The following is a 57,671-nucleotide window of genomic DNA, read 5'->3' on the forward strand; positions in this document are numbered from 1 at the left end:
CCATGCGGATATCATAGATATTATTATCGTGAAGAAGAAATGTTGGCTCATGGTTTAGAAGAATATAATGATCCTAAGGTAGGAACTCGTGGACAACAAGTACAACAAACAGAACATGAGTTATTTGAATTATATAAAAATCCAGATTTAGATCATAAACCAGAACAATTAGCAAAACGTGGAGGAGCACATTATTCAGATGCGGCTTGTGAAACAATTGCTTCAATCTATGGAAATAAATTATCACATATCGTAGTAACAACTAAAAATAATGGATCTGTCCCAGATTTACCAGCTGACTGTGCAGTAGAAGTTTCATCTTATATTGGTTCAACAGGAGCAAGAGCTATTGCTTTTGGATCATTACAACCAGCTCAAAGAGGATGGTTACAATGCATGAAAAACATGGAATTATGTGTTGAAGAAGCAGCTGTAACTGGTGATTATGGATTATTAATGCAAGCATTCATTTTAAATCCACAAACAGTATCAGGACAAAAAATGGTCAATGTTTTAAATGAATTATTGATTGCTCATGAAAAATATTTACCACAATTTGCAGATAAGATTGCCGAGTTAAAAGCATCAGGTGTTACAATCAAAGATGATGTTGCACGTGAATTAACTGAAAAAGGTTTATAAAAAAGGCGGAAGCCTTTTTTATTTTATGGTATGATGTTACAGGTGATTATTATGGAAGAATTTTCAAGAACAGAATTATTAATAAAAAAAGAAGGAATAGAGTCCTTACAAAACAGTACGGTTGCTATTTTTGGTGTTGGTGGTGTGGGTGGTTTTGTCGTTGAAGCACTCGCACGTGCTGGTGTAGGGACACTTCATATCATTGATCATGATACGGTTTCTATTTCGAATCTTAACCGTCAAATTATTGCGACACATCAAACAATAGATCAAAAAAAAGTAGAAGTTATGAAGGAACGCATTTTATCGATCAATCCTCGTTGCAATGTTCAAACATATGATGATTTCTTTTTACCTGAAACAGTTGATTATTTTCCTTTTGATGAGTTTGATTATATTGTAGATGCTGTTGATACAGTAACAGCTAAAATTAAATTGGTAGAAATAGCACAAGAAAAAAAGATTAAAATTATTTCATCAATGGGGACAGGTAATAAGTTAGATCCAACAAAGTTGGAGGTAACTGATATTTATAAAACATCTATTTGTCCACTTGCTAGAGTTATGAGAAGGGAACTTAAGAAAAGAAAAATACCTGCTTTAAAAGTTGTTTATTCTACAGAAAAGCCCATTGAAACAGATGCACCTGTAGATCCTGAGACACATAAAAAAACACCTGGTAGTATTTCTTTTGTACCAAGTTGTGCAGGTTTGATCATTGCAAGTGTTGTTGTAAGAGACTTACTACATATAAGGTAGAAAGAAGGTGAAATTTATGAAAAAAGTAACTTTTGCGATTTTAGCACATGTTGATGCTGGAAAAACAACATTATCTGAAGCAATGCTTTTTCATGCAGGTGTTATTAAAAAAATGGGAAGAGTTGATAAAGAAGATTCTTTTTTAGATTATGATATACAAGAAAGAAAAAGAGGTATTACTATTTTTTCAAAAGAGATCTCATTTATGTATCGAGAAAGTCAAATGACTTTTTTAGATACACCTGGGCATAATGATTTTAGTTGTGAAATGGAAAGAACGTTACAAGTGTTAGATTATGCTATTCTTGTTATTTCGGCTAAGGATGGTATACAAGCGCACACAAAAACAATTTGGAAATTATTGCAAACTTATCAAATTCCTACTTTTATTTTTGTTAATAAGATGGATAGTACGCACTCAACCAAAGAGCAATTATTACAAAATATTCAAAAAGAGTTAAATGAAAATTGTTTTGCAATTGATGAAAACTTTTATGAAAACATTTCTTTATTAAATGATGAATTATTAGAAAAGTATCTTAATCAACAAATGAAACAAGAAGATATTCAAAAAGTTATTTCTTTAAGACAAATGTTTCCTGTATTCTTTGGTTCAGCATTAAAAGATGAAGGTGTAGAAGAATTTATGGAAGCTTTAGATTTATATACTTGTCAAAAAGAAGCTTTAGATATTTTAAGTGGGATTGTTTTTAAAAAGACATTTCATAAACAAAAACATTTAACGCATTTAAAAGTAACAGGTGGGACTTTGCATGTTAAAGATGTTATTAGTGAAAGTAAAGTAGATGAATTAAGAATTTATACAGGACAAGGCTATCAAAGTGTTCAGAGTGCTTCAACAGGTGATATAGTAGTTTGTTTGGGGTTAGATGAGTTACCTATTGGTTTTACATTTGGAAATCAAAAACAGACACAACAAAATATTTTAAAGCCTTTTATGTCTTATCAAATTTTACTTCCTGATGATATTGAAAAAAGTAAAGCTATTGAACAAATACTAAGTATTGGTAAAGAAGATCCAAGTTTACAATTTGAATATAATCAACAATTAGGAATTCTTTCAGTTAAAATTATGGGAGAAATTCAATTAGATACTTTACAAAATCTTATTTTGGAACGCTATGGATTTTTAATTCATTATGATGAAGGAAGAATTACTTATTTAGAAACGATTTTGGATAAAGTTGAAGGAGTAGGTCATTTTGAACCCTTACGTCACTATGCTGAAGTGCATATCTTATTAGAACCTTTAGAAAGGGGCAAAGGACTTGTGTTTGAAAATCAATGTCAAAGAAATACTTTACCGCTTAATTTTCAAAATCTTGTTTTAACACATATGCAAGAAATTCAACATCTTGGTGTTCTTACAGGATCGCCTATTACAGATATGAAATTGACGCTTGTTACAGGAAAATCCCATTTAAAACATACTGAAGGCGGAGATTTTAGAGAAGCAACCTATCGAGCAATTCGACAAGGCTTAAAAAAGACAAAATCTCTTTTATTAGAACCTTATTATGAATTTGAGATGATTGTAGAAAATCATATTTCAAGTAAGATTATTTATGATTTAGATACATTTCATAGCGATTATCAAATAAGTTATGAACAGGATTTAACAATCATTAAAGGAAAAGCACCTGTTCGTTATTTAATGACGTATCAAAAGGATTTTCTTTCGCTTACAAAAGGTAATGGGAAGCTGTTCTATCAAATGGTTGGTTACTTTGAATGTCATGATCAAGAAAAAATTATTCAAGAAATTGACTATAATAGTGAAGAAGATGCTTTATTTCCTACAGGCTCTATCTTTTGTAAACAGGGTGCAGGATTTTATGTCCCTTATGATGAAGTAGAAAATTATATGCATTTACCTTATGTATATCAAAAAAATAAACCACGTCCAGTTACAAAAAATTATAAAGTCGATGATAAAGAGTTAGAGGAAATATTTATTAGAACATATGGACCAATTAAAAGACGACTTTCTAAAGAAATGAATCGTAAAATAGAAAAACAGGTTGAAGAAAAAAAGACAATTTTACCAGAATGTTTATTAGTAGATGGATATAATATTATTTTTTCATGGGATGAATTAAATGAACTTGCTAAAACAAATTTAGACCATGCTAGACATCGTTTAATAGATATTTTGAATAATTATCAAGGTTATCGAAAATGTTTGCTGATTGTTGTTTTTGATGCTTATAAAATTAAAAAGAATATTGGCTCAATTGAAAAAAATGATAATATTTATGTTGTTTATACAAAAGAAGCGCAAACTGCAGATAACTACATAGAGAAAGTAACACATGATTTATCACAAAAATATCGTGTTTATGTAGCTACTTCAGATGCTTTAGAACAAATTATTGTTTCTTCTAGAGGGGCTATGCGTATTTCTGCAAGAGAATTCGAATTATTGGTTAAAGAAACACATCTTCATGAAATTGAAGAATTTCAAAGAAAAAATAAACAAATGAAAAATTATTTATTAGAGGATTTAAAAAAGAATTAGCAGTTAAATGACTGCTAATTTTGTATATCATGATGTACATAGTAACTTTCATCATCAATGCCTAAAAATTGATAACCTTTTTCTTTATAATATTGGATGATAGAAGGAAGAGCAGCTACAGTTGTATCTTTAGCATCTGTATCATGAGCTAAAAGGACAATATTTTGATGTGTTTCACTTGTAGCTTGTTTAATGATTGTTGCAGTTGGGATATGATCGCCACTTGCATCTGTTGTATCACCATTCCAGTCATAATATTGATAACCTTGTTTAATGACTTCACGTGTTAATTGAGACATGATACCATGACAATAGTTTTTAGAAATACGATTAGAACTTCCTCCTGGAAAACGAATATAGTGGACTTGAATACCAATAAGTTGCTTAACCATTTGTTTTATTTTTTTAAGGTCCTTGAAATAAGCATCCTTAGAGGAATAAATATCTTGATATTCATGCAAATAACTATGCAAACCAATAGTATGTCCTTGTTTATAAGCTTCAATAATATATTGATTATATTCTTGATGACATCCTGTAACAAAAAAAGTTGCTTTAGCATTGTATTTTTTTAATATTTTTAAAATGCGATCAGTATTTTGACTGGGACCATCATCAAACGTAAGATACACTATTTTTTTATTAGATTCTATATGTGTGCCAATTTCTATTTTTTTAACGACAGTTACTTTTCTTTTGAAAGTTGTTTGGTTATTGGAAAGATCATTTGCTTTATAATAAATTGTGTAGTTTCCAATTTGATTGGGATTAAAATCATTGGTATCAATTGTTAAATTGTATTGATTAGAATTATCCTTAATAATAATTCCTTTTTTTAAATCATAAGATTTCCCTTTTTCAATTTTTAAAGATTCAGATTCTTTAATAGTTGGTTTTTTTGTATCAATAACTTCTATTTTCAAATGATATGTTTTTCCTTTAAAAAAATAAGTCACTGTATAATGTCCTAAAGTTTGATTGTTTAAATCATTTGCACTATAAGTGACGTCATTAATAGAACCATTTTTAACTTTTTTAATATATTTTTTATAATAAAATGGACTATTGATTTCAATTGTTGGATGATCAATAAATATAATCTTTCTTTGAAAATAAAAGTAACCCAGTATACTCATTATTCCTATTAAACAACATAATAAAAGATGTCTTTTCATGGCTTCCCCTCATATCAAAGATATGTAAATAATTATAAATGTTGAACTAAAATTTTTGAAATTTCTTCAAAAATAATTTGATCTTCTTTAGAAAATCTACTAAATGATGTAGAATCTAAATCTAATACACCATATAATTGATTTCCTTTTATAAGTGGAATTACAATTTCACTGTTGCTTTCGCTATCGCAGGCAATATGTCCTGCAAATTGATGAACATTTTCTACAATAACAGTTTTTCGAGTAGATGCTGCTTTACCACAAACTCCTTTATCTAGAGGAATGTTAGTACAAGCAATTTTACCTTGGAATGGTCCTAAAATAAGTTCAGTGTTTTTAAATAAATAAAATCCTGCCCAAGAGATATCTTGAAAATTTTGCATAATAAAAGCAGATGTATTGGCTAGAATTGAAATTTTTTCATTGTTGCATTCAATTAAACCAATGTATTGTTTTAATAATAAATCATTCATATTTTTACCTCACTTTATGGTATAGTATAAAATAAAGAAAGGAGTAAGGTCAAGGTGTTTGATATTTTAAAAGCAAAAGAGAGTTTTATGAATTATGTGCGTCAATTTGATTTAACGAATGATAAAATTCATTTAAAACTTGTTCATACATTGGAAGTCGTACGTACAACTGAATATCTATGCCTCTATGAAAATATTACAGGTGTTGAAAGAGATTTAGCCTATTTAATTGCTTTATTGCATGATATAGGACGTTTTGAACAAATAAAACGTTTTAATAGCTTTGATGATCGAAATATTGATCATGCTAAATTAGGGGTGCAGGTTTTATTTAAAGAGGGGATGATTAGAAATTTTATTGATGATGATCAATATGATGAAATTATCGAAAAGGCGATTGCTTATCATTCTTTATACAAAATACCAAATAATTTAGAACCCTCTTTATTAAAACAAGTTCTTCTTATTAGAGATAGTGATAAATTAGATAATTTTCGAGTAAAAAATATAGAATCAATACAAACTTTGTTTAGTATTTCAGATGCTGACTTTTATAGTCAAAGAGTTTCTCAAAATATTTTGAAAGATATTGAAAATCATACTTTGATTTTAAAAGAAAATAGGCACAATGAAGTAGATATGTGGGTTTCTTATATGGCTTTCGTATTTGACTTAAATTTTAAATCAAGTTATTTGTTTATCAGAGAGAATGATTATATACATAGAAATATGGAACGTTTACATTTTACAGGAGATTTAAAAGAAGATATGTTATTTGTTGAAAAAACATGTCAAAGTTATATTGAAGAAAAATGTATGTAAATAAAAAGGACATTTGTCCTTTTTATTTGTGTTTATTTCGTTTTCTTTGTAAGAATAAATAAGTATAATCAAATAATTCAAAATTTAATAAATAAATGACTTTTGAAAAAGTAACTAAAAACATTAAAGTAATGGCACCAATATAATCAATATTTCCTAATCCTAAAAATTGATGACCAACAATTAAAGAAATATATAAAACAATTTGCATTACATGGATTACAAAGCTACGATAATGACTTAAGGGTGAATAAATATGTCTTAAACCACTATAATAACACCAACTTGTAAGTAAAACACAAATTGTTGAAAGCATTTCTTTTTCTAAACCTAAGACACGACCACCATTAACGATAATTGTTGAGCAAATAGCAATCATAAAGGCAAAAGGGAAGGCGTTTTTAAAGACTGTTTTTAAAAAATCACCAGACACTCTTTTGAAATTTGGTTCATAGGTCAAAAAGAAAGTCGGGATGCCTACACAACAAGCAGAAATAACAGTTAGTTGGATAGGTTTAAATGGATAACCATGTCCAAATAAGATCATTCCAATTGATAAAACAACTGAAAAGATTGTTTTAATTAAATACATTGATGCAGAAGCAGTAATATTATTAATGACACGTCTTCCTTCATTAACGATATGTGGCATGGCATTAAAGTTATTTTTTAATAAAACAATATGTGAAGCGCTTTTAGCTGCATCACTTCCTGAAGCCATAGCAATTGAACAATCTGCTGCTTTTAAAGCTAATACATCATTAACACCATCACCTGTCATTGCAACCGTATGGTTATTTTCTTGAAGAGCATTGACCATCAATTGTTTTTGTTTTGGAGAAACACGTCCAAAAATAGTATATTTTTCAATGGCCTCTTTTATTTGTTCATCCGATAAAGAAGAAACATCTATGTAATGTTCATAATTTAAAAGATGACAACGTCTAGCAATTGCTGAAACAGTAACAGGATCATCTCCAGAAATAATTTTAATATCAACATCTTGTCTTTTAAAATAATCTAATGTTGTTTTAGCGTCTTGACGAATAACATCAGATAAAATTAAAATTCCAATACATTTTAAATTTTTTATTAAAGTATTATCATTAATAATTATTGGAGTATATCCAATACACAAAACACGAAAACCTTGAGAGGTATAAGTTTTAATTTTCTTTTCAATCTTAGAATCTAGATTTTCAAAAATAAATTGACTTGCTCCTAAATAAACGGTTCCAAATTCATTAAAAGAAACAGCACTGTATTTTCTTTGCGATGAAAAAGGAATAACAAAGAAAGGCTGATAATTTTTTTCTTTAGAGAAGTATTGATGAAGTGCTATAGATGTCATATTGCCATCTTCTAAACAATAATTCATATTTTTGATAATTTGATCAATATTAAAATGATCATCAAAACAAATAACATCATCAACTTTAAGCTTACCTTCAGTAAGCGTTCCTGTTTTATCTAAACAAATAGTATCCACACGAGCAAGAGTTTCAATGCAAAATAGATTTTGGACAAGAGTATTTTTTTTAGCAAGTCTTAGAACACTTAAAGATAGAGCGATTGTTGTAAGTAATACAAGTCCAGATGGAATCATTCCTAAAACAGCAGCTACAACTGAAACAACTGCATCACTAAATGGATAATGACCAATAAAATATTCTTTAAAAAAGAGTAAAATTGATAAAGGAATGATAATAACTGAGATAATTTTTAAAATTTGGTCAATCGATTTTGATAGCTCTGATTTTTTGCCTTCAAATTCTTTTGCTTGAGCGGTAAGCTTATGAATATAACTTTCTTTTCCTACATGAATTACTTTACAAATTGCACGTCCTGATGTAACAAAACTTCCTGAAAGGAGTGAATCACCATTGACTTTTAAAATAGCATCGCTTTCACCTGTAAGAAGTGATTCATTTGCTTCTATATGACCTTCTAAAAGTTCACAATCAACAGGTATTTGCATTCCTGTATTTAAAATGATGAGATCATCTTGAACAATTTCATCAACATTGATTTTAGATAATTGATTATCTCTTAAAACATCAATTTGTTGTTTTGTTAAAATACTTAACTGATCTAATGTCCTTTTTGCTTTTATTTCTTGATAACTTCCTGTTAAAGTATTAAAAAAGATAACAGAGATAAAAAGGGTATTACGATAAGATCCAACAAAAACAAGACATGCAAATAGTAGAATATTAATTAAATTGAAAAATGTAAAAATATTATTAAAAATAATTTCTTTATATGTTTTTGTTGTTTTACTTTCCACAAAATGAGTTTTCCCAAGTTGTTGCCTTTTTAAAACGTCTTCTTGAGATAGACCTGAGAATTCTCTATCAAATATTTTCATAACTATCACCTTGTATTCTATTTTAGAATACTTTTTGTCATTTGACAATCTTTAACAAAATAAGACAAGTAAATAATTGTATACAATTATACAAATTTGTGGTATGATATTCCTAACACTATGATAAGGGGGCTTAAATATGAGTGAATTTATTGATTATGTATTTCAAAGAAGTACATCATTAAATAAAATTGACAATTCTTTATATTCTAAATACAACGTAAAAAATGGTTTAAGAAATGAAGATGGAACAGGTGTTCTTGTTGGACTTACAAGAATATCAGATGTCGTGGGATATAAAAAAGAAAATGGTAAAAAAATTGATACAGAAGGGGAACTTTATTATAGGGGTGTTAAAGTTTCTGATTTTATAAAGGGACATGATCCAAAAAATCGTTTTCTTTTTGAAGAAGTTTGTTTTTTAATTCTTTTTGGATATTTACCTAATAAAGATGAATTAGATGCATTTAAAAAAGAATTAGCTTCAAGATATGATTTACCTTTGAATTATTTACAAGCACGTATACTAGGATTTCCAATGCAAAATATGATGAATAAACTTCAACAAGAAGTTTTAATGCTTTACACATATGATGAAAACCCTGATGATATTTCACCAGAAGCAACGCTAAATAAAGGCTTGGATTTAATTGCTAAGATTCCAGAAATTGTTTGTTATGCTTATCGTACTAAAGTACATTATTTTGATAGTGATAGTTTGTTTATTCATCCAGTAAATACTGAATATTCAATTGCTGAAAATATCCTCCAAATGTTAAGAATAGATCGTTCTTTTACAAAAATAGAAGCGAGTGTTCTAGATATGTGTTTAGTTTTACATGCTGATCATGGTGGAGGGAACAACTCGACTTTTACAAATGTTGTTATGTCTTCAACAGGAACAGACATATATTCTTGTTTTGCAGGAGCTATTGGTTCATTAAAAGGTCCTAAGCATGGAGGTGCTAACTTAGCGGTTGCTAAACAAATGGAACTTGTTATTGATAAAGTAGGACTTAATGCAACGGATGAACAATTAAAACAGGTCATTAAGGATATTTTAGATAAGAAGTTTAATGATCAATCAGGTCTTATTTATGGAATTGGACATGCAGTCTATACATTGAGCGATCCACGTTGTCAAATTCTTTCTAAACAATGTAAACAATTAGCTATCGAAAAAAATCGTTTGAAAGAATATGAACTATACCATCGTTTTGAAGAACTTGCGGTTGCTGAAATTAAAGCAAGAAAGGGAATAAACGTATGTGCCAATATTGATTTTTATAGTGGTCTCGTTTATGACATGCTAGGGCTTTCTAAAGATCTTTATACTTTGATGTTTGTTATTGGACGTTCTGTTGGATGGGTTGCACATAATATTGAAAACAAACTTTATTCAGGAAAAATTATTCGTCCAGCAGGAAAATACGTTGGTGAAAAAAAAGAATATATTAAAATGGAAAATCGTTAAAAGCATTGATAATACAATGCTTTTTTGCTTTTAAGCAAAGAAAAAGCTTGTCAGTTAATGACAAGCTTTAAAATTGTTATTCTTCAATAACTTTGATCCAACCTTCAGGTGCTTCAATTGTACCCATTTGAATACCTGTTAAAGTTTCATAAAGTTTTTTAAGAACAGGTCCGATTTCATCCATTCCACTTGGGAAACAAATTTCTTTACCATGATCATTGATTTTACCTACTGGTGAGATAACAGCAGCAGTACCGCAAAGACCACATTCAGTGAAATCTTTTACTTCATCAAAATAAACTTCTCTTTCTTCAACTTCTAATCCTAAGTATTCTTTAGCAACATACATTAAAGAACGGCGAGTGATAGAAGGTAAGATACTGTTTGATTTTGGAGTAACGATTTTATTATCTTTTGTTACGAAAATGAAGTTTGCTCCACCAGTTTCTTCTACTTTAGTTCTAGTAGCTGCATCTAAGTACATGTTTTCATCGAATCCTTGATTATGTGCATCAACGATTGCATGTAAACTCATTGCGTAGTTTAAACCAGCTTTGATATGTCCTGTACCATGAGGTGCAGCACGATCGAAGTCTGATACACGAATTGTAATAGGTTTAACTCCTCCTTTGAAGTAAGGCCCTACAGGAGTTACGAATACTCTAAATTGATATTCGTTAGCTGGTTTAACACCAATAACTGGGTTACTACCGAACATATATGGACGAATATATAAAGTAGCTCCTGACCCATAAGGTGGTACATAATCAATATTAGCTTTAACAACTTTTTCAATGGCTTCTACCCATTTATCTTCAGGGTAAACTGGCATTTCTAATCGTTTGCAAGAGTCAGCCATACGACTTGCATTTAAATCAGGTCTAAAGCAAACAACTTTCCCATCTTTTGTTCTATAAGCTTTTAACCCTTCAAAACACGTTTGTGCATATTGTAAAACACCTGCACATTCGCTAATAACAACTTTGTCATCAGCAGTAAGCACGCCTTCATCCCAAGCTCCATCTTTATAATTTGATACGAATCTTGCTTCTGTTGGCATATATCCAAAACCGATATTTGACCAATCAATATCTTTTTTTGACATTTTTTAATACTTCCTTTCCTATATATATCTTTAGGCAAATTCTACGCCTCATCAGATGAAGTGTCAATAATAATTTATAACTTATTTTAATAAGAAATTATTAATTGTATTTTATTTATTAATAATATTGAATTGCAAATTTTCTAAAATTGAAATTGCTTTTGCCTGCATTGTTAAATCATTGCTAGAAATACCTTTTACATCAATAAAGATAGGTGTTTCAGGTAGAGCGCTTTTAACAATTACAGCATTAGATAAAACACAAATATTAGAAACAACACCTGCTAGAGTAACATTTTTGTAGTTTTTATCTTTTAAGCAATTTCCTAATTCAAGAGAACCAAAAGTTGTTTTTTCAATACAAATATCATGTTCTTTTTTAGCAGTATTTACCTTGCCATATAGTTTCCAACCATCACTATTTTTAATGCAATGTTCAATTGGCAAATTCTTCCCTTCTTGAGTTTCTAAATAATTATTTTGATGTGTATCGAAAGTAAAAATAACATCATCTTTATTTTGATGATATTGATCAATTAAAGAAGCAAGATACTCATCCAAATATTCAGCTTCTTTAAATCCCAAACTACCATTTACAAAATCTTTTTGATAGTCTACTACAATCAGTAATTTTTTCATAAAATTTCTCCAATCATTTTTATTTAATCTTATCATATATATTGACTTTGTAAATAAATATCATATAATATTCATATGAACATATATTCATATGAAAGGAGAAAAAATGGATAAAATCGTTAATAATGAAATTGTTGAACAAGTAAAGAAAGCAATGCCCGAAGAAGAATCTTTATATGATGTTGCTGAATTATTCAAAGTGTTTGGTGATTCAACAAGAATACGCATTATTTGTGCATTATTTGATCATGAGATGTGTGTTTATGATTTAGCTGCTTGTTTAGATATGACGCAGTCAGCTATTTCTCATCAACTTAGAATTTTAAAAGCCAATAAATTAGTTAAAAATAGAAGAGATGGTAAAATGATGTATTATTCGTTAGATGATGAGCATGTAAAACTAATTTTTGAGGCTGGTTATAGTCATATCATGGAGGATAAATAATATGAAATATAAATATAAGGTTAATGGCCTTGATTGTGCTAATTGCACACAAAAATTAGAAGATGCTTTAAATAAAAAAGAAGAGATTAATGATTGTGTAATTTCTTTTGCAACAGGCATGATGACTTTTGAAAGTAATCAAGAAATTAATGATAATGAGCTGCTTTATTTTATGCAATCCATTGAAGATGAAGTAACAATTGATAACCTCTCTACAAACAAAACACATCATCACGATGAATGTGGATGCGGACACCATCATGAACATGAACATCATCACGATGAATGTGGACACCATCATGAACATGAACATCATCACGATGAATGTGGATGTGGGCAACATCATGAACATGTGGAAGATCATCGTGAATTGGCTAATTCAATCAAATTTAATATAGTTGGTTTGGATTGTGCAAACTGTGCAAGTAAAGTAGAAGCTGAGATAAAAAAACAATCTTACATTGAAGATGCAGTTGTTAATTTTTCTACTCAAAAGTTAATGGTTAAAGTAAAAAACGATGATTCTTTAATGGAAAAGTTACAAGCTGTTGTTGACTCTGTTGAAGAAGGAGTTGTTTTATCAAAGGAAGATAATCAAAAAAAATATAGTAAACCAAAATTATTTGATTTAAAAGAAAATATGGAATTGGTTGAAGGTGTTATTATTTTTATAGGGGCACATTTTTTTGCAGGTGGTTTTGCTACTTTCTTATATTTGTTTGCTTATTTATTAATTGGTTATAAAGTCATTTTAAAAGCAATTAAAAATATTGGTAGAAAAGACTTTTTGGATGAAAATTTCTTGATGTGTTTAGCAACTTTTGGAGCGATTGCTTTAGGTGATTACAGTGAAGCAATTGCGGTTATGCTATTTTATGCTATTGGTGAAATTTTCCAAGGATATGCTGTTAATAAGACAAGATCATCTATTTCTTCTTTAATGGATATTAAAAGTGAATATGCTACAATTGTAAAAGATGATCAAATGATTCAAGTAACTCCTGAAGAAGTACAAGTAGGAGATACAATTGTTGTTAAAGTTGGAGAAAAAGTACCGTTGGATGGTAAAGTTATTAAAGGAAACAGTATGTTAGATACTGCAAGTTTAACAGGTGAATCAGTCCCTAGAAGTGTTGAAGTAGGAGATGAGGTTTTATCAGGAGTTGTCAATTTAAATGATGTTATTTATATTGAAGTAACAAAACCTTATGCGGATAGTACTGTAAGTCGTATTATTGATCTTGTTGAAAATTCTGCAAGTAAAAAAGCTAAAATTGAAAAATTTATTACCCGTTTTGCAAAAGTTTATACACCAACTGTTGTGGGACTTGCTGTTTTATTATTAATTGTTCCGATGATTATTTTACCAAATCAAAATTTCTATGATTGGCTTTATCGTGCATGTACATTCTTAGTTGTTTCTTGTCCATGTGCACTTGTTATTTCAGTACCTTTAGGTTTATATGCTGGTATTGGTAAAGCGAGTGCTTTAGGTGTTTTAGTTAAGGGTGGAAACTATTTAGAATTATTAAAAGATATTGATACTGTTGTTTTTGATAAAACAGGAACACTTACTAAAGGTGAATTTGAAGTTGTTGAAATTTCAGATGATTATTTATTAGAAATTGGTGCATATGGTGAATATATGTCAAATCATCCAATTGCTAGAAGTATTGTTAAAGCTTATAATAAAGAAATCGATAGTACAAGAATAGAAGATTTTAAAGAAATCGCTGGAAAAGGTCTTTCTGTTGTTATTGATCAAAAACAATATGAATTAGGAAATGAAAAATATTTTCATGAATTAGGTATTGAAGTGAGTCAACCTCAATCTGTTGGAACAATTGTTCATATAGCATGTCAAAAACAATATTTAGGACATATCGTTGTTGCAGATGTTATTAAAGAATCTACAATGCCAGGTATTCAAGACTTAAAGAAGGCACATGTTTTAAATACGGTTATGCTTACAGGAGATCATGCAACTGTTGCTCATGATATTGCTTCTAAAATAGGAATTGATCAAGTATATAGTGATTTATTACCACAAAATAAAGTTACACAATTAGAAAAATTAATGGGTAATGATCATGTCGTAGCTTTTGTTGGTGATGGTATTAATGATGCGCCTGTTCTTGCTAGAAGTGATATTGGTATTGCGATGGGTGGCGTTGGTAGTGATGTAGCTATTGAAGCTGCGGATGTTGTTTTAATGAGTGACGATATTACTTCAATTGCTAAAGCCATTCAAGTTTCTCATTATACAAACTTTATTTTAAAAGAAAATGTTACTTTTACGTTATTAATTAAAATTGGAGTTTTAGTTCTTACTTTGTTTGGACTTACAAATATGTGGATGGGTGTTTTCGCTGATGTAGGTGTTACTTTAATTGCTATTTGTAACTCAATGAGAATTTTGTATAAGAAGTCATAATTTTGACTTCTTTTTTTTATTTTGTCCATACTTAAAAGGGTGATTAAAATGAATTTGCTTGAATATTTTGTTTTGCCCTTAATTTCTTTGATTGTTTTGTTTTTACTAACGAAATTAATGGGCTATAGGCAAGTAACAGAGTTATCTTTATATGATTATATAATTGGAATTACAATTGGTTCTATTGCTGCTGAAATGGTTATGGGAAGTTTTAATGATATTTTAAAGCCGTTGATTGGAATGATTGTTTATGGTGTTTTTACTTGGGGTGTTTCTGTTTTAACAAAAAGGTATTTAAATTTTCGTTTTTTTGTTGAAGGAAAACCTGTTGTTTTATTTGAAAATGATAAGATATATTTAAAAAGTTTGGATAAAGCAAAAATTGATTTGAATGAATTGTTGATGAATTGCAGAATGAATGGTTATTTTGAGCTTAATGAGTTAGATAAAATTATTTTAGAAACAAATGGGAAATTTACTTTTTATCCCAAGACATCGTCAAGGCCTTTAAAATTAGGTGATCTACATCAAGAAGTTCAAAAAGAATTTATACCAACAATTCTTATTTTACAAGGAACGATTATTTATGAAAATTTAGAATTGATTCATCATAACCAAAAGTGGTTAGAACAAATTATGAAAGTTCATGGAATTAATCTTCAAGAAATTGTTATTTTGTATGTAGATGGACAACAAACAATACATTTTTATTTAAAAAACGAATTAAAAAGGGATTTTATTTAATCCCTTTTTTGCATATCATATATAATTTTTAAACCTTTGAATGTAAGATCTTTATCATAGGCATCAATCAAATTTGTTTCTTGATAGATCATTCTACCTAGACCACCTGTAGAAACGACTTTTAATGGTTCAGGATATTGGCTTTTAATTTCTTCAATCAGTTTCTCTGTTAAACCAATATAACCATAAACAACCCCTGATTGCATACCTTCAACAGTATTTTTACCAATAATATGTTGTGGTTTTTTTATTGCTACTTCAGGTAGTTGAGCAGCACGATTAGATAACATTTCTGCAGAAATACCAATACCAGGAGCAATTGCACCACCCATAAATTCACCTTTTGAAGAAATAACATCAAATGTCGTAGCAGTGCCAAAATCAATTACTAAACAAGCACAATGGTGACTATAGTAGGCACCAACAGCATCAACAATACGATCACTTCCTAAAGATTTAGGGTTATCATATTTTACAGAAATGCCTGTTTTAATTCCTGGACCAACAATAATAGGTTCTTTGTGGAAATATTTACGAATAGAATTTGTAAAAGAATACATGATTTTAGGAACGACACTAGAAATAATAACATCTTTTATATCTTCAACGGTTACATTATAGGCACTTAAAAAAGCAAGAATCATAAAACCATATTCGTCTGATGTCCTTTGCAATTTAGTCGTTAAACGATAATTGCCAATAAGCTGATCATCTTTAAAAAGTCCCATTGTAATATTTGTGTTTCCCATATCTACAACTACTAGCATTGTTATTCTCCTTTAACTTTCATTAATTTTTCTAAAATAATATGCGCTAGATTTTCTTTGCTCATTAAATCTAAATAATCAACAAAGTTTTTTGTAATTAAAGCAACTTTATTTGTATCAGTTTTAAACCCAGCACCATCTTCAAATAAATCATTAACAACTAATAAATCACAATTCTTCTTAAAAAACTTATTTTGAGCATTTTCAATAACGTTTTCTGTTTCCATAGCAAACCCACAAATAGTTTGTTTTGTTTTATGTTTTCCAATATAAGATAAAATATCTTCGTTTTTTCCTAATTTTAAATAAAATTCGTCAGCTTTTTTCTTTATTTTTTGATCGCTATATTCTAAAGGCCGATAGTCACCAACAGCAGCAGACATGATAACATAATCTTGAAAATCAAAATAACTTAATACTTGTTTAAACATACCTTGTGCACTTTGAATTTTGATTACATCTACTTCGTAAGGAGCTCTTTGAGATGATGGACCACTAATCAACGTGACATGAGCTCCTAATTGACGAGCAACTTTTGCTAGTGCATAGCCCATCTTTCCACTTGAATGATTAGAAATAAATCTCACTGGATCAAGTGGCTCTTGAGTAGGACCAGCGGTAATAAGAACATGCTTTCCAGCTAATGGATGAGGATATGTCGCATATTCAATAGCATCAAGTAAATCTTCAATATCACTTAAATGTCCTCTTCCTTGATAACCACATGCGAGTTCACCAATTTCAGGTTCCACAATCTTAATATGATAAGATTTACAAATATCAAGATTTTTTTGAGTTGCAGTATTTTCATACATGTGTACATTCATTGCAGGAGCAATGATTTTTGGACATGTTGCTGCTAAAAAGGCGGAAGATAAAACATCGTCTGCTAAACCATGAGCAACTTTGGCAATAATATTTGCAGTTGCTGGAACAATAATAAAACAATCAGCATCCTTAACAATGTTAATGTGTTTAATTTGATAACCTGTTTCATCAAAATCATCAATTAAAACAGGTTTATGAATAAGTGTTCCAAAGGTAAGTGGTGTTACAAATTGAGCTGCATTTTTTGTCATAATAACTTCAATATTATAATTTTTCTTTTTTAAACGGGAAATAAGTTCACATGTTTTATATGCTGCAATACTTCCTGTTATACCAATAACAATTTTTTTCATAAAACCTCCAAGGGTGATTTTTACATCTATGCAACATTATAATATATTTTGAAATCCCATACAATGTATTTCATTCTTTTATTTTTTGGTTTTCATGATAAAATATCTTTAAAAGAAAAGAGGAGTGTTTATGAAAAAAATAGCTGTATTATGTAAAGATGGATTTGAAGAAATCGAAGCATTGACACCAGTTGATGTTTTAAGAAGAGCAAATGTTCATGTTGATTTAGTAGGGATGGATGATTTAAAGGTGACAAGTTCTCATCAAATTACAATTCAAATGGATTGTGTTTTTAATGATCAAATCAAAGAATATGATGGAATTGTTATTCCTGGTGGTTTACCTGGAGCAACAAATTTAAGAGATGATGCACGTGTTATTGAAATTGTTCAACAATTCAATCAGGAACATAAATTGATTGCTGCTATTTGTGCAGGACCAATTGTTTTAGCTAAAGCAGGTATTTTAAAAGATAAAATCTGTACTTGTTCTCCAGGTTTTGAAACACAACTTACCGGAGCTAATTATCAAGAAGCTATTGTTCAAAAAGATGATTATATTATTACAGGTAAAGGACCAGCGGCTGCCTTAGAATTTGGATATACTATTTTAGAAAGTTTAGGGTACGATTCATCAAACTTAAGACAAGGTATGCAATATGAATATCTTATGAACGTTGAAGCACATAAAGAATAAAATTGATAAATAGTAAGACGCTAATTTCGATAAGACCATTGATTTGAGAAAAGAAAATAATGAACATGGCAATGATTGAAAGACCGTAGGAAAACCATAAATAAATTTTGTGAGCTAAAATTGGCTCACTTTTTTGTTTATTTTTAATAAGATATGCTAAGAATAAAAGTGCAATGATAATGCAAGATAAAGGAATAAAAACATGTAAAGTTGAAAAGATTGGATAATTTTTATGATAGGGTAAAATTAATCCAATAAAAAAGAACAGAGAAAGAAAAATAATGAATTTTTTTAAAGAAGTTACTTTAAAAAAGGTTAAGCATAAAGAAAGAGTTAATAAAACACACCAAATGTAATAAAAAAAAGAAAATGATGTATTCATTAAACTTGTGTAGTTTTGATAAAGTGGATGATAAAAAAATAATAAGATGATTGAATAAATAAGTGTAATAATTTGCATAAAATTCCTCATTTCTAAAAAAATAAAAAGAAAAAACCTAAAAAAATAACAATATATATAGTGAAGGAGGTAAAATAAATATGGAAAACAGTATATCACAAATTCATTTATTAAGTGTACACTTAAATGCTGAAAAAGACAGTGTTATTCGTAATTTAGAAGATATTCGGGCAGTCATGTCTGTTTCTTACAAAATTTGCGATAGTAATGCAATCAATTTAATGTTTCTAACGACTGTTAATGAAAAGGAACAATGTTTATTTCATCTAAAATGTGAGTATGCGTTTTTATGTCATGATTATCAAAACGAAAAAGAGATGATCATGTCAGCTGTAAATGTTATTAGTCCAAAAGTAGAAGAAATTATAGCTTTGATGACATCACAAATTAAAAATAAAGCGAGCTAATTTCACATTTATCAAACCCTTTCATATAGTATAATGAGGTGGCATATGAAAGGGTTTATTGAAGTATATGATCAAAGAACACAATTTTTAAAAGATATTTTTTTAAGTCATGGTTATCAAATAAATGATAAACAATCACAAAACCTTGATTTTTATGTTGTTAAAAATCAAAAGATAGATCATGACAATACGTTTTCTCTTAATAATATAAATACAAAATATATTATTAATAAAGATAAAGTTTTTAAACATTTAAATAATACTTTAACAGCAATGGGACTCTATTTAAAAATAATACAAGATAAAGCACATTATAATAATATACTTATTTTAGGCTATGGAGATTTAGCAAAACAGCTTGCAAATATTTTAAAAAGTAATTATGATATTACAATTTGTAATCGAAATAACAAGGATTTAGATGAAATAAAACAAATCTATCATCATTTGGATTTAAATGCTTTATCAGGAAAGTATGATTTAATTATTAATACGATTCCTGTTTGTAAAATCAATTATAAAAAATTAAAATATAAACAAATTTATGATTTGGCACAAACAGTTGAGGGAAAAGATTATCAATCACTAAGAAATATACCTAATTTGTATTTTCCATATGAATCGGCATTATTGATGTTTCAATATATTCACGGAGTGATGAGACATGTTTAATGGAATGAAAATAGGGGTTGGGATTACAGGCTCTTTTTGTTCGTTAAGTAATTGTTTGAGATTTTTAAAGGAACTAAAAAAATATCCTGTAGATATTTATGTTTTTATAAGTGATCAAGTGAATTCTTGTGATACACGGTTTTTTAAGGCGAATCAGTTAATTATAGAAGTTGAAAAAATTATTGAAAAGAAGGTTATTTGTTCAGTTGTTGAAGCAGAAATTTTTGGGCCACAAATACCCTTGGATTTAATGGTAGTTTATCCATGCAGTGCCAATACATTAGCTAAAATGGCACATGGAATCAATGATAATGCGGTGACAATGGCTGTTAAATCAACACTTAGAAATCAACACAATATCGTTCTTGGTTTATGTAGTAATGACTTACTTTCAACAAGCGGAATGAATATGATGAAGATTTTTAATACAAAGCATTTTTATTTGGTGCCAATGTATCAAGATGATGTAATCAAGAAACCAAATAGTTTGATTGCACGGCGAGATTTAATTATTCAAACGATGATCAATGCATTGGTTGATAAACAAATTCAGCCTTTATTTTTAATGAAGAAAGAGTAAATGATACTTTTTCTTTTGTTAATAATTTGTTAGAATAATAGCAAAGTGAGTGTAAGAAGATATAATTAAGGAGGAAATAATGAAAAAAAGTATTATAAAATTGATGCCAATTGGTGGTCAAGCTGAAAACGGTAAAAGCATGTACTGCTTAGAAATAGATGATAATTGGTTTATTATTGATGCAGGTTATCGTTTTCCAGAAGTAGATAAATTAGGAGTGGATGTTATTATTCCTAATTTTGATTATTTAAAAGATAATAAAGATAAAATTAAAGCTATATTTATTACGCATGGTCATGATGATGTAATGGGAGCACTTCCTTATTTATTACAAGAAGTGAATGTTCCTATTTATACAACAGATCTTACAGCTGATTTAATTGATCAATTATTACAAAGATATATGAGACATTCTCATGTTTCATATAAATATAAAATCAAAAGAGTAAATATGAATGCAACGATTAAAGTTGCTGGAGTTGAAGTGGACTTTTTCCCAATTACGCATTCTATTCCTGGAAGTGTAGGGTTAGCATTTTTAACAGATTATGGTTATATTGTCTATAGTAGTGAATTTATTATTGATTTTGGAGCGCCTGAAAGATTTAGATGTAATATTCAAAAGATGATGGAAATTGGTAAAAAAGGAGTTTTAGCTTTACTTTGTGAATCATCATATTCAAAAAATGATGGCTATACTTCTCCTAATCATAAGTTAACTGCTAAAATAGAAAGTATTTTTGAAGATGCTTCAGGACGTATTATTATTTCAAGTTATGCACAAAATGCTTTTAGAACTCAAGAAATTGCTCAACTAGCTAAAAAATATAATCGTAAGATTTGTTTCTATGGAAGAGATAAATATGATAATACCAATTCTTTAATGAGAATTGCTAAAAATAAGAAAAAACCAATCTTGGATATTCATCCAGCTTGTATTGGTGATAATAATGATATTCAAAAAAATAAAGATAATGATAAATTGGTTGTTTTATTAAGTGGTGGTCCTCGTCGTATCTATCATGATATTTTAGATATTATCGATGGAGGAGATGATAAGCTTAAATTACAAGATAGTGATACATTTATTGTAGCTTCACCTGTTTTACCAGGGACTGAAAAAATAGCTAATAGAGCAATCAATGAACTTTATAAAACTGATACACATATTCATGTTTTGAAAAACAAAGAATTGCAATCCATGCATGCAAGTGAAGAGGATATTAAAGTATTGATTCAAATTTTAAATCCAAAATATTTCGTACCAATCAAAGGAGAATATCAACATTTTATTGCTGCAAGTGATGTTGCTAAAAAAATGAATATAAATGATGATCATATTGCTATTGTTGATAATGGAGAAATGATTACTTTTAAAGATGGAAAATTACAAAGTTATCGAGATTCTATTACAATTGAAGATGTGATGATTGATGGTCTTGGAATTGGTGATGTTGGTGTTAAAGTTATTGATGACCGAAATCAATTACAAAATGATGGTGTTGTTATTATTGGTATGACAATTGATGGTAAAACAAGAGAAATTGTTGCCAATACAGATGTACAAACAAGAGGTTTTATTTACTTAAAGGATTCAGAAAATATTGTAAAAGGAATTATGAATATCGCTGAAACTGAGTTAGAGTCTTATAAAAATAAGACGGAAGAAGATATTAGAGATGTACGTCAAAATATTAAAGATAAAGTGAACAAATATATTATCAAAGAGACTGGCAAAAGACCTGTCATTTTACCAGTAATTATAGAATTATAAAAGCAAGGAATATCTTGCTTTTGTTTTGTTTTTTAAATATGATATGTAAAGAGGTGATATGATGGCTAAGACCGCAAGAAAAAGAAAAAGTAAGCAAGAACAAGTGAGTGAAGAATTAAAATTAAGAATTATTTGTTTATTTTTCATTTTTTTAGTAATTATTGCTGCTATGCAATTAGGAGTGATTGGAGACCACTTGAATTATGTTTTTATGTATGTATTTGGGAATTTAAATGGGATTATTTATCTTACTTGTATTCTTTTATTAGGATATATTGTTGTTAAGGCGGATTTTCCTAAATTTAATGGTCCTAAGGCGGTAGGTCTCTATTTGCTCTTTATAGGTTTAACTTTATTTATTTCTGCTACGCCATCACTTACAGGGATAAAAGTCATACAGTCTTATTTTAATCAAGCTCCTTTAAATAGAGGAGGATTATTGGGGGCAGTTTTATATGGCTTTTTAAGTGCATTGTTTGATTATATGGGAGCAATCATTGCAGCGGTTTTTATTGTTGTAACAGGAATTATTTTATTAGGAAGTAAGTTTTATTTTGAACACAAAAAAGAAATTCAAAAAAGAGCAAAAAATAATTTTAATAAAACAAAAGATTCTTTAAAACAGCATTCAAATTATTTTGGAAATTTCTTTAAGAAAAAACAAAATAAGACAACTTTTTTTGATGATGCTATTTTCGAAGATGATGAAACCCCAACGACTATATTTGAAGAAATAGCGAAAGAAGATGTGACTTTGCCACAAGCTTTTACTTTTAATGATGAACATCAAGAAATAGAAATTGTTGATAAAGAGCCACCTATTCCATCGGTGGATGAAGAATTAGTTCAAAATGATCAATCACAAATTGAAGAACCAGTCATAGAGCATAATACAAATAAAAATTATCATTTACCACCGTTATCTCTTTTACATAATGTGGTTAATAAAAAACAAGGTGAAAATAAAAATCATGCTGTAGAAAGTGCTGAAAGATTAACAGCTGTTTTAAATGAATTTGGAGTTCATGCTTCTATTAATAATATTTCTATTGGTCCTTCAATTACAAAATATGAATTAAAATTAGAAACGGGGACAAGAGTCAATAAAATAATGTCTTTACAAGATGATATTAAATTAGCTTTAGCAGCTAAAGATATTCGTATTGAAGCGCCTATTCCTGGAAAACCAGCGGTTGGTGTTGAAATACCTAATTTAGTATCATCAATGGTTTCTTTTAAAGAGGTATTTAAAAACATTCCTGATAAATATAAAGACAATAAACTTGTTGTTCCTTTAGGAAAGGATGTTAATGGTCAAGTCATTTATGCAGAGCTTAATAAAATGCCTCATTTACTTATTGCTGGGGCAACAGGTTCAGGTAAATCTGTATGTGTTAATACGATTATTAGCAGCATATTAATGCGTGCGAAACCGGATGAGGTCAAACTTATTTTAGTTGATCCTAAAAAGGTTGAGTTATCCAATTATAATGGGGTTCCTCATTTATTAGCACCGGTCGTTACTGATCCTAAAAAAGCAGCCGCCACTTTAAGAGAAACTGTTTCGGAAATGGAAAGACGCTATGATTTATTTGCAGGGGCAAATGTTAGAAAAATTGAAACGTATAATCAATATGTTGAAAAGAAAAATCAAGAAAATGATGCGGGACATCAATTAGAAAAACTTCCATATATTGTAGTAATCCTTGATGAAGTTGCAGATTTAATGATGGTAGCTAGTAAAGATGTTGAAGATTGTATTATGCGTATAGCTCAATTAGCACGTGCGGCTGGGATTCATTTAATTGTAGCTACACAAAGACCATCAACAGATATTATTACAGGTGTTATTAAGGCTAATATTCCATCAAGAATTGCTTTTGCTGTTTCTTCAAGTATTGATTCTAGAACGATTCTTGATTGTACAGGCGCAGAGAAACTTTTAGGAAAAGGAGATATGCTTTTTTTACCAATGGGATTGAATTCGCCGATTCGTGTGCAAGGAGCTTATGTTGATGATAGTGAAGTGGAAGCAATCACTTATTATACAACGAAACAACAAGAAGCCTCATATGATGAAAGATACACAAATGTGAAACCAATTTCTGCAGTAGCTGCTTCTAAAGAAGAACAAGAAGATGAAGAGTATGAAATGTGCAGAGCATTTGTTATTCAAGCACAAAAAGCGAGCACATCACTTTTACAAAGACAATTTAGAATAGGCTATAACAAAGCAGCCAGAATTATTGATCAATTAGAAGCGGATGGTATTATAGGTCCACAAATTGGATCTAAACCACGTGAAGTATATGTACGTGGATATAATGAAGAAGAAATTTAAAAACGGTATTTACCGTTTTTTTATTATGTTAATTGTTTTCAAATGTTTTTTTTAATGCTACAATTGTAGAGGAAAATTAAATGGAGGAAGAAGAACATGAAAAAATTATTCGCAAGTATTTTATGCTTAGGAATGATTTTTGGTAACTGGCAACCATATCGTATTGCTGCTGTATCATTATTCTTTGGAATTATGAAGACATTAGCATATACTTATACAGCAATTCCATTTTTATCAGCATTAGGTTTCCCAAGTGTTGTTTATAAACTTATTCCTTATGTAGCAACATTGATTTTATTAGCGTTTACTTCTAAAAATTCTGCTGCTCCTAAGGCTTCGGGGATTCCTTATGATAAATCAAAACGTTAAAATATTTGAAAGTATTGTTTCTTAAGAAATAATACTTTTTTATTTTTTTGATTATTTGTGTATAATAGATGAGAATGAAAGGAAATGATTATGGAAAAAGTTTATAAAATGCCAGGGTATGATTTACATTTGCTCCCTACAAATAAATTTAAAAATATTACAATTTCATTAAAATTACAAAATACACTAGATGAAAAAACGGTTGCTAAAAGAACATTACTATCTTTTATGTTGACTACGGGTACAGAAAAATATCCATCAACACAAGAACTTTCTAAATATTTAGAAAGCATGTATGGCATGAAATTAGGAGCTAATGTTGTTACTAAAGGTAAGAGTCATATTATTAATATTAATTCAATCTGTATTAATCAAGAATATTTACCTTACAAAGAAGATCTTATTCAACAGCAAATCCAACTGTTAAATGATATTTTCTTTAAACCTAATGCCTCAAAAATGGCTTTTGATCAAACAATGTTTGAAAGAAAGAAAAAAGAATTGGTTGAACGTCTTATTAATAATCAAGATGATAAATTTTATTATAGTTTAGAAAAAATGTTTGAATATATGGGAAAGGGGACATGTTTAGGAATTTCTTCTCATGGAAATATTGAAGATATAAAAAAAATTGAAAATGAAGAATTATTTTCGTATTTTAAGGAATGTATAAAAAATGACCAAAAACATATTTATGTAGTTGGAAATGTAGATGAATCTATTGTTCATGTCTTTGAAAATTGTTTATCTTTTGAAAAGAATAATTCAATTTTTGAAAGTGTATATTCATTTGAAAAAAATAGAAAAGATTTATTAGAAATCATAGAAAAGCAAGATGTTACACAAGCTAAGCTTAATATGGGATATCGTATATCAGTAAATTACACTCACCAAAATCATTATGCTTTTGTAGTATTTAATGCGATTTTTGGTGGAATGAGTCAATCTAAATTATTTAAAGTTGTTAGAGAGAAAAATTCATTATGTTATTATATTTCTTCAAGTTATGATGCTTTTAATGGAGTGATGGTCATTACAGCTGGCATAGAAGGAAAAGATTATCATCAAACCGTTCAATTAATTAAAGAACAATTAAAAGAAATGCAAGATGGTTGCTTTGATCAAGATGATATTGATACTGCAAAATTAATGATTAAAAATTCTATGAAAAAAACAAACGATGAGCCATTAAGTCAAGTTGCCGTTCAATACAATAGAGATATTACGGGAAAAAAAGAAACAAATGAACAATATTTAGAAAAAATTGAAAATGTTACTTATCAAGATATTGTAGATGTTTGTCAAAATATTGAACTTGATACAATATTTTTGTTGAAGGGGAGAAATGAGTAATGGAAAAAATATATTATCAAACTTTAAAAGAAACGTTATTCCATGAAAAATTGGAAAATGGTTTAGAAGTATATTTGTTACCTAAAATTGGTTTTGAAAAAACATATGGTTTATTTTCAACAAGATTTGGATCGATTGATACAACTTTTGTACCCTTAGGACAAAAAGAAATGATAAAAGTCGAAGACGGAATTGCTCATTTTTTAGAACATAAAATGTTTGATATGGAAAATGGGGATGCTGCTGATGAGTTTGCTAAACTTGGGGCAAGTTCAAATGCATTTACATCATCAAGTCGTACGGCCTATTTATTTTCAACGACAACAAATGAAAATGATTGTGTTGAACTTTTACTAGATTTTGTACAAAGTCTAAATATTACAGACGAAAGCGTAGAAAAAGAAAAAGGAATTATTTGTCAAGAAATAAAAATGTATGATGATGACCCAGATTGGCGTGTTTATTTTGGAGCTATTGCCAACTTGTATCATAAACATCCTGTTAAGATTGATATTGCTGGAACTTGTGAAACTGTTAATAATACGTATAAAGATATGTTGGAACTTTGTTATCAAACTTTTTATCATCCACATAATATGATGCTTTTTGTTGTAGGTAATATTAATCCTGAAGAATTAATAGGTGTCATTAAAGAAAATCAAAATAAAAAGCATTTCTTATCTGAAAATGTAATTCAAAGATTAAAAATAGAAGAACCAACATCAGTAGCTGTTAAAGAACAAATTAATACAATGCAAGTTGAAATGAATAAATTGATTGTTTCTATTAAAATTAATGAAATTCTGGATGATCCTCAAGATAAAATTAAAAGAGAATTAGCTTTAAATTTATTATTTGATTTATGTTTTTCTAAAAGTTCTTCGTTATATAACGAATGGTTAGAAAAAGGGTATATTAATGAAACATTTAGTGCAAGTTTTACGCAAGAAAGAGATTATGCTTTTATTTTAATGGGTGGAGATCAAGATGATTATGAATTATTGCAAAAGACAATTTTTAATTTTATAGATCATGTTCAAGATTTAGAAATAGCAGAAGATGACTTTGAAAGAATTAAAAGGAAAACAATTGGAAACTTCATCAATAGTTACAATAGTCCAGAAAGTATTGCGAATACTTTTAGCCGTTATTATTTTGAAGGAATTTGTTCATTTGATTTAGTAGATTATGTAAGTAAAATGACATTGGCAGATATAAATGAAGTAAAAAGATACTTTAGTAAGGAATATGCTTCAAGCTATATTGTTAAAAAAGATAAATAAAGGGGTATATTTAAAAATAATTTATGGTATAATGTAATGCGACTAGAGAGTGTAAATAAATTTCCTACACATTAGATACGGGAACCTGATCTAAATAATGGTGTTGAAAGCCTATCTTTGAATAGGAATCCTAAAATTATTTAAAGGTGCCCACCTGTACGTAACAGGGATAATCTAAAAGCTCTCTAGTTTTTTATTTAAAAGGAGAAATCAAAATGGCAGCAATAGATCAAAAACTTATAGATAGAATAAATGTTTTAGCTAAAAAGAAAAAAGAAGGTACAATTACTCCTGAAGAATTAAAAGAACAGGATAAATTGAGAAAAGAATATATTAAGCTTTTTAGAGAAGGATTTAAATCTCAATTAAAAGCAATTAAAGTTGTAGATGAAAAAGGAAATGATATAACACCGCTTAAATTAAAACAAGAAAAATTAAAAAATTAAGGAATTCTAGTAGAAGATATTTAATTTTTATAGAAAATGTGTATAATATGTCTTGACTTATTTAAAAATAGGAGAAAATGTAAATGGATATTTCAAATTTATCAATCGCAACAATTAGAAGTTTAGGAATCGATACAATCAATAAAGCAAATTCTGGACATCCAGGAATGGTTCTTGGATCAGCACCTGCTTTATATACATTGTTTAATAAAGAACTAAACATTTATAACAAAGAAGCTGAATGGATTAATAGAGATCGTTTCGTTTTAGCAAGTGGACATGCTTCTGCACTTTTATATAGCATGTTACATTTGACAGGGTTTGATGTTACAATCGATGATCTAAAGAATTTTAGACAATTGAATTCTCATACACCTGGGCATCCAGAAATTGAAATGACACATGGTGTTGATGCTTCAAGTGGACCATTAGGACAAGGTATTCCAATGGCAGCTGGAATGGCAATGGCTGAAAAATTTTTAGCAAGTCAATATAACAAAGAAAACTTTGATATTATTGATCATTATACATATGTTTTATGTGGTGATGGCGATATGCAAGAAGGGGTTACTTATGAAGCGACATCTCTTGCAGGTCATTTATCATTAGGTAAATTAATTGTTTTATATGATGCAAATAAGGTTACTTTGGATGGACCTTTATCAATGTCATTTAGCGAAAATGTAAAAAAACGTTATGAAGCTTGTAATTGGCAAGTTTTAGAAGTTAAAGATGGAAATGACATTAATGAAATTCATAAAGCTATTAAAAAAGGTAAAAAAGAACAATTCAAGCCAACTTTAATTATTGTAAATACAGTTATTGGATTTGGTTCAGCAAATCAAGGAACAAATAAAGTTCATGGTGCACCATTAGGTAAAGAAGATGGTAAAAACGCTAAATTATCTTATGGTTTTGATCATGATGAATTCTATGTACCTGAAGAAGTATATGAAGATTTTAAAAAGAAAACAATTAAAAGAGGAAAATCTAAATTTAATAAATGGAATAAATTATTCAATGAGTATAAAGAACAATATCCAACAGAAGCAAAACAATTAGAAGATGCTATTGCTGGTAAATATTCTTTAAACATTGATGAACTTTTAAAGAATTATCCTGTAGGACATAATGATGCTACAAGAAATACTTCATTAGAAGTTATTCAAGAAGTTGCTAAACAAAATCCAACTTTCTTATCGGGAACTGCAGACTTAGCTAGTTCAACAAAAACAAAAATTAAAGATGAAGATGACTTTAGTGTTGAAAATTATAATGGACGTAATTTAGTATTTGGAATTCGTGAGTTTGCAATGGTTGCTATTATGAATGGTATGACATTGCATAAAGGTGTAAAAGTTTCATCTGGTGGTTTCTTAGTATTCTCTGATTATTTCAAAGCAGCAGTAAGAATGGCTTGTTTAATGAAATTACCAATTATTTTACCATTATCTCATGATTCTATTGCAGTTGGTGAAGATGGACCAACTCATCAACCAATTGAACAGTTTGCTATGTTAAGATCAATTCCAAATATGCATGTTATTCGTCCAGGAGATGCCGTAGAAATGGCAGCAGCATGGAAATTAGCGATTGAATCAACTGAAAACCCTACAGCACTTATTCTTACAAGACAAAATGTAGAAACAATGGAAAATAGTTCTGTTGAAGGTGTAAGCAAGGGTGCTTATGTTATTGGTAAAGAAGAAAATCATTTAGATGCTATCATTATTGCATCTGGATCAGAAGTTAACTTAGCTATGAAAGCTAAAAAAGTACTTCTTGAAAAAGGTATTGATGTACGTGTTGTATCTATGCCATGTCAAGAATTCTTTGACCAACAAGATGAACAATACAAAGAAGCTGTTTTACCAAATGCAATGCGTAAACGTTTATCAGTAGAAATGGCTAGTTCATTTGGATGGCATAAATATGTTGGTTTAGATGGTATAACAATGTCTATTGATGAATTTGGTAAAAGTGCTCCAGCACAAGATGTTATCCAATCTTATGGATTTACTGTTGATGGAGTCGTAGAAAATATTGAAAAATTATTAAAATAAAGGGAGTTCCTCCCTTTTTTTACATTCTTCCCTTGATTGATATGATACCTTAGTAATAGGTGATTGAGATGAAATATGTTATATATGAATACGAAGAAGGTATAAAACAATTATTTGAAAAGTATCCAAATTTAAAACAATATTTTGATAATCTTACGTTAGATAATGATTTTATGAATAAATTTATAAATTGCGTCTATAACAGTGTTGATTATATGAATGAACTTATTTATAAAGAATTGCACAATAGAAAAGAATATCATCGAGTTGGGAAAATGCATATATTTGAAAATGAACTTACACATGAAATAAGTCGTTTATATGTTGAAAATTATAAAATTATTATTGAATCGAAAGATAAAACAAACATATTCTTTGATATTCTCTATCATAATTTAAAAAGTTATGTTATAATAGATGAGAATTTGTAAGGGAGGTATTATCAATGTTATATGCAATTCTTGGATTAATCGTTGGATTAATTGCTGGGTTCTTTGCGTCTCGTTATTTCTTTAAAAAACAATTACAAAAAAATCCACCTATCAATGAAAAAATGATTCGTGCTATGTATATGGAAATGGGAAGAAAACCAAGTGAGGCTCAAATTAAAAGAATCATGGCTTCAGTTAAATCACAATATAAATAAGGGGATACCCTTATTTTTGTTTATATGAAAATATATATTACTAGACATTCCTTAACTGCATGGAACGAAGAAAAAAGACTACAAGGATGGAAAGACTCACCGCTTACTAAGCAAGGGAAAGAAGATGCTTTAAAATTAGGTGAATATATGAAAACAATACATATTGATCAAGTATATTCTTCGCCTTTATTAAGAGCAAAATCTACAGCGAGACTTATTTTTAAAAATGAAAATATTATTGAAGATAGTCGTTTAAAGGAAATGAACTTCGGAGATTATGAAGGAGAATATATTCAAGATTTAAAAAAGAAACATGATTATTTTTGTTTGTGGCATCAACCGCAATTGTCATTTTCTTTGCCAAATGGAGAAACATATGAAGAAGTTGTTTTTCGTTTGAATGATTTTATTTTAGAAAAATATAACGAAGATCCTCAACAAACAATTTTTATAACAATTCATGGTATGTTATTTACAATATTACATGGAATTTTTTTAGATTTACCTGTTGAACGATTAAATGAAGTTAATCAAGAAATTGTAAGAGGATGTTCGCTTTCGTTGTTTGAATTTGATGGAAAAAAACATAAAATAGATTTTATTGGGAAAGATTGTTTTTTAACACCTTTAAAAGCAAAAATTAGTTATAAATAAAAAAGATTAGTTTAACTATCATAAACTAATCTTTTTTACATCCATTGAATTTTTGATTCAGTCTGATTTTTAATACGTTTGATATTATCTTTATGTCTATAAACTAATAAGATAACAGCTACAAGCATGCATAATTTTGCTGTTATGGACACCGCTAGAAACGGTGTAATACATAAAACAATCAAAGCAGTAGAGATTGAAGATAAAGATACATATTTTGAAATTTTTAAAACAAGTAAAAATACAACAATAGCAACAACTGCATATAATGGTTCAATACATAAAAAATAACCTAGACTTGTTGAAACAGCTTTTCCTCCTCGAAATTCAGCAAAGATAGGATAACAATGTCCAAAAATACATGCTAATCCAGCGAGATATTTAATATCAGGATTTAAATTGAATTTTAAAGATAAATAACTACTTAAATAAAATATAATAACTGCTTTAAGAGCATCTAGTACAATTACAGAAATACCTGCTTTTTTTCCTAAGACTCTGCCAGCATTTGTTCCTCCTAAATTGCCCGAGCCACTTTCTCTAACATCCGTATTATAAAATACTTTTCCAATAACAAGGGCAAAGGGGATAGAACCGTATAAATAACCTAATAGAATCAATAATATTTCATACATTTTTATCACCAAGCTAAATTATACAGTTATCCTATAAAAATGCAATTAAACTTTGAAAAAAAACAAGAGTATTGATATAATAGTTCAAGTATAACAAAAGGAGTGATTATATGGCAAAAAAGAATACATATGATGAGTCAAATATACAGATTCTAGAAGGATTAGAAGCAGTTAGAAAAAGACCTGGTATGTATATTGGATCTACAGATAGTAGAGGATTACATCATTTAGTTTGGGAAATTGTTGATAATGCAATAGATGAAGCTCTTTCTGGATATGGTAATTTAATAGAAGTCACTATTTGTAAAGATAATAGTATTATGGTACAAGATCATGGACGTGGAATGCCAACAGGTATGCATGCTTCAGGAAGGCCAACAACAGAAGTTATTTTGACAATTCTTCACGCAGGAGGTAAATTCTCTGAAGATGGTGGTTATAAGACTTCGGGAGGACTTCATGGAGTAGGTGCTTCTGTTGTTAATGCGCTTTCTCATTGGTTAGAAGTGACTGTTTGTAGAGATGGAAAGATTTTTAAGCAACGTTTTGAAGATGGCGGAGAAACAATAGGAAAATTAACAGTTATTGGAAAAACAAAAGAAACGGGAACATTGATTCATTTTTTACCAAATGATCAAATTTTTTCAACAATAGAATTTAATTATAAAACAATTAGTGAAAGGCTAATGGAAAGTGCTTTTTTATTAAAAGGCATCAAAATTGTTTTAAAAGATGAAAGAACTGGAAAAATGGATGAATTCCATTTTGAAAATGGATTAGAAGCATTTATTGATTATTTAAATACTAATAAAGATGTACTTCATCCAACAATTTCTATTGAAGGTGAACAAAATGGGATGGAAGTAGATATTGCTTTACAATTTACTTCTGGATATCAAGAAACGACATTATCATTTGTTAACCTTGTAAGAACGGGTGATGGTGGAACACATGAAACAGGTTTTAAATCTGGACTTACAAAAACATTCAATGATTATGCGAGAAAATATGGTCTATTAAAAGAAAAAGATAAAAATTTAGAAGGAAATGATGTACGAGAAGGGCTTTCAGCGATTATTTCCATTAAAGTTCCTGAACATTATTTACAATTTGAAGGGCAAACAAAATCAAAATTAGGAACACCAGAAGCTAGAAATATTGTAGATAGTATCGTATATGAAAAATTATCTTATTTCTTAGAAGAAAATAAAGAAATTGCAGATAATCTTGTTAAAAAAATGATTAAAGCTGCTCAAGTAAGGGATGCAGCAAGAAAAGCAAGAGAAGCAGCAAGAAAAGGAAAAGGTGCAAGACAAGAAAGAATATTAAGTGGGAAATTAGCTCCTGCTCAAACTAAAAATAAAAAGAAAAATGAACTTTATTTAGTCGAAGGGGATTCTGCCGGAGGTAGTGCTAAACAAGGACGAGATAGAAAATATCAAGCAATTTTACCTTTAAGAGGAAAAGTTTTAAATAGTGAAAAAGTATCCTTACAAGATATTTTGAAAAATGAAGAACTTGCGACATTAATCAATACTATTGGTGCTGGATTTGGTGCGGATTTTAAAGTTGAAGATAGTCATTACGATAAAGTTATTATTATGACCGATGCAGATACGGATGGAGCCCATATCCAAATATTATTATTAACTTTCTTCTATCGCTATATGAAAGATTTGATTACAGCAGGGAAAGTTTATATTGCTCTTCCACCTCTTTATAAAGTATCTAAAAAAAGTGGAAAAAAAGAAGAGGTTATTTATTGTTGGGAAGATTATGAACTTGAAGATGCTAAAAAGAAAATTGGCAGAGGATACAATGTTCAACGTTATAAAGGTTTAGGGGAAATGAATGCTTCTCAATTATGGGAAACGACCATGGATCCCGAAACAAGAACCTTGATTCAAGTTTCAATTGATGATGCTGCTGTGGTTGAACGTAATGTGACTGTTTTAATGGGTGATAAAGTTGAGCCAAGACGTGAATGGATTGAACAAAATGTACAATTTACATTAGAAGATAATTATCAAATTTAGGAGGTTTTTATGTCTGATAAAAAAATTGTTATGAATTTAGAAGCAATCATGGGTGATCGCTTTGGAAAATATTCAAAATATATTATTCAAGAACGTGCACTTCCTGATGTACGTGATGGATTAAAACCTGTTCAACGTAGAATTCTTTATTCAATGAATAAAGAAGGAAATACGGCTAGTAAACCTTATCGTAAGTCGGCAAAAACGGTAGGGAATGTTATTGGTAATTATCATCCTCATGGTGATATGTCAGTTTATGATGCAATGGTTCGTCTTTCGCAAGAATGGAAAATCAGAGCACCATTAATTGATATGCAAGGAAATAATGGATCAATTGATAATGATCCTGCTGCAGCTATGCGTTATACAGAGGCTAGACTTTCACCAATTGCAAGTGAATTATTAAGAGACTTAGATAAAGATACTGTATTAATGTCTTTAAACTTTGATGATACAGAGTATGAACCAACGGTTTTACCAGCTGCATATCCTAATCTTTTAGTCAATGGATCTACTGGAATATCAGCTGGATATGCAACAGATATTCCACCACATAATTTACAAGAAGTTATTGATGCAACAATTCATCGAATTAAATATCCTCATTGTCATTTAGATAAATTAATGGAATTTATCAAAGGACCTGATTTTCCTACAGGCGCTATTGTTGAAGGATTAGATGGTATTAAAAAGGCCTTTGAAAAAGGAAAAGGAAAAGTTATTGTTCGAGCAAAAACTGAAATTATTGAAGAAAAAAACATGAATCAAATTGTGGTTACTGAAATTCCTTATGAAGTCAATAAAGCTGAATTAGTAAGAAAAATTGATGAGATTCGTTTTAATAAGAATATTGATGGTATTTTAGAAGTAAGAGATGAATCAGACAGAGAAGGTTTGAGAATTGTTATTGATTTGAAAAAGACTGTAAATGTTCAAAATACTCTCAATTATTTTTATAAAAATACAGATTTACAAAAAAACTATAACTATAATATGGTAGCCATTAAGGATAAAAGACCTGTTTTAATGGGAATTGAAGAAATTCTAGATGGTTATATTGATCACCAAATTGATGTTGTAACACGAGCAAGTTTATATGATTTAAATAAAGCAAATGAACGTTTGCATATTGTTGATGGGTTAATTAAAGCAATTTCTATTTTAGATGATGTTGTCAAAACAATTCGTGTATCAAAAGATAAAAGCGATGCAAAAAACAATTTAATAAAACAATATGCATTTTCTGAAAAGCAAGCAGAAGCAATTGTGATGCTACAACTTTATCGATTGACTAATACTGATATTGTTTCTTTACAAGAAGAAAAAGCAGAACTTGAAAAACGTGTTCAAAGATTGAATGAAATATTAGAAAGTGATGATGTTTTACGACAAGTCATCATTAAACGTCTTAAAGAAATCAAACAAAAATATCCTATGCCTCGTTTAACACAAATTAAAGAAGAAGTTAGTGAAATTAAAATTGATGAAAAAGCTATGATTATTTCTGAAGATATTTATGTATCTGTTACTAGAGATGGTTATATTAAACGTATTTCACAAAGATCAATGAAAGCAAGTACGAATATTCCATTTGGTAAAAAAGAAGATGATATTCTTATTTCTTTACATCATGCAAATACTTTAAATCATGTATTGTTATTTACTAATAAAGGAAATTATTTATTTGTACCAGTTCATAAAATAGAAGAATTTAAATGGAAAGATTTAGGTAAACATGTAAGTTATCTTGTAAAAGTAGGTGCAGATGAAAAAATTATTTCTTCAATTCTTGTTCAAGATTTTAATTTACCTCTTTATATTTTAATGGCAACAAAAAATGGTCAAATCAAAAGGACGCTTTTAAAAGATTTTGAAGTTTCTAGATATTCAAAAGCAATCACATGCATGAAAGTAAAAGAACAAGATACTATGATTTGTGCTTTACTTACTGATAACCAACAAGGAATATTTATTGTTTCTAAAGCTGGCTATGGTGGATTATATAGTGAACAAGAAGTATCGATTGTTGGTTTAAAAGCTGCAGGTATAAAAGCTCTTAATTTAAAAAATGATTCAATAGCAGCGGTTGATGTGTTTGATCCTTTAGAAAATTATTCAGTATTGATTCTTAGTGAAGACGGTCAAATGAAACGTTTAAAATTGAATGATATACCAGCATGTAAACGTACAACTAAAGGAACAACATTGTATAAAAATTTAAAAACGAAAACAATTTATGTAAAGAATGCATTTGTACTTTCATCTAAAGAAAGTGCTTCTGTCTATACTTCAAAATCTAAAGAGTATACATTTAAGCCAACAGATTTCAATAACGCTTCATTAGAATCAAGATTTTCATCGTTTATTAAGTTAGAAAAAGACGAAACTATTTTATGGAGTCAAATAAATCGAGTAATCACAACAAATGATTACGATGTAAAACAAGAAAATCAAAATTTACAAAGTGGTGTTATTGAATTAAAAGAAAGTAAAGAAAAAACTTTGTTAGATGATTTTGATATTCAAGAAGTCCCTATTAAAAAAGAAACATCTAATTCAAAAAAGAAAAATACAATTAAATATGAAAAGATTACGTTAGAAGATATTTTAAATGATGATGAATTTTAAAAGAAGGATGATTGATTATCCTTCTTTTTCTTGTAAATAACATTTTAATAATTTAATTAATGCTCTTTTTTCTATTCGAGAAATATAAGAACGTGAAATGTGATACTCTTTAGCAATTTCTTTTTGGGTCATTTTTTTAGATGAATTTAGACCATAGCGTTTTATTAAAATATCTTTTTCTTTTGAAGTTAATACATCAAAACATTGAATAAGCTTTTGAAGATTATCAGCATCATATATTTGATCTAAAATAGGTTTTTCCTTATTATCAATTAAATCTTCTAAAACAACTTCACTGCCATCTTTATCAACTCCAATTACTTCATTTAAAGAAACTTCTTGATTTATTTTTTTTGCTGATCTTAAATGCATTAGAATTTCATTTTCTATACATTTTGAAGCATAAGTTGCTAATTTGGTTTTTTTATCAATACTGTAACTATCGATGGCTTTAATAAGTCCAATAGTGCCAATTGAAATGAGATCTTCTTGCAAATCTCTATTGTTATTATATTTTTTTGCAATATGGGCAACAAGCCTAAGATTCTTTTCAATAAGTAGATCTCTGGCGGCTTTATCGCCATTACATTTTTTTTGTAAGTAAAATTGTTCTTCTTTGAAAGTGAGTGGTAAATCAAAAGTTTTAGACTTGATATAAGATATAAAGTAAGCATTATTCAATAATGAAAGTAATAAAGAAAATATGTTGATCACCTCATTATAATTAATGCTATTTTTGACAAAAAATGATAAATAAAATTAATATTTCTTTTGCTTAACATTTCTTTAAAAATCAAGTATAATAGGGTACAATTGTTATGTGATAAAGAGAGGTAATTTATGGAAGAGTTAAGATGTTATGGCTGTGGAGCTATTATTCAAAGTGAAGATGAAAAAAAGATTGGTTTTGTTCCTAAAAATGCACTAGATCGAAGTCAAGTATTATGTAAAAGATGTTTTCGTTTAAAAAACTATCATCAATTACAAGCAACAAATTTATCAGATGATGATTTTCTTGAAATTTTGAATAAAATTGGAGAAAAGGATTGTTTAGTTGTTTATCTTGTTGATTTATTTGATTTCAATGGAAGTTTAATTCAAGGATTGGTTCGTCATATTAATTATAATGATGTCATTGTTGTTGGTAATAAGAGGGATATTTTACCTCGTTCAATCAAAGATACGAAAATTATTCATTGGTTGAGAAGACAACTTAAATTAGAGGGAATTAAACCGTTAGATGTGTTACTTACAAGTGGAAAAAAGAATTATCATTTAGATGAATTAATGCAAATGATCGATCAATATAGAAAAGGTAGAGATGTTTATGTTGTAGGAGTTACTAATGTTGGTAAATCATCTTTAATCAATTCTTTATTAAAAGCCTATAGTGATGTTCAAGATAATTTAATTACAACTAGTGAATTTCCTGGTACAACATTGGATCTTATTGAAATTCCATTAGATGAAAATTCATCCATTTATGATAGTCCAGGTATTGTCAATAGACATCAAATAGCACATCTTGTTGATGAAAATACATTAAAAGATATTTTACCACAAAGTGAATTACGACCTGTTAATTATCAGTTGAATTGTAAACAAACTTTATATTTTGGTGGATTAGCACGTTTAGATTTTTTAAATGGCTCAAAAACATCGATGACATGTTATTTTCATAGAAGATTGCAAATTCACCGTACAAAATTAGAAAATGCGGATGCTCTTTATAATCGACATAAAACATTAAAACCTGAAGTTGAAGAATTAAAAGATATTCAATCATTTAAAACATATCAATTTAGATTACCTGAAAATAAAGTCGATGTTGTTATTTCAGGATTAGGATTTGTGACAATTCATTGTCCAAATGCATTAATAGAAGTGAAAGCTCCCGAACAAGTTGGAGTCTTTATAAGAGAAGCGTTAATTTAAAGGAGGATATATTATGTTAACTGGAAAACAAAAAAGATTTTTAAGACATGAAGCGCATCATTTAAACGCTATTTTTCAAATTGGGAAAGATGGTTTACATGAAAATCAAATTATTGGAATTGATGAAGCTTTAGAATCAAGAGAACTTATTAAAGTAAAAATTTTAGAAAGTTGTCAACAGGATAAAAATGAAATCGCACAAGAATTATCTTTAAAAACTGATGCTGAAGTTGTTCAAATATTAGGGCGTACAATCATTTTATACCGTGAAAGCGAAAAGGAAATTTATCGTTTACCATGAAAATAGGAATTTTTGGAGGTTCTTTTGATCCTATTCATTTAGGTCATACAAGAATCATTAATGAAGCAATTATATCTCTTCAACTTGATAAGATGTTAATTGTACCTACCAAACACAATCCTTGGAAAGAAGACAGTGTTGCAAATAATCAACAACGTATAGAAATGATTCAAATTGCACTTAAAGATAATTCAAAATGTGAAGTTTGTACATTAGAAATTGATCGACAAGATAATGAAAAAAATTATACGATAGATACAATTAAAGAATTAAAAAAAATATATAAAAATGATCAGCTCTATTTTATGATGGGAATGGATCAGGCAAGCCAATTTGATAAATGGAAATCTGCTAAAGAAATTAGTGAACTTGTTCAATTAGTAGCTTTTAATCGAAAAGGATATCAAAAAAATGATGTTTTAAATGATTATCATTTTGAATTTATTCAAGCTGATTCAACGGCTGAATCAAGCACTCAATTTAAAGCGGGAAATAAAGAAATCGTTGATCGAAATGTTTATACATATGCATTTCAAAATGGCTTATATTTAGAAAATTTTGTTTCAGGATATATGAGTGAAAAAAGATTTAAGCATACATGTTCTGTTGCAAAACTTGCTAGAGAATTTGCTGTTGCAAATGGAATTGATGGTAAAAAAGCATATATTGCAGGAATGTTGCATGATATTGCCAAAGAAATGGATAAAAAACAAGAAGATGATTTGATGGAAAAGTATTTTAGTAAATATGTTGATAAACCAAGAGCAATTTATCATCAATGGTTATCAACATATTTAGCACAAAAAGATTTTATGATTGAAGATGCTGAAATATTACAAGCAATTCGTCATCACACAACAGCTTCAACAAACATGTCCTTGTTAGATATGTGTGTATATTGTGCAGATAAACTTGATCCTTTAAGAGGATATGATTCTTCAAAACAAATTGTATTATGTAAGGAAGATATCATAGAAGGTTTTAAAGGAGAACTAAAGAATTTTTATAAATTTTCGAAGAAGAAAAACAGACCTATTGATGAATGTTTTTTTGATGTTTATCAAGTATATTGTAAAGGAGATTTAAATGGATAAATTAAAAACAATTGTAAAAGTATTAGATGAAAAATTAGCAGAGGATATTGTTGTTATTGATATGTCAATTGACAGTCCTATTTGTGATTATTTTGTAATTGCAAGTGCAAGCAACGAAAGATTACTTCTTGCATTAAAAGATCATATTGAAGATGCTTGTGATAAAGAAAGATACTATGTAAAAAATATTGAAGGTAGAAAAAATTGTAAATGGATTTTAATGGATTACGGTGATATTGTTGTTCATTTATTTGATCCAGAAGAAAGAAAAAATTATGGAATTGAAAAACTATGGTCTGATAAGCCATTTGTTCAAGTAGAGGATATTTTATAATGTCGTACGAAGCATTTGCCTATTATTATGATAGTTTAATGGATCAAGATTTTTATAATGATTATATTCAATTTATTAATGAGCATGTAAAAGATTATCAAACTGTATTAGAGCTTGGATGTGGTACAGGAGAAATTGCAATACGTTTGGCTCATTTAGGAAAACAAGTTTGTGCTACAGATATTTCAAAAGATATGTTAGAGGTTGCTAAATACAAATGTATTGATTTTAAAGCGGATGTTATGTTATCACGTATTGATATGTGTGATTTTGCAGTTGATAGTCAATTAGATCTTATTCTTTGTTTATGTGATTCTTTAAATTATGTTATTGATTTAAAAAATGTAAAACAAGCATTTGAAAATACGTATAATGCTTTAAAAAAAGGTGGATCATTTATTTTTGATATTGATTCTATGTATAAAATGGAAACAATTTTAAAAGATTATGATGAAGAAAATGATGAAGATGATTTTTATTTTCATTGGCATGTTGATCGTATCAGTAAAGGATATGTAAAACATAGTGTAGAAATTATTGATAAAGTAGAAAATGATCGAGTTTATGAAGAACATTATCAAAAAACGTATGATGTTGAGACCTATATTGAATTATTAGAAAAAATTGGTTTTAAAAACATTAAGTTATATAGTGATTTTTCTAAATATGGTACTGAATGTGAAAGAGTTATATTTGTATGTCAAAAGGGGTGATTTTATGATAGGTATTATTGGAGCAATGGAAGAAGAAGTAAAGGCTTTGTTAGATAAAACAGAAGATATTCATGAAAATAAAATTTTAGATTGTGTTTTTTACGAAGGAAAAATAGATAATAAACAAGTCGTTATCTTACAAGGTGGAATAGGAAAAGTAAATTCTGCTATTTGTGTAACATTATTACTCACAAATTATGATATTGAATATGTTATTAATATTGGTTCAGCTGGTGGTTTAAAGGATTATCAAAATGTTGGTGATGTTGTAATTTCTAGTCATGTATCATATCATGATGTTGATTTAACAGCTTTTGGGCGTCCTATGGGTGAATTACCAGAACTTCCTGTATTCATTCCTGCAGATGAAAATTTGGTTAATAAAGCAAAAGATATTCTTCATAAAATGAATATTCATGAAAATGTTGGATTAATTGTTTCTGGAGATCAATTTATTGCTCAAGAAGGACAAGTTTCTAAAATAAAAAAAGATTTTCCAAATGCATTATGTTCAGAAATGGAAGCTTCTGCAGTAGGACATACTTGTTATAAATTTGGAGTTCCTTTTATTATAACAAGATCTTTATCGGATGTTTATGGTCATGGTGAATCTTCTATGCAATTTGATGAATATTTAAAAATTGCTAGTGAAAATTCGGCTAAATTATGTGTTGAATTAGTAAAAGCCTAAGGAGGGTTTTCATGAAAAAAAGAGAAGATATAGAATTATTAGCTCCTGCAGGGAGCTTTGAAGCATTAGTCGCTGCTGTTCAAAATGGCGCTAATGCTATTTATTTAGGTGGCCAAAAATTTGGGGCACGAGCGTTTGCTCATAATTTTGATTATGCTGCATTAAAAGAGGCTGTAGATTATTGTCATTTAAGAAATGTTAAATTATATGTTACTGTAAATACTCTTTATAATAATGCAGAAATCGATGAAATTTTTGATTATTTAAAATATCTTTACCATATTGGTGTAGATGCTCTTATTATTCAAGATATGGGGCTTTTTTCTCTTATTAAAAATCATTTTCCTGATATAGAGATACATATGTCAACACAAGCAAGTGTTAGAAATATTGAAGGAGTCAAATATTTTGCTAAACAAAATATAGATCGTGTTGTACTTGCAAGAGAAATGAACATTCGTGAAATTGAAGAAATATGTCATAATTGTTCAATTGATATTGAAGTGTTTGTTCATGGTGCATTATGCATGTCATATTCTGGTCAATGTTTAATGTCATCAATGATTGCTAAAAGAAGTGGAAATAAAGGCGAATGTGGTCAACCATGTAGATTGCCGTATTCTTTATTAGAAGATAATAAAATAATCAAAAAACAAAAATACTTATTATCACCAATGGATCTATGTACAATTGAAAAAGTACCTAAACTTATTGATGCGGGTATTAAATCATTTAAAATAGAAGGACGTATGAAAAGACCTGAATATGTTGGTGAAGTCGTAAAAGCATATCGTCAAGCTATAGATTATTATTTTGACCAAAAAAATTACACGCCTAATATTTTACAGATGAAAAAAGTATTTAATAGAGGATTTACACAGGGATTTCTATTTCAAGATTATCTTAATCTAGCACAAGATATACCTGGAAACCAAGGCATCAAAATTGGTAAAATGATTAATTATTCTAAAAAAAGAAAAATGCTGGATATTAAGTTATCAGATACCCTTTATCAAAATGATCGTATTTATTTTCCTAAAAATGATTTTACACGTACAATTACTAAATTATATAAAAATAATCGATTAGTTAATACTGCATATCAAGGTGATCTTGTTTCTATTGAAATGGATCAGTTATTGGATTTTCAAGATATTTATAAGGTTGTTGATGCAAAAATTGTTGAAAAAAATAGTAAATATATAAAAAATGAACATATTAAATTACCAATTCAAATGAAAGTTTTTGGGTTAATTGGTTTACCATTACAATTAACAGTGATTTATAAAAATAAAAAAATTAGTGTTAAAAGCGATCAATGCATTGAAAAAGCACAAAACGTACCTTTAACAAATGAAAGAATAAAAGAACAATTATCTAAATTAGGAAATACAACTTTTTATTTAGAAAAATGTTCAATACGTTTTCCAAATGATGGAATTATTTCCATTAAAGAATTAAATAATTTAAGAAGAGTGGCTATTGATGAACTTGAAAAAGAAATGTTAGATAAGTCTTTTAGAAAGATGAATGATTTAGAACAATTTAATTGCCCTTCTAAAAAAAGAGAAGATCATAAGAAAATAGCAATTCAAGTATCTGATATTTCTCAACTTGAACAGCTTGATTTGCATGGTGTTGAGCAAGTATTTGTTCCTTTTTACCAATATCAAGCGCAATGCGATAAATATATACCTTATGTGCCATTTTTATATGATGAACAAGATTTTATTGAATTTTTAAATAGTGTTTATTATCAAAAGTGTCAATCAATTCAAGTGAATGATTTTGGTGCATTGAATCTTGTTAGTGATAAAAATATAGTCTTAGGATATCATATGAATATTACAAATAATAAAGCAATTCAAAAATTTAATTTACCATTTGTTGTTTCTTATGAAGCATCGAAAAATGATATACAATCTTTTAAAACAAATCAGGACATTTATTTTACAGCTTACTCACAAATTATTAATATGAATTTAAAATATTGTATTATTTCAAATCATTATTTTTCTAGAAAACAAAAAGGATGTTATTTGTGCAAACAACATCAATATTGTTTAAAAGATAGAAAAGAAATGAATTTTAAAATAGTAACAGATCAATACTGTAATAATTATGTTTTACATACACATCGTTTTTACTTTGATAAAATCAATGATCTAAATGTGGATTATATTTTATTGAATTTTTTAGATGAAACATCTCAAGAAATTCAAACAATTGTTAATGATTATCTTAATATTACAAAACATTTATTATCTAAAAATAAGAATAATTATGATATTTTTCAAGGGTATTTTACAAAATAAAAAATAATTTTTATTAAATGTTTTTTTTAAAAAATAATAATTAAAAAAATATAATTGAATGTCTTTAATGAAAATGCTAAAATTTTTATATGGGAGGATTATTGTATGGCGATTGATACTGAATTAGCAAAAAGATTACGTTCATATCGTAATTTTAAACATTTAACACAAAAAGATGTTGCTGCGCATTTAAATGTTCCTCATTCTGCAATTTCCGATATAGAAAATGGTAAAAGAGACATTACTGTTAGCGAGTTAAAAGTGTTTTCAAATTTATATGGTAGAAGTGTAGAAGAAATTATGAGCGGGAAAAAATATGATTATTATAATATTGCCAATATTGCTCGTTTACTTACTGAACTTCCTGATGATGATTTAAAAGAAATCATGTTTATTATTGAATACAAAAGAAAAAGAAATGAAGAACGTCATTTGAAATAATATTATTTTTGACAAGCAAAACGTTTAAATTCATTCAAAATATCTTGATCTTTATCAATTAAAGATTGGGGTATTTTTTTTTGTGTTCTTGAGTCAAAAAAATCAACATGAAGTTTAGCATCAACAGATACAATAGCATAGCTTCCACATTGAGATTGCCCTCTATTAAACATAATACTACCAGGATTAATAAATATTTTATTCTTATATATTTCATAATGTGGGACATGTGTGTGTCCATGAAAACAAATATGAATATCCGCTTTGTTCATGTAGTCAACTAAATAATCATATCCTGCATAAACATTAAATTTATGGCCATGTGTAATTAATATATTTCCCAATGCTGTTGGCAATGTTGTAGTTAAAGGGAAAAAACCTTGATCATGATTTCCATCTACAATAGTAGCAAATTCTTTTATAAATGGAGAATTTTCGTCAAAACAACTATCTCCACAATGTATTTTTAGATCACATTTTACATTTTCTAAAACTTTTTTTAATTCATCATCATAGCCATGGCTATCGCTTACCAAAAGTATCTTCATAAAAAACCTCCATTATATCAATATAAATTATTATAGTCTAATTTTAATAAAAAATCTATTTTCTGAAATAGAAAAAAAAGAGCGGAAAGGGTTTACATTTAAAAGGATAATTGATAAAATATATACAGGTTATAAATGAGAAGGAGTGTTAAAAATGAAACAAATTTTATTAGTTTGTTCAGCTGGTATGTCTACTAGCTTATTAGTAACTAAAATGGAAGGTGCTGCTAAAGATGCTGGATATGATGCAAAAATTTTCGCATTACCATTTTCTGATGCACCAAGAGTTTTAGAAGACGTTGATGTTATCTTACTTGGCCCACAAGTTAGATTCCAAAAATCTGCTATTGAAAAATTAGCTGCTGGACGTAAAAAAGGACCAATTCCTGTTGAAGTAATCGATATGAGAGATTATGGAACAATGAATGGTAAAGCTGTTTTTGAAATGGCTAAAAAATTAATTGGTGATTAATCACATAAAATAGTAAAAATTGGGGTTAGCCCTTTAAAAAATTAGTTAAGGAAGGTATTTATTATTATGAAAAAAATTATGTTAGTTTGTGCTGCTGGTATGTCTACTAGTTTATTAGTAACTAAAATGGAAAAAGCTGCTGCAGCAATGGGTGATGAAGTTGAAATCTTCGCTTTACCAATTTCTGAAGGAGAAAAACGTGTTGGTGATGTAGATTGTATTTTACTTGGCCCACAAGTTAGATTCCAAAAAAATACTATTGAAAAAGCTATGGAAGCTGCTGGTGTAAGCAAACCATGTGACGTAATCGATATGAAAGATTATGGAATGATGAATGGTGAAGCTGTTTATAAAAAAGCTAAAGCTATGATGGGTGAATAATTCACTAGAGACGACTGTTTAGCAGTCGTTTTTTATTTTAGTCTTTTTTAATTTTTTTTCATATGCTATAATATTCCAAAAGTATAAGGAGGATAATTATGGAAAAGGGTATTATTACTGTTGTTGGGAAGGATCAAGTTGGAATTATTGCTAAAGTTTGTACTTATTTAGCTGATAACAAACTTAATATTTTAGATATTTCTCAAACTATTATTCAAGGATATTTCAATATGATGATGATTATTGAATTACAAAATGCAACAAAAGATTTTGGTGCTATTTGTGATGAACTTAATGAATTAGGAAATGAAATAGGTGTTAATATCAAGTTACAACATGAAAATATTTTTAATAAAATGCATCGAATTTAAAGGAGATTAGAATGATTAACTTATTTGAAGTTGCAGAAACAAATAAAATGATTGAACAAGAAAATTTAGATGTACGTACAATTACTATAGGGATCAGTTTATTAGATTGTATGGATCATGATATTGATGTTTTATGCAAAAATATATATAACAAAATAACAACTGTAGCAAAAGATTTAGTTAAAACGGGTGAAGAAATTGAAAAGAAATATGGTATTCCAATTGTTAATAAACGTATTTCTGTTACACCTATTGGTTTTGTAGGTTCTAATGCATGTAAATCAACAAAGGATTTTGTTAAAATTGCTAAGACTTTAGATCGATGTGCTGCCGAACTTAAAGTTAATTTTATTGGGGGATATAGCGCTGTTGTTTCTAAAGGAATGACACCTGCTGAAAGACTTTTAATAGAATCTATTCCAGAAGCAATGAAAGTAACAAACAATGTTTGTAGTTCAGTAAATGTTGGTTCTACTAAAACTGGAATTAATATGGATGCTGTTAAATTAATGGGTGAAATTATTAAAGAAACTGCTGATTTAACAAAAGAAAATGACTCAATTGGATGTGCTAAACTTGTTGTTTTATGTAATGCACCTGATGATAACCCATTTATGGCTGGAGCATTTCATGGTGTAAGTGAAGCTGATTGTATTATTAATGTTGGTGTAAGTGGTCCAGGAGTTGTGAAAAACGCAATAGAAAAATGTAAAGGTGAAGATTTTGGCAAATTATGCGAAACAATCAAAAAAACTGCTTTTAAAATTACTCGTGTGGGTCAACTTGTTGCTCAAGAAGCTTCAAAAATGTTAAATATCCCATTTGGAATTATTGACTTATCTCTTGCACCTACACCAGCTGTTGGTGATAGTATTGCTGATTGCTTAGAAGGTATGGGATTAAAGAGTGTAGGGGCACCTGGAACTACTGCAGCATTAGCAATACTTAATGATCAAGTAAAAAAAGGAGGCGTAATGGCATCATCTTATGTTGGGGGACTAAGTGGTGCATTTATTCCTGTAAGTGAAGATCAAGGAATGATTAATGCGGTAGAAAATGGAGCATTAACACTTGAAAAATTAGAAGCAATGACATGTGTATGTAGTGTCGGATTAGATATGATTGCTATTCCTGGTAAAACATCATCAGCTACTATTTCTGGTATTATTGCTGATGAAATGGCTATTGGTATGATCAATCAAAAAACAACAGCTGTAAGAATCATTCCAGTAAGTGGAAAAGATGTAGGTGAAACGGTTGAATTTGGAGGATTATTAGGTTATGCTCCTATTATGCCTGTTAATGAATTTGATTGTTCAGAATTTATAAATCGTGGTGGAAGAATACCAGCACCAATTCATAGTTTTAAAAATTAGAGGAAACTCTAATTTTTTAATATATAAAAAATATTGACGATAATAAATTTGCATTATACAATATTTACGTCACGGGGGTATTATATGGATTATATGGATAGAGAATTACACGAAGAATGTGGTGTTTTTGGGATAATTGGTCATCAAGATGCATCACAAATATGTTATTATGGATTACATAGCTTACAACATAGAGGTCAAGAAGCTGCTGGTATCTGTTGTGAAAACAATGGTAAAATGATTTTTCATAAAGGCGAAGGACTTGTTACAGAAGTATTTAACCAAGATAAATTAAAAGAGTTACAAGGTAATTCAGCTATTGGACATGTTAGATATTCTACTGCTGGTGGAGGTGGAATTGCTAATGTTCAACCATTTGTATTTAGAACTATGCAAGGATCTATGAGTATATGTCACAATGGAAACTTAGTTAATGCAAATATTCTAAAACAAGAATTAGAAGAACAAGGAAGCATTTTCTCCTCAACTTCTGATACTGAAGTATTAGGGCATCTTATTAAAAGACAAAGTGGACATATGATTGATAGAATATGTACTTCTTTAGATAAATTAGATGGTGCATTTGCATTTTTAATCATGGTTGATAATAGAATTTATGCTGCAAGGGACAAATATGGATTACGACCTTTATCAATTGGAATTTTACCAAATGGTGCTTATGTGTTTGCATCAGAAACATGCGCATTAGATGTCGTTGGAGCAAAATTTGTAAGAGATGTTGAACCAGGTGAAATTGTTAGGGTAAAAGATGGAAAATTATTAAGTAAGATTTATACAAAAGATCCATTACAAGATAAAATATGTGCTATGGAGTATATTTATTTTTCAAGACCTGATAGTAATTTAGATGGTATAAACGTTCATACAACAAGAAAATTAGCAGGTAAGCAATTATATTATGAAAATCCTATCGATGCAGACGTTGTTATTGGTGTTCCAGATTCATCGATTTCAGCAGCAATTGGATATTCAGAAGCATCAGGAATTCCTTATGAAATGGGATTGGTAAAAAATAAATATGTGGGTAGAACATTTATACAACCAACTCAAGAAATGAGAGAACAAGGTGTACGAATGAAGCTGTCTGCAGTATCGGCAATTGTCAGTGGAAAAAAAGTAGTTATGATTGATGATTCAATTGTACGAGGAACAACTTCGAAAAGAATCGTAAGACATTTAAAAGATGCTGGTGCAACAGAAGTACATGTTAGAATTGCTTCTCCAGCTATTAAATTTCCATGTTTTTATGGTGTAGATACATCTACAATAGAAGAATTAATTTCTAATAAAATGAATGTTGAAGAATTATGTAAATATATTGAAGCGGATAGCCTTGCGTTTATTAGTGAAGAAGGATTAAAAAAATCTATTCATTTTTCAAAAGAACATACATGTGGGTTATGTATGTCGTGCTTTAATGGAAATTATGTAACTAATCTATATGATTCATTTGATAAAGCAAATAAATTTGAAAAATAATTTATTTTGATATTATTCAACAATTCAACAATTGCTAAAGTGAAAAGTTAAATTCCACTTTAAAAAAATGAAAAATAAAAGTAGAATTTACTCTTTCAGAAAGCAGATTTTATAAGAATATTAGGTGATTTGCCTAATATTCTTTTTATTTTGATGGTTGAATTTAGTCTTTCATGTGATTGAAAACCAAATTTTGTTATGAAAGAGTACTATTTTGGGGCGCATTAAAGCTGTGCGTTTTTGTCAATTTTTTTTGAGTGTAAGACTAAAATCCACTTGAATAAAGTATTGAACTGGCAATCTGTATACCCATTTTCATACATTCTCTGAATGATTTTAATCTTTTAATAAGTAAGGTTTTAAAACAATATTGTCTTTATTGATTCTTTCAATTCCTAAATCTTTGAATTTTTGATAAAGTGCAGGATTCATAAATTCCATTACTTCTAATGGTGATTTACCTTTTAAATGTTCTTTTGATTGAGAATTGATATGTGAAACTATTAGATTTGCTTTTTCCTGACTGTTAAGTCCTAAATCATTTAAATCATTTTCTTTTGGACAAATATAGCGGATTTCTTTATGATTGTTTTCTAAACTTCCTTTTTGACCAGAAGTCATTGGATCACAATAGAATATTCGTGTACGTCTTGATTCATTTTCTTCTTTTTCAAACTCTTCAGCATCACAAAATTCATTTCCTCTATCAGTCTTTATAATGGCAACTTCTTCACTGAAAAGGTCTTCCCCTAAGATCTTTTCTAAAAGATCGACTCCTTCGGCCATTGATTTCGCCGTTTTTTCTTCTTGATAGACGATAAACATGAAGGAATAGTCTAAAAATTTAAATGTTTGCATGAAAGGACATGTAGAACCATTATTGTAGACCGTATCCATTTCAACAACGCTTAGATTTTTATTTTCTGCTGTATAATTAATAAAGTCATCGTATGTACGACCATTCAAATACTTTTTATCTTCTCTTTTTTTATATTTATTAGAAGCCTTTTTGGTTATTTTTCTTTTTGTTTTGATTCTAAGATCGATATCGAGAAGTCCAAATTCTCTAAAGATACCATTTTCAATATAGTTGTAGAGCGTTTTTTCAGAAATATTCAATTCAGGATGATTGGTAACGATATGATAGGGAGAATGCTCGGCTTTAATAAGCGGAACGATAATATCAGCCATAGCTTTGCATTCTTCATATGACATATTGATACCAGTTCTAGAATCAACAAGGTCTTCTCTATATTTTTTATGAGAAAAATCAGCCTTGTATCTATACTTATCATAGCGACAATGCGTATATTTAGAACAGCCGTTACATGCACCAGGAGAACGATCACGACGATTGCAGGTGAAAGGTTTAAAATCAGCACAATTGTCACAGACATGATTGTGAGAACAGTTTTTCATATTAGCACAATTAATTTTATAAGAAGATTTGTGAACAAGTTCTCTATGTTTTTTGATTTCTTTACCAACAGTAGACTTGTCCTTGCCGATGGTAAGAGCGATAGCAGCAGCTTTAGTAGAGCCGTTTTCGATACCTTTTTCAATGATGATTCTTTCTTGAACAGTAAGATGTAAATTTTTATTGTTAGAAGACATGATAATCTACCTTTCATGAAAATGGAAAACAGATATCAGGTAAATTATACAGGTGAAAGAGTAAATTCAACTGGAAGCTTGTGAAAGACTAAAATCCACTTTGTCATATCTAAAGTGGAATTTAACTTTTCACTTTAGACAATTCAACAATTATTGACATATTTATTGAAATATTTCAATTTTTACTGTATTCTTTAGATGTTGGTAGTAGGATCATCTTAAAATTAGAGATATCCTAAAAGAGCAATATTTATTTTTAATATTGCTTTTTATTTTAACAACATTATATACAAATAAATAAAATATATTTGCAATCGTTGAAATGACTTTTTATATTACTATAATACTTGTTGTTTTACTGCTTAGCATTCTAGATGTTAAAAATAGAAATCATTTAGTATAAGATTAAAATGCACGAATTGAAGTTGTTAATTTACAAATTATTTTGTATGAAATCGAACAGGGTAAGTTATTTATGAAAATAAATTTAATAGTTTTTGTTATAAATGATAATATTTGAAATCAAATTACAAAATTTGAATTCAAGTAGATTAAATTGCTTAAAAAATATAAACTTATTATGGTAGATAAAAGATAAAGGAGAATTTCAAATGAAAAAAATCATGTTAGTTTGTTCGGCTGGAATGTCGACAAGTTTATTAGTAACAAAAATGGAACAAGCAGCAGAAAAAGTAGGAGATGAAGTAGAAATCTTTGCTCTTCCAATGTCTGATGGAATTAACAGACTTTCAACTGTGGATTGTGTTTTACTTGGCCCACAAGTTAGATTCAATTTAGGAAAAATTAAAGAAGAAGCTGCCAAAGTCAATCCAGGACTTCCAGTAGATGTTATTGATATGAAAGATTATGGAATGATGAATGGTGAAAAAGTATACAATTATGCTAAAAAACTAATGGATGAATAAATTTTAATAAAAAGACTATTATAATTTTTAAGATCTATTATTTATAGAAGGAAAATAATTTGCATCTTGCATTTATTTTCCTTTTAAATTTTAACTATTTTCCCAGGAGGCGTCGAAACAGAAGTTATGAATAGTCAAAAAAATATTAGTCAATTTGGTATGGGAAGAATTAAGGCTGTAATTAATGTAAAAATAAGCTATAAAATAAGGTGGCATTTAGCCACCTAAAGAGTTATTTTTATGTACTTAGTACTTCGCATAATGTATATTATATAACTTTTATAATGTATAAATAGTTTTTTATTATTTTAACTATTTATATACTTGTATTATATAATAATAAAATATGTGCATAACATGATAAGTATTACGGAAATAAACATAACAAATATGAATATAGGTTTATTATTACTTTTAAGATTTTTATATAAAGCTAGAAATGAAACGATAAATAATAATATAGATATAAGATAAAATGAATATAAAATAATATTACTGTGCATTTGAATTGCAAATATAAATAATAAAGCTCCTAATAAATCCGCAAATAATGAATAAAGAAGGATTTTTCTATTTTCCATTTTTCTATCCCTATTTTAATAATTCTAATATAGATGAACCTATACCGTTATATTTAACATTGAAGTTATCGCAAATTGTAGAACCGATAATTCCAAAAGAATTACTATCATTTAATACTTTCATTTCATTAAATTGTTTTGAATAAATTATAAGTGGTACTTGTTCACGTGTATGATCTGTTCCTCTATATGTTGGATCATTTCCATGATCAGCAGTAACCATTAATAAATCATCATTTTTTAATTCGTTTATTAATTCTCCTAATTGTACATCGAATTCTTCAATTGCTTTTCCATAACCAGCAGCGTTTCTTCTATGCCCATAGACCGCATCGAAATCAACTAAGTTAATAAACGCTAAACCATTAAAATTGCCACTTGCTAATTCAATAGTTTTATTCATACCATCTTCATTACTTACTGTTTTAATTTTTCTTGTAATCCCTTGATCAACAAATATATCTGGTATTTTCCCTACACCTATAACATCTAATCCCGCATCTTTTAAAGAATCAAGCGCAGTTTTAGAAAATGGGGCTAATGCATAATCATGTCTATTAGATGTACGAGTAAAATGTCCTTCTTTTGTTCCTATATATGGTCTAGCGATAACTCTACCAACCTTCCATTTATCATCCATAGCTATTTCTCTAGCAATTTGACATGCATGATATAATTCTTCTAATGGGATAATATCTTCATTTGCAGCAATTTGAAAAACAGAATCGGCAGAAGTATAGACTATCCAATCCCCCGTTTTGATTTGATGTTCTCCATACATATCTAGAATTTTAGTACCACTACATGCAATATTTCCTACACATTTTCTACCAGTTTTTTTCTCAAATAGGTCAATAAATTCTTTAGGAAAACCGGTATCTGTAAATGTAATAAAAGGTTTTTCTGTTTTAAGCCCCATCATTTCCCAATGTCCAGTCATTGTATCCTTACCATTCGATGCTTCATTTAATTTTAAAATATAAGCTTGTGGATTTTGTGTTTTGGCAACACCTTTAAAATCACCTAAATTACCAAATCCTAAATTTTGCAATGTTGGTATATTTAAACCATCACATATTGAACAAATATGACCAACGGTATTTGCTCCAAAATCATTATATTTTTTTGCGTCTTTTGCATTTCCAATTCCCATTGAATCACAAACAATGAGAAAAATTCTATTAAATTTCATGAATACTATCTCCTTTTTTTATTTTTGCTCTTAACTGATATTTATTATAATCATCAATAATTTTATTATTTGAAACATGAGTATAAATAGTGGTTGTTGAAATATCACTATGCCCAAGTAATTCTTGAATAGAACGTAAATCAGCTCCATTTTCATACAAGTGAGTTGCAAATGTATGTCGAATAGTATGAGGCGACACTTTCTTTTTGATATTTGCATTTATACATGCTTTTTTTAGGATTTTATAAAAATACTCACTAGATATTTTATTTAAATGATTATTAAAAAACAAGTAATCATTATCTTTAAAATCTAATTTAGGATATCTAAAATCATAAATATAACATGATAAAATTTTACATACATAGTCATTTAAAGGCAAAAGCCTTTCTTTATCCCCTTTTCCAATTACATTTAAATATTTCATTTTTAAATTAAGTTGTGATAATTTTAAATTACACAATTCAGAAACTCTTATACCTGTCGCATATAATAGCTCTAGCATAGCTCTCATTCTAGCATTTTTAAAATTATCCATTTCAATACTATCAAGTAATGTTTTTATTTCTTCCACATTTAAAACCTGTGGAAGTCTTTTCGTATTTTTTGGTAAATCAAAAGTCTCCATAAGATTTTTTTCAACAATTTCTTCTTTCATCAAAAATTTATAAAATGAGCGTAGTGAAACCATTTTTCGTGATAAAGAAGATGCTGCTAAAGATGTAAATTGTTGTAAATATTTTCTGATCATATCTTTATCAATTTGATTGATTAAAACAACTTGATTTTGTTTTTGAATATAGTTTATAAAATGTTCAAGATCTCGCATATAATTTTTTAATGTATTATCTGATACCTTTTTTTCTATTAATAAATATTGTTTATATTCGTTAAGTGCATCATATATGTTCATATTACCACCATATTTATTATATCACGAATGATTATTGAAGAACAATTTTATATAAGGTAAATTTTTAACAGTGCAGATATGAATATTAAAAAACATATAATAATTAAGTAATTTAAAATATAATTAAATAAATATTTTAAACTGAAGTTATCTTTTTGTATGAAAGTTAATTTGAAACTTTGTATAGAAAGATAAGTTGACATAAAAGACATCACATACGTAATTAAAATTTCAATAATCATTTGAGGTAATACAATAATAAAAATATTATGAAACGAAAGAAGTGATTGATAATATTTAAAAATAAAAGAAATAATACATAAAATTCTATAAATGATTCCAATTGATATAACGGGAGCACCAATAAAACTTGTTGCTGAAACCATGATGATTATTATGTACAAAAACGTACATAATAGATACGAATTTAGTTGATGTGTTTTAAAGAATATGAGATCAACCGAAATTTTATAAAGAGAATATTTATTTAATGAAAAAAATATAATTGAAATAATTGTTGAATAAAGAAAATTTAAGAATAAATATTGATGCAAATACATATTTTTCTTTTGAATAAAAAAAGACATCATATCTCCTCCTATAGCATAGGATATGATGTCTTCTTTTTTTTATGATTATTCTTTTCTGTACTTATTTTTTGATTTATTTAATAAAGCAGAAGCCGTTGTCAAATGATATTTATTCTCACTATTAATTTTATTGATTACAGCCTCTGTTGTTTTTATTTTATTTTTCTCAATATTTTTGTCAAATAGACTTACTTGTTTTTTATAACTGCTTCGATTGATAACATTATTTAACGAAACTCCAATAAGTCTAAGAGGTTTTCCACTATAATTTTTATCAAATAAGTATTTTGCAGTAGAAAGTATTATCTCATATTCATTGATATAATCAATTAAAGGAGTTTGTCGAGTAACTGACTCAAATCGAGAATACTTAATCGTAATACTGATCGAATTGCCAATCAAATTTCTTTTTTTTGCTCTAAATGAAACTTTAGAACATAATATACGTAAAGTTTCATAAATAGTCTCTATATCATTTGTATCGTATTGTAAGGTTGTTGAATTACCTACAGATTTTAATTCGTTTTTTTCAGTATTAACTTTAGAAATATCTATTCCATTGGCTTTTCTATATAATAGAAGTGCATTTTTCCCAATAATCTGACGTAATTTATTATAGTTATCATAATTAGCTACATCTCCAATAGTTAAAATACCCATTTCTTTGAGTTTAGGTGCAGTTTTTTTACCGATTCCAAACATTTCAGAAACATCAAGGGGCCAAAGTAATTGTTTATAATTAGATTTATTTAAAATGGTAATACCCATTGGTTTTTTCATATCACTAGCCATTTTAGCCATAAATTTATTAGGAGCAATTCCAATAGAACATTTTAATTTTAATGTATTTAAAACATCATTTTGAATGATTTTTGCAAGTTTGTAAGGATGAATATTATGTTCGATAATGTAATTAGAAAAATCAACATAACATTCATCAATACTTGCTATTTCTAACAAAGGACTATATGTTGAAATCAATTCAAAAAATTGACTTGATAAACGTCTATATAAATCAAAATTTACGGGTTTTATGATTAAATTTTTACATAATTGTTTAGCTTGAAATAATGGCATTGCAGAATGGATTCCATATTTTCTTGCTTCATATGAAGCAGTAGAAACAATCGCACGCCTATTATTTCCAGATATTACTAAAGGTTTTCCTTCCAAAGAAGAATCATTTGCCATTTCAGCACTTGCATAAAATGCATTTAAATCTATATGAAATATAATTTGCATATAGCAACTCACTCCCTTAGCAACATTGTAACATATTTTAATTATAAATAGTGCCCTTTATTTGCTAATGCTGTTTTATGTGCTAATCTCAATTTATCGGCAATCATTGCAATAAATTCAGAATTTGTTGGTTTAGATTTGGAAGCAGATACTGTGTATCCAAAGATATCATCAATGGCCTCAGTATTTCCTCTATTCCATGCAACTTCGATTGCATGTCGGATAGCTCTTTCTACTCTTGAAGAAGTGGTATTATAATTTCTTGCAATTTCTGGATATAGTACTTTCGTTACTTGACCTAAAATATCAATATTATCATATGTTTTCATAATTGCTGTTCTTAAATACATATATCCTTTTATATGAGCAGGAATACCCACTTCATGTAAAATTTCTGTGATTTCATTTTCGATTTTAACTTTTTGAATTTTTTCAGTTTCATTAACATGAGTCTCATTGATTTTTATCTCATCTGAAAAAACACGTTTAATAACATCCATAAAATAATTAAAATCAAAAGGAATTTTAAAACAATAGCTTACATTTAATTTTTCTAGTGCATTACTTATCAATGGACTAGTAAAACTTGTAATACATACAACTTTTTGATAAGCATTTTTGTTGACTTCATTCACTTTCTCTAATACTCCGACACCATCAATATCAGTGAGCATCAGATCAATAACTAATAAATCACAATTGTTTGTTTTAAAAAAAGTAATTGCATCGCCTGCACTATTAGCAGTACCTACAATTTGATAATTGGAAAATTTTTCAAATTGTTGTGCTATACCTTCTAACAGTTCATGATTTTCCACAATAATAAAGATTTTCTTTTTTTCCATAATTACCTCCCATCCACTACCAACAACCATATTATATAAAGTATTCTAATTTATGTTTAGATTTTAGATAAAAAATAACATAAATTTATAAATTTAATAACTAATATTTAGCATTTTTAAAAATATATCTACATTTTTCTTGAATATTTTTTATTATTTGTCGAATTTTAGAAAAATAAGAAATAAAAATTATTACATGTTTTGTTAAAAATAAGATAAAATTAGTATTATTTTTTATAAAAGCCATGTCAAAAACATGGCTTTTATTCATTATCTATCATCCATTGTATATACATGCCATACCCTTCCAATATTTCTGATTTACTTGCATGTGTAACACAACCTATTAATTTGTTATTTTGAATGATCGGAGAACCACTCATACCTTGAATAATACCATGACATTGTTCTATGATTTTTTGATCTGTAACAATAAATTTTATTCCTTTTTCCATAGGTTTATCTTGTTTTAATAGATCAGTAATTTTTATCTTACATTTTTCTACATTATTTTCATTTAAAACCGTAAGAAAATAGGCATCTCCTAATTTAACTTCATCTATGGTAGCAGTTTTATAAACATTTTTATTTGGAAGATTATTAATTTTCCCATAAACGCCAAAATTATTATTTTTTTCTATCTCACCTATAGATTGATTATCAATATTACCAATTTTTTGACCTA

At 28.4% G+C, this 57,671-nt stretch carries 54 protein-coding genes and 1 other RNA gene (1 of these 55 running past the window's edge); 39 read left to right on the top strand and 16 right to left on the bottom strand.

Annotation, left to right across the window (positions count from 1 at the left end):
- The 3 genes from C7U54_RS04100 to C7U54_RS04110 all read left to right on the top strand — a co-directional run.
- Nucleotides 1–642: family 4 glycosyl hydrolase (locus C7U54_RS04100; protein WP_455737473.1), on the top strand; the 642-nt coding region annotated here is incomplete at its 5' end.
- Between the two features lie 51 nt (nt 643–693).
- Nucleotides 694–1,401 (top strand): tRNA threonylcarbamoyladenosine dehydratase, encoded by a 708-nt coding sequence (locus tag C7U54_RS04105; RefSeq protein WP_206603589.1) that lies wholly within the window; start codon nt 694–696, stop codon nt 1,399–1,401.
- Nucleotides 1,402–1,417: 16 nt separating this feature from the next.
- Nucleotides 1,418–3,940, top strand: coding sequence for a translation factor GTPase family protein (locus tag C7U54_RS04110; RefSeq protein ID WP_107029414.1), 2,523 nt, complete (start codon nt 1,418–1,420; stop codon nt 3,938–3,940).
- 14 nt (nt 3,941–3,954) lie between these two features.
- Here the strand turns inward: C7U54_RS04110 and C7U54_RS04115 are convergent, their stop codons facing one another.
- Together C7U54_RS04115 and C7U54_RS04120 are read right to left on the bottom strand one after the other, a co-directional pair.
- Nucleotides 3,955–5,115, bottom strand: a complete 1,161-nt coding sequence (locus tag C7U54_RS04115; RefSeq protein ID WP_107029415.1) for a polysaccharide deacetylase — start codon at nt 5,113–5,115, stop codon at nt 3,955–3,957.
- Between the two features lie 32 nt (nt 5,116–5,147).
- Nucleotides 5,148–5,588 (bottom strand): GAF domain-containing protein, encoded by a 441-nt coding sequence (locus tag C7U54_RS04120; RefSeq protein ID WP_107029416.1) that lies wholly within the window; start codon nt 5,586–5,588, stop codon nt 5,148–5,150.
- A gap of 54 nt (nt 5,589–5,642) precedes the next feature.
- On the opposite strand from C7U54_RS04120, the gene C7U54_RS04125 reads away from it, so the two are divergent.
- Nucleotides 5,643–6,410: an HD domain-containing protein gene (locus C7U54_RS04125; protein WP_107029417.1), complete on the top strand. Its 768-nt coding sequence runs from the start codon at nt 5,643–5,645 to the stop codon at nt 6,408–6,410.
- 22 nt (nt 6,411–6,432) lie between these two features.
- Here the strand turns inward: C7U54_RS04125 and C7U54_RS04130 are convergent, their stop codons facing one another.
- On the bottom strand, nt 6,433–8,778 hold the full coding sequence (locus C7U54_RS04130) for an HAD-IC family P-type ATPase (protein WP_107029418.1): 2,346 nt from the start codon (nt 8,776–8,778) through the stop codon (nt 6,433–6,435).
- 139 nt (nt 8,779–8,917) lie between these two features.
- Between C7U54_RS04130 and C7U54_RS04135 the strand changes: the two genes are divergently transcribed.
- Entirely contained in the window at nt 8,918–10,252 is a 1,335-nt protein-coding gene (locus tag C7U54_RS04135; protein WP_107029419.1) for a citrate synthase, read from the top strand.
- Between the two features lie 76 nt (nt 10,253–10,328).
- Here C7U54_RS04135 and C7U54_RS04140 read toward each other — a convergent pair whose 3' ends face one another.
- Nucleotides 10,329–11,357, bottom strand: coding sequence for a branched-chain amino acid aminotransferase (locus tag C7U54_RS04140; RefSeq protein WP_107029420.1), 1,029 nt, complete (start codon nt 11,355–11,357; stop codon nt 10,329–10,331).
- Nucleotides 11,358–11,468: 111 nt separating this feature from the next.
- Complete coding sequence (locus tag C7U54_RS04145) at nt 11,469–11,996, bottom strand: cysteine hydrolase family protein (protein WP_107029421.1); 528 nt, start codon at nt 11,994–11,996, stop codon at nt 11,469–11,471.
- Nucleotides 11,997–12,102: 106 nt separating this feature from the next.
- Between C7U54_RS04145 and C7U54_RS04150 the strand changes: the two genes are divergently transcribed.
- The 3 genes from C7U54_RS04150 to C7U54_RS04160 are packed head-to-tail and all read left to right on the top strand — an operon-like array spanning nt 12,103 to nt 15,619.
- Nucleotides 12,103–12,441, top strand: a complete 339-nt coding sequence (locus tag C7U54_RS04150) for an ArsR/SmtB family transcription factor (RefSeq protein ID WP_022001299.1) — start codon at nt 12,103–12,105, stop codon at nt 12,439–12,441.
- A 1-nt stretch (nt 12,442) separates the two neighbouring features.
- Nucleotides 12,443–14,875: a heavy metal translocating P-type ATPase gene (locus C7U54_RS04155; protein WP_107029422.1), complete on the top strand. Its 2,433-nt coding sequence runs from the start codon at nt 12,443–12,445 to the stop codon at nt 14,873–14,875.
- A gap of 48 nt (nt 14,876–14,923) precedes the next feature.
- Nucleotides 14,924–15,619, top strand: a complete 696-nt coding sequence (locus C7U54_RS04160; RefSeq protein ID WP_022001297.1) for a DUF421 domain-containing protein — start codon at nt 14,924–14,926, stop codon at nt 15,617–15,619.
- On the opposite strand, the gene C7U54_RS04165 is transcribed toward C7U54_RS04160, so the two are convergent.
- Together C7U54_RS04165 and coaBC are read right to left on the bottom strand one after the other, a co-directional pair.
- Entirely contained in the window at nt 15,616–16,386 is a 771-nt protein-coding gene (locus C7U54_RS04165) for a type III pantothenate kinase (RefSeq protein WP_032090027.1), read from the bottom strand. The genes C7U54_RS04160 and C7U54_RS04165 overlap by 4 nt on opposite strands.
- 2 nt (nt 16,387–16,388) lie before the next feature.
- On the bottom strand, nt 16,389–17,567 hold the full coding sequence (gene coaBC, locus C7U54_RS04170; protein WP_107029423.1) for a bifunctional phosphopantothenoylcysteine decarboxylase/phosphopantothenate--cysteine ligase CoaBC: 1,179 nt from the start codon (nt 17,565–17,567) through the stop codon (nt 16,389–16,391).
- A 130-nt stretch (nt 17,568–17,697) separates the two neighbouring features.
- Between coaBC and C7U54_RS04175 the strand changes: the two genes are divergently transcribed.
- The 15 genes from C7U54_RS04175 (at nt 17,698) to C7U54_RS04250 (ending at nt 31,312) form a co-directional block, all read left to right on the top strand.
- Nucleotides 17,698–18,264 (top strand): DJ-1 family glyoxalase III, encoded by a 567-nt coding sequence (locus C7U54_RS04175; RefSeq protein WP_107029424.1) that lies wholly within the window; start codon nt 17,698–17,700, stop codon nt 18,262–18,264.
- Between the two features lie 540 nt (nt 18,265–18,804).
- Nucleotides 18,805–19,131 (top strand): hypothetical protein, encoded by a 327-nt coding sequence (locus C7U54_RS04185; protein WP_022001292.1) that lies wholly within the window; start codon nt 18,805–18,807, stop codon nt 19,129–19,131.
- Between the two features lie 45 nt (nt 19,132–19,176).
- Nucleotides 19,177–19,803, top strand: a complete 627-nt coding sequence (locus tag C7U54_RS04190; protein WP_022001291.1) for a putative dipicolinate synthase subunit A — start codon at nt 19,177–19,179, stop codon at nt 19,801–19,803.
- Nucleotides 19,796–20,383, top strand: coding sequence for a dipicolinate synthase subunit B (locus tag C7U54_RS04195; protein WP_022001290.1), 588 nt, complete (start codon nt 19,796–19,798; stop codon nt 20,381–20,383). Before C7U54_RS04190 ends, C7U54_RS04195 begins: the two co-directional genes overlap by 8 nt.
- A gap of 79 nt (nt 20,384–20,462) precedes the next feature.
- Entirely contained in the window at nt 20,463–22,157 is a 1,695-nt protein-coding gene (locus C7U54_RS04200) for a ribonuclease J (protein ID WP_107029425.1), read from the top strand.
- A 61-nt stretch (nt 22,158–22,218) separates the two neighbouring features.
- The gene (locus tag C7U54_RS04205) at nt 22,219–24,498 is read left to right on the top strand and encodes an FtsK/SpoIIIE family DNA translocase (protein WP_107029426.1); all 2,280 of its coding nucleotides are present in this window, start codon (nt 22,219–22,221) and stop codon (nt 24,496–24,498) included.
- Nucleotides 24,499–24,594: 96 nt separating this feature from the next.
- On the top strand, nt 24,595–24,867 hold the full coding sequence (locus C7U54_RS04210; protein ID WP_193448607.1) for a hypothetical protein: 273 nt from the start codon (nt 24,595–24,597) through the stop codon (nt 24,865–24,867).
- A gap of 90 nt (nt 24,868–24,957) precedes the next feature.
- Nucleotides 24,958–26,220: an EF-P 5-aminopentanol modification-associated protein YfmF gene (yfmF, locus tag C7U54_RS04215; protein ID WP_107029427.1), complete on the top strand. Its 1,263-nt coding sequence runs from the start codon at nt 24,958–24,960 to the stop codon at nt 26,218–26,220.
- The gene (gene yfmH / locus C7U54_RS04220) at nt 26,220–27,503 is read left to right on the top strand and encodes an EF-P 5-aminopentanol modification-associated protein YfmH (protein ID WP_107029428.1); all 1,284 of its coding nucleotides are present in this window, start codon (nt 26,220–26,222) and stop codon (nt 27,501–27,503) included. Before yfmF ends, yfmH begins: the two co-directional genes overlap by 1 nt.
- 36 nt (nt 27,504–27,539) lie before the next feature.
- A non-coding RNA gene (ssrS, locus tag C7U54_RS04225) (6S RNA) lies at nt 27,540–27,699 on the top strand.
- Nucleotides 27,700–27,718: 19 nt separating this feature from the next.
- Entirely contained in the window at nt 27,719–27,949 is a 231-nt protein-coding gene (locus C7U54_RS04230; protein WP_022001281.1) for a DUF896 domain-containing protein, read from the top strand.
- An 83-nt stretch (nt 27,950–28,032) separates the two neighbouring features.
- Entirely contained in the window at nt 28,033–30,012 is a 1,980-nt protein-coding gene (gene tkt / locus C7U54_RS04235) for a transketolase (protein WP_107029429.1), read from the top strand.
- Nucleotides 30,013–30,080: 68 nt separating this feature from the next.
- Nucleotides 30,081–30,443 (top strand): sporulation inhibitor of replication protein SirA, encoded by a 363-nt coding sequence (locus C7U54_RS04240; RefSeq protein WP_022001279.1) that lies wholly within the window; start codon nt 30,081–30,083, stop codon nt 30,441–30,443.
- Nucleotides 30,444–30,457: 14 nt separating this feature from the next.
- The gene (locus tag C7U54_RS04245; RefSeq protein WP_022001278.1) at nt 30,458–30,658 is read left to right on the top strand and encodes a YneF family protein; all 201 of its coding nucleotides are present in this window, start codon (nt 30,458–30,460) and stop codon (nt 30,656–30,658) included.
- 24 nt (nt 30,659–30,682) lie between these two features.
- Nucleotides 30,683–31,312: a histidine phosphatase family protein gene (locus tag C7U54_RS04250; protein ID WP_022001277.1), complete on the top strand. Its 630-nt coding sequence runs from the start codon at nt 30,683–30,685 to the stop codon at nt 31,310–31,312.
- A gap of 35 nt (nt 31,313–31,347) precedes the next feature.
- Here C7U54_RS04250 and plsY read toward each other — a convergent pair whose 3' ends face one another.
- Complete coding sequence (gene plsY / locus C7U54_RS04255; protein WP_107029430.1) at nt 31,348–31,947, bottom strand: glycerol-3-phosphate 1-O-acyltransferase PlsY; 600 nt, start codon at nt 31,945–31,947, stop codon at nt 31,348–31,350.
- Between the two features lie 110 nt (nt 31,948–32,057).
- Between plsY and parE the strand changes: the two genes are divergently transcribed.
- The gene (gene parE / locus C7U54_RS04260; RefSeq protein ID WP_022001275.1) at nt 32,058–33,983 is read left to right on the top strand and encodes a DNA topoisomerase IV subunit B; all 1,926 of its coding nucleotides are present in this window, start codon (nt 32,058–32,060) and stop codon (nt 33,981–33,983) included.
- A gap of 9 nt (nt 33,984–33,992) precedes the next feature.
- Complete coding sequence (gene parC, locus C7U54_RS04265; protein ID WP_107029431.1) at nt 33,993–36,611, top strand: DNA topoisomerase IV subunit A; 2,619 nt, start codon at nt 33,993–33,995, stop codon at nt 36,609–36,611.
- Nucleotides 36,612–36,626: 15 nt separating this feature from the next.
- On the opposite strand, the gene sigK is transcribed toward parC, so the two are convergent.
- On the bottom strand, nt 36,627–37,316 hold the full coding sequence (sigK, locus tag C7U54_RS04270) for an RNA polymerase sporulation sigma factor SigK (RefSeq protein WP_107029510.1): 690 nt from the start codon (nt 37,314–37,316) through the stop codon (nt 36,627–36,629).
- Nucleotides 37,317–37,451: 135 nt separating this feature from the next.
- Between sigK and yqeH the strand changes: the two genes are divergently transcribed.
- The 8 genes from yqeH to C7U54_RS04310 all read left to right on the top strand — a co-directional run bounded on the left by yqeH (nt 37,452) and on the right by C7U54_RS04310 (nt 44,435).
- Entirely contained in the window at nt 37,452–38,546 is a 1,095-nt protein-coding gene (gene yqeH / locus C7U54_RS04275) for a ribosome biogenesis GTPase YqeH (protein WP_107029432.1), read from the top strand.
- A 13-nt stretch (nt 38,547–38,559) separates the two neighbouring features.
- Nucleotides 38,560–38,847, top strand: a complete 288-nt coding sequence (yhbY, locus tag C7U54_RS04280) for a ribosome assembly RNA-binding protein YhbY (RefSeq protein ID WP_022001271.1) — start codon at nt 38,560–38,562, stop codon at nt 38,845–38,847.
- The gene (locus C7U54_RS04285) at nt 38,844–39,941 is read left to right on the top strand and encodes a nicotinate-nucleotide adenylyltransferase (protein ID WP_022001270.1); all 1,098 of its coding nucleotides are present in this window, start codon (nt 38,844–38,846) and stop codon (nt 39,939–39,941) included. Before yhbY ends, C7U54_RS04285 begins: the two co-directional genes overlap by 4 nt.
- A complete protein-coding gene (gene rsfS / locus C7U54_RS04290) occupies nt 39,934–40,275 on the top strand; it encodes a ribosome silencing factor (RefSeq protein WP_022001269.1) in 342 nt (113 codons plus the stop codon). Before C7U54_RS04285 ends, rsfS begins: the two co-directional genes overlap by 8 nt.
- Entirely contained in the window at nt 40,275–40,988 is a 714-nt protein-coding gene (locus C7U54_RS04295; RefSeq protein WP_022001268.1) for a class I SAM-dependent DNA methyltransferase, read from the top strand. The genes rsfS and C7U54_RS04295 overlap by 1 nt, the downstream gene beginning before the upstream one ends.
- Nucleotides 40,989–40,992: 4 nt before the next feature.
- Nucleotides 40,993–41,679, top strand: a complete 687-nt coding sequence (locus C7U54_RS04300; protein WP_022001267.1) for a 5'-methylthioadenosine/adenosylhomocysteine nucleosidase — start codon at nt 40,993–40,995, stop codon at nt 41,677–41,679.
- A gap of 11 nt (nt 41,680–41,690) precedes the next feature.
- A complete protein-coding gene (locus C7U54_RS04305) occupies nt 41,691–43,994 on the top strand; it encodes a peptidase U32 family protein (protein WP_107029433.1) in 2,304 nt (767 codons plus the stop codon).
- 105 nt (nt 43,995–44,099) lie between these two features.
- Nucleotides 44,100–44,435 (top strand): helix-turn-helix domain-containing protein, encoded by a 336-nt coding sequence (locus tag C7U54_RS04310; protein ID WP_022001265.1) that lies wholly within the window; start codon nt 44,100–44,102, stop codon nt 44,433–44,435.
- A 2-nt stretch (nt 44,436–44,437) separates the two neighbouring features.
- On the opposite strand, the gene C7U54_RS04315 is transcribed toward C7U54_RS04310, so the two are convergent.
- Nucleotides 44,438–44,983 (bottom strand): metallophosphoesterase family protein, encoded by a 546-nt coding sequence (locus C7U54_RS04315; RefSeq protein ID WP_022001264.1) that lies wholly within the window; start codon nt 44,981–44,983, stop codon nt 44,438–44,440.
- Nucleotides 44,984–45,137: 154 nt separating this feature from the next.
- Between C7U54_RS04315 and C7U54_RS04320 the strand changes: the two genes are divergently transcribed.
- From C7U54_RS04320 to purF, 5 genes are all read left to right on the top strand, one after another.
- Nucleotides 45,138–45,455, top strand: a complete 318-nt coding sequence (locus tag C7U54_RS04320; protein ID WP_022000846.1) for a PTS sugar transporter subunit IIB — start codon at nt 45,138–45,140, stop codon at nt 45,453–45,455.
- Between the two features lie 66 nt (nt 45,456–45,521).
- On the top strand, nt 45,522–45,836 hold the full coding sequence (locus C7U54_RS04325) for a PTS sugar transporter subunit IIB (protein ID WP_022000845.1): 315 nt from the start codon (nt 45,522–45,524) through the stop codon (nt 45,834–45,836).
- Between the two features lie 98 nt (nt 45,837–45,934).
- Complete coding sequence (locus C7U54_RS04330) at nt 45,935–46,207, top strand: ACT domain-containing protein (protein WP_022000844.1); 273 nt, start codon at nt 45,935–45,937, stop codon at nt 46,205–46,207.
- 11 nt (nt 46,208–46,218) lie between these two features.
- A complete protein-coding gene (locus C7U54_RS04335; protein WP_022000843.1) occupies nt 46,219–47,583 on the top strand; it encodes a PFL family protein in 1,365 nt (454 codons plus the stop codon).
- Nucleotides 47,584–47,667: 84 nt separating this feature from the next.
- The gene (purF, locus tag C7U54_RS04340; protein ID WP_032090053.1) at nt 47,668–49,083 is read left to right on the top strand and encodes an amidophosphoribosyltransferase; all 1,416 of its coding nucleotides are present in this window, start codon (nt 47,668–47,670) and stop codon (nt 49,081–49,083) included.
- 336 nt (nt 49,084–49,419) lie between these two features.
- On the opposite strand, the gene C7U54_RS04345 is transcribed toward purF, so the two are convergent.
- Nucleotides 49,420–50,697 (bottom strand): helix-turn-helix domain-containing protein, encoded by a 1,278-nt coding sequence (locus C7U54_RS04345; protein ID WP_107029434.1) that lies wholly within the window; start codon nt 50,695–50,697, stop codon nt 49,420–49,422.
- 611 nt (nt 50,698–51,308) lie between these two features.
- Between C7U54_RS04345 and C7U54_RS04350 the strand changes: the two genes are divergently transcribed.
- Complete coding sequence (locus tag C7U54_RS04350) at nt 51,309–51,623, top strand: PTS sugar transporter subunit IIB (RefSeq protein WP_032090055.1); 315 nt, start codon at nt 51,309–51,311, stop codon at nt 51,621–51,623.
- 591 nt (nt 51,624–52,214) lie between these two features.
- On the opposite strand, the gene C7U54_RS04355 is transcribed toward C7U54_RS04350, so the two are convergent.
- The 5 genes from C7U54_RS04355 to C7U54_RS04380 all read right to left on the bottom strand — a co-directional run.
- Nucleotides 52,215–53,396 carry a phosphopentomutase gene (locus tag C7U54_RS04355; RefSeq protein ID WP_107029435.1) on the bottom strand — a complete coding sequence of 394 codons (1,182 nt, stop codon included), beginning with the start codon at nt 53,394–53,396 and terminating at the stop codon, nt 52,215–52,217.
- Entirely contained in the window at nt 53,386–54,309 is a 924-nt protein-coding gene (gene xerA, locus C7U54_RS04360) for a site-specific tyrosine recombinase/integron integrase (RefSeq protein WP_107029436.1), read from the bottom strand. Before xerA ends, C7U54_RS04355 begins: the two co-directional genes overlap by 11 nt.
- A 635-nt stretch (nt 54,310–54,944) precedes the next feature.
- Nucleotides 54,945–56,141, bottom strand: coding sequence for a DNA polymerase IV (locus C7U54_RS04370; protein WP_022001571.1), 1,197 nt, complete (start codon nt 56,139–56,141; stop codon nt 54,945–54,947).
- Between the two features lie 41 nt (nt 56,142–56,182).
- On the bottom strand, nt 56,183–56,986 hold the full coding sequence (spo0A, locus tag C7U54_RS04375; RefSeq protein WP_022001570.1) for a sporulation transcription factor Spo0A: 804 nt from the start codon (nt 56,984–56,986) through the stop codon (nt 56,183–56,185).
- Nucleotides 56,987–57,249: 263 nt separating this feature from the next.
- On the bottom strand, nt 57,250–57,671 hold the final stretch of the coding sequence (locus tag C7U54_RS04380) for a SpoIVB peptidase S55 domain-containing protein (RefSeq protein WP_107029437.1). The gene runs 547 nt beyond the window's last position; only the last 422 of its 969 coding nucleotides appear in the window; its start codon lies beyond the right edge, outside the window; it ends in the stop codon at nt 57,250–57,252.

The organism is Faecalibacillus intestinalis (assembly GCF_003024685.1).
Taxonomy (GTDB): domain Bacteria; phylum Bacillota_I; class Bacilli_A; order Erysipelotrichales; family Coprobacillaceae; genus Faecalibacillus; species Faecalibacillus intestinalis.

Coding starts and splice junctions, on each gene's coding strand:
- C7U54_RS04305 (WP_107029433.1), top strand. CDS start 41,691: ATGAAAAAAAGAGAAGATATAGAATTATTAGCTCCTGCAGGGAGCTTT.
- C7U54_RS04105 (WP_206603589.1), top strand. CDS start 694: ATGGAAGAATTTTCAAGAACAGAATTATTAATAAAAAAAGAAGGAATA.
- C7U54_RS04335 (WP_022000843.1), top strand. CDS start 46,219: ATGATTAACTTATTTGAAGTTGCAGAAACAAATAAAATGATTGAACAA.
- C7U54_RS04295 (WP_022001268.1), top strand. CDS start 40,275: ATGTCGTACGAAGCATTTGCCTATTATTATGATAGTTTAATGGATCAA.
- coaBC (WP_107029423.1), bottom strand. CDS start 17,567: ATGAAAAAAATTGTTATTGGTATAACAGGAAGTATTGCAGCATATAAA.
- yqeH (WP_107029432.1), top strand. CDS start 37,452: ATGGAAGAGTTAAGATGTTATGGCTGTGGAGCTATTATTCAAAGTGAA.
- C7U54_RS04115 (WP_107029415.1), bottom strand. CDS start 5,115: ATGAAAAGACATCTTTTATTATGTTGTTTAATAGGAATAATGAGTATA.
- yfmF (WP_107029427.1), top strand. CDS start 24,958: ATGGAAAAAGTTTATAAAATGCCAGGGTATGATTTACATTTGCTCCCT.
- C7U54_RS04315 (WP_022001264.1), bottom strand. CDS start 44,983: ATGAAGATACTTTTGGTAAGCGATAGCCATGGCTATGATGATGAATTA.
- C7U54_RS04175 (WP_107029424.1), top strand. CDS start 17,698: ATGAAAAAAATAGCTGTATTATGTAAAGATGGATTTGAAGAAATCGAA.
- C7U54_RS04310 (WP_022001265.1), top strand. CDS start 44,100: ATGGCGATTGATACTGAATTAGCAAAAAGATTACGTTCATATCGTAAT.
- C7U54_RS04240 (WP_022001279.1), top strand. CDS start 30,081: ATGAAATATGTTATATATGAATACGAAGAAGGTATAAAACAATTATTT.
- C7U54_RS04140 (WP_107029420.1), bottom strand. CDS start 11,357: ATGTCAAAAAAAGATATTGATTGGTCAAATATCGGTTTTGGATATATG.
- C7U54_RS04210 (WP_193448607.1), top strand. CDS start 24,595: ATGAAAAAATTATTCGCAAGTATTTTATGCTTAGGAATGATTTTTGGT.
- C7U54_RS04160 (WP_022001297.1), top strand. CDS start 14,924: ATGAATTTGCTTGAATATTTTGTTTTGCCCTTAATTTCTTTGATTGTT.
- C7U54_RS04355 (WP_107029435.1), bottom strand. CDS start 53,396: ATGAAATTTAATAGAATTTTTCTCATTGTTTGTGATTCAATGGGAATT.
- C7U54_RS04195 (WP_022001290.1), top strand. CDS start 19,796: ATGTTTAATGGAATGAAAATAGGGGTTGGGATTACAGGCTCTTTTTGT.
- C7U54_RS04285 (WP_022001270.1), top strand. CDS start 38,844: ATGAAAATAGGAATTTTTGGAGGTTCTTTTGATCCTATTCATTTAGGT.
- C7U54_RS04330 (WP_022000844.1), top strand. CDS start 45,935: ATGGAAAAGGGTATTATTACTGTTGTTGGGAAGGATCAAGTTGGAATT.
- C7U54_RS04370 (WP_022001571.1), bottom strand. CDS start 56,141: ATGCAAATTATATTTCATATAGATTTAAATGCATTTTATGCAAGTGCT.
- plsY (WP_107029430.1), bottom strand. CDS start 31,947: ATGTATGAAATATTATTGATTCTATTAGGTTATTTATACGGTTCTATC.
- C7U54_RS04130 (WP_107029418.1), bottom strand. CDS start 8,778: ATGAAAATATTTGATAGAGAATTCTCAGGTCTATCTCAAGAAGACGTT.
- C7U54_RS04325 (WP_022000845.1), top strand. CDS start 45,522: ATGAAAAAAATTATGTTAGTTTGTGCTGCTGGTATGTCTACTAGTTTA.
- xerA (WP_107029436.1), bottom strand. CDS start 54,309: ATGAACATATATGATGCACTTAACGAATATAAACAATATTTATTAATA.
- spo0A (WP_022001570.1), bottom strand. CDS start 56,986: ATGGAAAAAAAGAAAATCTTTATTATTGTGGAAAATCATGAACTGTTA.
- C7U54_RS04155 (WP_107029422.1), top strand. CDS start 12,443: ATGAAATATAAATATAAGGTTAATGGCCTTGATTGTGCTAATTGCACA.
- C7U54_RS04345 (WP_107029434.1), bottom strand. CDS start 50,697: ATGTCTTCTAACAATAAAAATTTACATCTTACTGTTCAAGAAAGAATC.
- C7U54_RS04165 (WP_032090027.1), bottom strand. CDS start 16,386: ATGCTAGTAGTTGTAGATATGGGAAACACAAATATTACAATGGGACTT.
- C7U54_RS04190 (WP_022001291.1), top strand. CDS start 19,177: ATGAAAGGGTTTATTGAAGTATATGATCAAAGAACACAATTTTTAAAA.
- C7U54_RS04120 (WP_107029416.1), bottom strand. CDS start 5,588: ATGAATGATTTATTATTAAAACAATACATTGGTTTAATTGAATGCAAC.
- C7U54_RS04245 (WP_022001278.1), top strand. CDS start 30,458: ATGTTATATGCAATTCTTGGATTAATCGTTGGATTAATTGCTGGGTTC.
- purF (WP_032090053.1), top strand. CDS start 47,668: ATGGATTATATGGATAGAGAATTACACGAAGAATGTGGTGTTTTTGGG.
- parC (WP_107029431.1), top strand. CDS start 33,993: ATGTCTGATAAAAAAATTGTTATGAATTTAGAAGCAATCATGGGTGAT.
- C7U54_RS04185 (WP_022001292.1), top strand. CDS start 18,805: ATGGAAAACAGTATATCACAAATTCATTTATTAAGTGTACACTTAAAT.
- C7U54_RS04350 (WP_032090055.1), top strand. CDS start 51,309: ATGAAAAAAATCATGTTAGTTTGTTCGGCTGGAATGTCGACAAGTTTA.
- yfmH (WP_107029428.1), top strand. CDS start 26,220: ATGGAAAAAATATATTATCAAACTTTAAAAGAAACGTTATTCCATGAA.
- tkt (WP_107029429.1), top strand. CDS start 28,033: ATGGATATTTCAAATTTATCAATCGCAACAATTAGAAGTTTAGGAATC.
- C7U54_RS04205 (WP_107029426.1), top strand. CDS start 22,219: ATGGCTAAGACCGCAAGAAAAAGAAAAAGTAAGCAAGAACAAGTGAGT.
- C7U54_RS04145 (WP_107029421.1), bottom strand. CDS start 11,996: ATGAAAAAATTACTGATTGTAGTAGACTATCAAAAAGATTTTGTAAAT.
- C7U54_RS04200 (WP_107029425.1), top strand. CDS start 20,463: ATGAAAAAAAGTATTATAAAATTGATGCCAATTGGTGGTCAAGCTGAA.
- C7U54_RS04135 (WP_107029419.1), top strand. CDS start 8,918: ATGAGTGAATTTATTGATTATGTATTTCAAAGAAGTACATCATTAAAT.
- C7U54_RS04250 (WP_022001277.1), top strand. CDS start 30,683: ATGAAAATATATATTACTAGACATTCCTTAACTGCATGGAACGAAGAA.
- rsfS (WP_022001269.1), top strand. CDS start 39,934: ATGGATAAATTAAAAACAATTGTAAAAGTATTAGATGAAAAATTAGCA.
- parE (WP_022001275.1), top strand. CDS start 32,058: ATGGCAAAAAAGAATACATATGATGAGTCAAATATACAGATTCTAGAA.
- C7U54_RS04230 (WP_022001281.1), top strand. CDS start 27,719: ATGGCAGCAATAGATCAAAAACTTATAGATAGAATAAATGTTTTAGCT.
- C7U54_RS04320 (WP_022000846.1), top strand. CDS start 45,138: ATGAAACAAATTTTATTAGTTTGTTCAGCTGGTATGTCTACTAGCTTA.
- C7U54_RS04300 (WP_022001267.1), top strand. CDS start 40,993: ATGATAGGTATTATTGGAGCAATGGAAGAAGAAGTAAAGGCTTTGTTA.
- C7U54_RS04110 (WP_107029414.1), top strand. CDS start 1,418: ATGAAAAAAGTAACTTTTGCGATTTTAGCACATGTTGATGCTGGAAAA.
- C7U54_RS04150 (WP_022001299.1), top strand. CDS start 12,103: ATGGATAAAATCGTTAATAATGAAATTGTTGAACAAGTAAAGAAAGCA.
- yhbY (WP_022001271.1), top strand. CDS start 38,560: ATGTTAACTGGAAAACAAAAAAGATTTTTAAGACATGAAGCGCATCAT.